The sequence below is a fragment of the Streptomyces sp. NPDC051987 genome (assembly GCF_040680735.1).
In the GTDB taxonomy this organism is placed as follows: domain Bacteria; phylum Actinomycetota; class Actinomycetes; order Streptomycetales; family Streptomycetaceae; genus Streptomyces.
The window spans coordinates 1-55077 of the sequence record NZ_JBFAXI010000012.1 but is presented as its reverse complement, the minus strand read 5'-3'; the positions used below and the strand labels follow the sequence as shown (position 1 = coordinate 55077).

At 73.0% G+C, this 55077-nt stretch carries 54 protein-coding genes and 3 pseudogenes (1 of these 57 only partly in view); 32 read left to right on the top strand and 25 right to left on the bottom strand.

The window, feature by feature from the left end; genetic code table 11:
* Positions 1 to 1157 carry the 3' portion of an ROK family transcriptional regulator gene (locus AB0M11_RS09700; RefSeq protein ID WP_365703222.1) on the top strand. It extends 133 nt beyond the left edge of the window, so the window shows 1157 of its 1290 coding nt (coding positions 134-1290); the start codon falls outside the window, past its left edge; the stop codon is at positions 1155 to 1157.
* A gap of 82 nt (positions 1158 to 1239) precedes the next feature.
* Positions 1240 to 1416 (top strand): hypothetical protein, encoded by a 177-nt coding sequence (locus tag AB0M11_RS09695; RefSeq protein ID WP_365703220.1) that lies wholly within the window; start codon positions 1240 to 1242, stop codon positions 1414 to 1416.
* 438 nt (positions 1417 to 1854) lie between these two features.
* Here the strand turns inward: AB0M11_RS09695 and AB0M11_RS09690 are convergent, their stop codons facing one another.
* From AB0M11_RS09690 to AB0M11_RS09675, 4 genes and pseudogenes are all read right to left on the bottom strand, one after another.
* Positions 1855 to 2883 carry an SDR family oxidoreductase gene (locus tag AB0M11_RS09690; protein WP_365703218.1) on the bottom strand — a complete coding sequence of 343 codons (1029 nt, stop codon included), beginning with the start codon at positions 2881 to 2883 and terminating at the stop codon, positions 1855 to 1857.
* Between the two features lie 67 nt (positions 2884 to 2950).
* Positions 2951 to 3334 (bottom strand): annotated as a pseudogene (locus AB0M11_RS09685) (oxidoreductase); the annotation flags it as partial.
* Positions 3335 to 3604: 270 nt separating this feature from the next.
* A complete protein-coding gene (locus AB0M11_RS09680) occupies positions 3605 to 4267 on the bottom strand; it encodes an HAD family hydrolase (protein ID WP_365703216.1) in 663 nt (220 codons plus the stop codon).
* Positions 4268 to 4317: 50 nt separating this feature from the next.
* Entirely contained in the window at positions 4318 to 5355 is a 1038-nt protein-coding gene (locus tag AB0M11_RS09675; RefSeq protein ID WP_365703214.1) for a PHP domain-containing protein, read from the bottom strand.
* A gap of 67 nt (positions 5356 to 5422) precedes the next feature.
* Between AB0M11_RS09675 and AB0M11_RS09670 the strand changes: the two genes are divergently transcribed.
* Positions 5423 to 5680: a hypothetical protein gene (locus tag AB0M11_RS09670; RefSeq protein ID WP_365703213.1), complete on the top strand. Its 258-nt coding sequence runs from the start codon at positions 5423 to 5425 to the stop codon at positions 5678 to 5680.
* A gap of 16 nt (positions 5681 to 5696) precedes the next feature.
* On the opposite strand, the gene AB0M11_RS09665 is transcribed toward AB0M11_RS09670, so the two are convergent.
* Both AB0M11_RS09665 and AB0M11_RS09660 read right to left on the bottom strand, forming a co-directional pair.
* On the bottom strand, positions 5697 to 6947 hold the full coding sequence (locus AB0M11_RS09665; RefSeq protein WP_365703211.1) for a family 16 glycosylhydrolase: 1251 nt from the start codon (positions 6945 to 6947) through the stop codon (positions 5697 to 5699).
* A 127-nt stretch (positions 6948 to 7074) separates the two neighbouring features.
* Positions 7075 to 7636, bottom strand: a pseudogene (locus AB0M11_RS09660) (VanZ family protein); the annotation flags it as partial.
* Positions 7637 to 8391: 755 nt separating this feature from the next.
* Here AB0M11_RS09660 and AB0M11_RS09655 point away from each other — a divergent pair.
* The 6 genes from AB0M11_RS09655 to AB0M11_RS09630 are packed head-to-tail and all read left to right on the top strand — an operon-like array spanning position 8392 to position 12149.
* A complete protein-coding gene (locus AB0M11_RS09655; protein ID WP_365703210.1) occupies positions 8392 to 8574 on the top strand; it encodes a hypothetical protein in 183 nt (60 codons plus the stop codon).
* Entirely contained in the window at positions 8571 to 9023 is a 453-nt protein-coding gene (locus AB0M11_RS09650) for a monovalent cation/H+ antiporter complex subunit F (RefSeq protein ID WP_365703208.1), read from the top strand. Before AB0M11_RS09655 ends, AB0M11_RS09650 begins: the two co-directional genes overlap by 4 nt.
* The gene (locus AB0M11_RS09645; RefSeq protein WP_365703206.1) at positions 9016 to 9270 is read left to right on the top strand and encodes a hydrogenase subunit MbhD domain-containing protein; all 255 of its coding nucleotides are present in this window, start codon (positions 9016 to 9018) and stop codon (positions 9268 to 9270) included. The genes AB0M11_RS09650 and AB0M11_RS09645 overlap by 8 nt, the downstream gene beginning before the upstream one ends.
* A complete protein-coding gene (locus AB0M11_RS09640; protein ID WP_365703204.1) occupies positions 9267 to 10007 on the top strand; it encodes an MnhB domain-containing protein in 741 nt (246 codons plus the stop codon). Before AB0M11_RS09645 ends, AB0M11_RS09640 begins: the two co-directional genes overlap by 4 nt.
* Before the next feature lie 19 nt (positions 10008 to 10026).
* The gene (locus AB0M11_RS09635) at positions 10027 to 10377 is read left to right on the top strand and encodes a sodium:proton antiporter (RefSeq protein WP_365703350.1); all 351 of its coding nucleotides are present in this window, start codon (positions 10027 to 10029) and stop codon (positions 10375 to 10377) included.
* Positions 10377 to 12149: a complex I subunit 5 family protein gene (locus tag AB0M11_RS09630; RefSeq protein ID WP_365703202.1), complete on the top strand. Its 1773-nt coding sequence runs from the start codon at positions 10377 to 10379 to the stop codon at positions 12147 to 12149. The genes AB0M11_RS09635 and AB0M11_RS09630 overlap by 1 nt, the downstream gene beginning before the upstream one ends.
* A gap of 22 nt (positions 12150 to 12171) precedes the next feature.
* Here AB0M11_RS09630 and AB0M11_RS09625 read toward each other — a convergent pair whose 3' ends face one another.
* The 3 genes from AB0M11_RS09625 to AB0M11_RS09615 all read right to left on the bottom strand — a co-directional run bounded on the left by AB0M11_RS09625 (position 12172) and on the right by AB0M11_RS09615 (position 14019).
* Positions 12172 to 12804, bottom strand: a complete 633-nt coding sequence (locus AB0M11_RS09625; protein ID WP_365703348.1) for a DUF4230 domain-containing protein — start codon at positions 12802 to 12804, stop codon at positions 12172 to 12174.
* A gap of 222 nt (positions 12805 to 13026) precedes the next feature.
* On the bottom strand, positions 13027 to 13419 hold the full coding sequence (locus AB0M11_RS09620) for an anti-sigma factor antagonist (RefSeq protein ID WP_365703200.1): 393 nt from the start codon (positions 13417 to 13419) through the stop codon (positions 13027 to 13029).
* A gap of 171 nt (positions 13420 to 13590) precedes the next feature.
* Positions 13591 to 14019, bottom strand: coding sequence for a MarR family transcriptional regulator (locus AB0M11_RS09615; protein ID WP_365703198.1), 429 nt, complete (start codon positions 14017 to 14019; stop codon positions 13591 to 13593).
* A 105-nt stretch (positions 14020 to 14124) separates the two neighbouring features.
* On the opposite strand from AB0M11_RS09615, the gene AB0M11_RS09610 reads away from it, so the two are divergent.
* On the top strand, positions 14125 to 15582 hold the full coding sequence (locus tag AB0M11_RS09610) for an aldehyde dehydrogenase family protein (protein ID WP_365703196.1): 1458 nt from the start codon (positions 14125 to 14127) through the stop codon (positions 15580 to 15582).
* Positions 15583 to 15607: 25 nt separating this feature from the next.
* Positions 15608 to 16714 carry an NAD(P)-dependent alcohol dehydrogenase gene (locus AB0M11_RS09605; protein ID WP_365703194.1) on the top strand — a complete coding sequence of 369 codons (1107 nt, stop codon included), beginning with the start codon at positions 15608 to 15610 and terminating at the stop codon, positions 16712 to 16714.
* 10 nt (positions 16715 to 16724) lie between these two features.
* Here the strand turns inward: AB0M11_RS09605 and AB0M11_RS09600 are convergent, their stop codons facing one another.
* The 3 genes from AB0M11_RS09600 to AB0M11_RS09590 all read right to left on the bottom strand — a co-directional run bounded on the left by AB0M11_RS09600 (position 16725) and on the right by AB0M11_RS09590 (position 18791).
* The gene (locus AB0M11_RS09600; RefSeq protein WP_365703192.1) at positions 16725 to 17675 is read right to left on the bottom strand and encodes an NADP-dependent oxidoreductase; all 951 of its coding nucleotides are present in this window, start codon (positions 17673 to 17675) and stop codon (positions 16725 to 16727) included.
* Positions 17676 to 17865: 190 nt separating this feature from the next.
* Positions 17866 to 18432: a TetR family transcriptional regulator gene (locus tag AB0M11_RS09595; RefSeq protein ID WP_365703190.1), complete on the bottom strand. Its 567-nt coding sequence runs from the start codon at positions 18430 to 18432 to the stop codon at positions 17866 to 17868.
* Entirely contained in the window at positions 18429 to 18791 is a 363-nt protein-coding gene (locus AB0M11_RS09590; RefSeq protein WP_365703188.1) for a DUF1304 family protein, read from the bottom strand. Before AB0M11_RS09590 ends, AB0M11_RS09595 begins: the two co-directional genes overlap by 4 nt.
* Before the next feature lie 349 nt (positions 18792 to 19140).
* Here AB0M11_RS09590 and AB0M11_RS09585 point away from each other — a divergent pair, with 349 nt between their 5' ends.
* Genes AB0M11_RS09585 through AB0M11_RS09565 form a run of 5 tightly spaced genes read left to right on the top strand, consistent with a single transcriptional unit; the run spans position 19141 to position 23575 of the window.
* Positions 19141 to 20961: an ATP-binding protein gene (locus AB0M11_RS09585; protein WP_365703186.1), complete on the top strand. Its 1821-nt coding sequence runs from the start codon at positions 19141 to 19143 to the stop codon at positions 20959 to 20961.
* Positions 20962 to 20966: 5 nt separating this feature from the next.
* Positions 20967 to 21377 carry a roadblock/LC7 domain-containing protein gene (locus AB0M11_RS09580; RefSeq protein ID WP_365703184.1) on the top strand — a complete coding sequence of 137 codons (411 nt, stop codon included), beginning with the start codon at positions 20967 to 20969 and terminating at the stop codon, positions 21375 to 21377.
* The gene (locus AB0M11_RS09575) at positions 21374 to 21745 is read left to right on the top strand and encodes a DUF742 domain-containing protein (protein ID WP_234537899.1); all 372 of its coding nucleotides are present in this window, start codon (positions 21374 to 21376) and stop codon (positions 21743 to 21745) included. The genes AB0M11_RS09580 and AB0M11_RS09575 overlap by 4 nt, the downstream gene beginning before the upstream one ends.
* A gap of 46 nt (positions 21746 to 21791) precedes the next feature.
* The gene (locus AB0M11_RS09570; protein ID WP_365703346.1) at positions 21792 to 22331 is read left to right on the top strand and encodes an ATP/GTP-binding protein; all 540 of its coding nucleotides are present in this window, start codon (positions 21792 to 21794) and stop codon (positions 22329 to 22331) included.
* Positions 22328 to 23575, top strand: coding sequence for a cytochrome P450 (locus AB0M11_RS09565; protein ID WP_365703182.1), 1248 nt, complete (start codon positions 22328 to 22330; stop codon positions 23573 to 23575). The genes AB0M11_RS09570 and AB0M11_RS09565 overlap by 4 nt, the downstream gene beginning before the upstream one ends.
* A 72-nt stretch (positions 23576 to 23647) precedes the next feature.
* Here the strand turns inward: AB0M11_RS09565 and AB0M11_RS09560 are convergent, their stop codons facing one another.
* Together AB0M11_RS09560 and AB0M11_RS09555 are read right to left on the bottom strand one after the other, a co-directional pair.
* Positions 23648 to 25378, bottom strand: a complete 1731-nt coding sequence (locus tag AB0M11_RS09560; RefSeq protein ID WP_365703180.1) for a hypothetical protein — start codon at positions 25376 to 25378, stop codon at positions 23648 to 23650.
* Positions 25379 to 25981: 603 nt separating this feature from the next.
* Positions 25982 to 26721, bottom strand: a pseudogene (locus AB0M11_RS09555) (amidohydrolase family protein); the annotation flags it as partial.
* On the opposite strand from AB0M11_RS09555, the gene AB0M11_RS09550 reads away from it, so the two are divergent.
* Together AB0M11_RS09550 and AB0M11_RS09545 are read left to right on the top strand one after the other, a co-directional pair.
* Entirely contained in the window at positions 26627 to 26884 is a 258-nt protein-coding gene (locus AB0M11_RS09550; RefSeq protein WP_365703352.1) for a hypothetical protein, read from the top strand. The pseudogene AB0M11_RS09555 and the gene AB0M11_RS09550 sit on opposite strands and share 95 nt — an antisense overlap.
* A 51-nt stretch (positions 26885 to 26935) precedes the next feature.
* On the top strand, positions 26936 to 27328 hold the full coding sequence (locus AB0M11_RS09545) for a VOC family protein (protein WP_365703178.1): 393 nt from the start codon (positions 26936 to 26938) through the stop codon (positions 27326 to 27328).
* A 6-nt stretch (positions 27329 to 27334) separates the two neighbouring features.
* Here AB0M11_RS09545 and AB0M11_RS09540 read toward each other — a convergent pair whose 3' ends face one another.
* Complete coding sequence (locus AB0M11_RS09540; RefSeq protein ID WP_365703176.1) at positions 27335 to 27640, bottom strand: DUF4235 domain-containing protein; 306 nt, start codon at positions 27638 to 27640, stop codon at positions 27335 to 27337.
* A 16-nt stretch (positions 27641 to 27656) separates the two neighbouring features.
* A complete protein-coding gene (locus tag AB0M11_RS09535) occupies positions 27657 to 28676 on the bottom strand; it encodes a glutathione S-transferase C-terminal domain-containing protein (protein WP_365703174.1) in 1020 nt (339 codons plus the stop codon).
* Positions 28677 to 28902: 226 nt separating this feature from the next.
* Here AB0M11_RS09535 and AB0M11_RS09530 point away from each other — a divergent pair, with 226 nt between their 5' ends.
* Complete coding sequence (locus tag AB0M11_RS09530; protein ID WP_365703344.1) at positions 28903 to 29874, top strand: cation diffusion facilitator family transporter; 972 nt, start codon at positions 28903 to 28905, stop codon at positions 29872 to 29874.
* A 95-nt stretch (positions 29875 to 29969) separates the two neighbouring features.
* Here AB0M11_RS09530 and AB0M11_RS09525 read toward each other — a convergent pair whose 3' ends face one another.
* Together AB0M11_RS09525 and AB0M11_RS09520 are read right to left on the bottom strand one after the other, a co-directional pair.
* On the bottom strand, positions 29970 to 30419 hold the full coding sequence (locus AB0M11_RS09525; RefSeq protein WP_365703172.1) for a nitroreductase family deazaflavin-dependent oxidoreductase: 450 nt from the start codon (positions 30417 to 30419) through the stop codon (positions 29970 to 29972).
* Positions 30420 to 30509: 90 nt separating this feature from the next.
* Entirely contained in the window at positions 30510 to 31133 is a 624-nt protein-coding gene (locus AB0M11_RS09520; protein WP_365703168.1) for a LysE family transporter, read from the bottom strand.
* A gap of 293 nt (positions 31134 to 31426) precedes the next feature.
* On the opposite strand from AB0M11_RS09520, the gene AB0M11_RS09515 reads away from it, so the two are divergent.
* The 6 genes from AB0M11_RS09515 to AB0M11_RS09490 all read left to right on the top strand — a co-directional run bounded on the left by AB0M11_RS09515 (position 31427) and on the right by AB0M11_RS09490 (position 37833).
* Complete coding sequence (locus AB0M11_RS09515) at positions 31427 to 32662, top strand: cytochrome P450 (RefSeq protein WP_365703166.1); 1236 nt, start codon at positions 31427 to 31429, stop codon at positions 32660 to 32662.
* A gap of 12 nt (positions 32663 to 32674) precedes the next feature.
* Positions 32675 to 32875, top strand: a complete 201-nt coding sequence (locus tag AB0M11_RS09510) for a ferredoxin (RefSeq protein ID WP_365703164.1) — start codon at positions 32675 to 32677, stop codon at positions 32873 to 32875.
* Between the two features lie 326 nt (positions 32876 to 33201).
* Positions 33202 to 33660 carry a nuclear transport factor 2 family protein gene (locus tag AB0M11_RS09505; protein ID WP_365703162.1) on the top strand — a complete coding sequence of 153 codons (459 nt, stop codon included), beginning with the start codon at positions 33202 to 33204 and terminating at the stop codon, positions 33658 to 33660.
* A gap of 20 nt (positions 33661 to 33680) precedes the next feature.
* A complete protein-coding gene (locus tag AB0M11_RS09500; protein WP_365703160.1) occupies positions 33681 to 34232 on the top strand; it encodes a flavoprotein in 552 nt (183 codons plus the stop codon).
* Positions 34233 to 34314: 82 nt separating this feature from the next.
* Entirely contained in the window at positions 34315 to 35283 is a 969-nt protein-coding gene (locus AB0M11_RS09495) for an aldo/keto reductase (protein ID WP_365703158.1), read from the top strand.
* A gap of 678 nt (positions 35284 to 35961) precedes the next feature.
* On the top strand, positions 35962 to 37833 hold the full coding sequence (locus AB0M11_RS09490; protein ID WP_365703156.1) for an RICIN domain-containing protein: 1872 nt from the start codon (positions 35962 to 35964) through the stop codon (positions 37831 to 37833).
* Positions 37834 to 37845: 12 nt separating this feature from the next.
* Here the strand turns inward: AB0M11_RS09490 and AB0M11_RS09485 are convergent, their stop codons facing one another.
* From AB0M11_RS09485 to AB0M11_RS09465, 5 genes are all read right to left on the bottom strand, one after another.
* Positions 37846 to 38334, bottom strand: coding sequence for an acyl carrier protein (locus tag AB0M11_RS09485; protein ID WP_365703154.1), 489 nt, complete (start codon positions 38332 to 38334; stop codon positions 37846 to 37848).
* 34 nt (positions 38335 to 38368) lie between these two features.
* A complete protein-coding gene (locus tag AB0M11_RS09480) occupies positions 38369 to 39628 on the bottom strand; it encodes an arsenic transporter (RefSeq protein WP_365703342.1) in 1260 nt (419 codons plus the stop codon).
* Positions 39629 to 39696: 68 nt separating this feature from the next.
* Positions 39697 to 40953 carry a hypothetical protein gene (locus tag AB0M11_RS09475; protein ID WP_365703152.1) on the bottom strand — a complete coding sequence of 419 codons (1257 nt, stop codon included), beginning with the start codon at positions 40951 to 40953 and terminating at the stop codon, positions 39697 to 39699.
* 218 nt (positions 40954 to 41171) lie between these two features.
* On the bottom strand, positions 41172 to 41876 hold the full coding sequence (locus tag AB0M11_RS09470; RefSeq protein WP_365703150.1) for a DUF4232 domain-containing protein: 705 nt from the start codon (positions 41874 to 41876) through the stop codon (positions 41172 to 41174).
* Positions 41877 to 42002: 126 nt separating this feature from the next.
* Positions 42003 to 43400: a serine/threonine-protein kinase gene (locus AB0M11_RS09465; protein WP_365703148.1), complete on the bottom strand. Its 1398-nt coding sequence runs from the start codon at positions 43398 to 43400 to the stop codon at positions 42003 to 42005.
* 47 nt (positions 43401 to 43447) lie between these two features.
* Between AB0M11_RS09465 and AB0M11_RS09460 the strand changes: the two genes are divergently transcribed.
* The 3 genes from AB0M11_RS09460 (at position 43448) to helR (ending at position 47956) form a co-directional block, all read left to right on the top strand.
* The gene (locus AB0M11_RS09460; RefSeq protein WP_365703146.1) at positions 43448 to 43996 is read left to right on the top strand and encodes an RNA polymerase sigma factor; all 549 of its coding nucleotides are present in this window, start codon (positions 43448 to 43450) and stop codon (positions 43994 to 43996) included.
* 191 nt (positions 43997 to 44187) lie between these two features.
* Positions 44188 to 45387: a glycosyltransferase gene (locus AB0M11_RS09455; protein WP_365703144.1), complete on the top strand. Its 1200-nt coding sequence runs from the start codon at positions 44188 to 44190 to the stop codon at positions 45385 to 45387.
* A gap of 397 nt (positions 45388 to 45784) precedes the next feature.
* Entirely contained in the window at positions 45785 to 47956 is a 2172-nt protein-coding gene (gene helR / locus AB0M11_RS09450; protein ID WP_365703142.1) for an RNA polymerase recycling motor ATPase HelR, read from the top strand.
* Positions 47957 to 47963: 7 nt separating this feature from the next.
* On the opposite strand, the gene AB0M11_RS09445 is transcribed toward helR, so the two are convergent.
* Positions 47964 to 50351 (bottom strand): SpoIIE family protein phosphatase, encoded by a 2388-nt coding sequence (locus AB0M11_RS09445; protein WP_365703140.1) that lies wholly within the window; start codon positions 50349 to 50351, stop codon positions 47964 to 47966.
* Positions 50352 to 50851: 500 nt separating this feature from the next.
* Here AB0M11_RS09445 and AB0M11_RS09440 point away from each other — a divergent pair, with 500 nt between their 5' ends.
* The 3 genes from AB0M11_RS09440 to AB0M11_RS09430 all read left to right on the top strand — a co-directional run bounded on the left by AB0M11_RS09440 (position 50852) and on the right by AB0M11_RS09430 (position 53583).
* Positions 50852 to 51091 (top strand): hypothetical protein, encoded by a 240-nt coding sequence (locus AB0M11_RS09440; RefSeq protein ID WP_365703138.1) that lies wholly within the window; start codon positions 50852 to 50854, stop codon positions 51089 to 51091.
* A gap of 3 nt (positions 51092 to 51094) precedes the next feature.
* Positions 51095 to 51472, top strand: coding sequence for a toxin Doc (locus AB0M11_RS09435; RefSeq protein ID WP_365703136.1), 378 nt, complete (start codon positions 51095 to 51097; stop codon positions 51470 to 51472).
* A gap of 467 nt (positions 51473 to 51939) precedes the next feature.
* A complete protein-coding gene (locus tag AB0M11_RS09430) occupies positions 51940 to 53583 on the top strand; it encodes an RICIN domain-containing protein (RefSeq protein ID WP_365703134.1) in 1644 nt (547 codons plus the stop codon).
* A 41-nt stretch (positions 53584 to 53624) separates the two neighbouring features.
* On the opposite strand, the gene AB0M11_RS09425 is transcribed toward AB0M11_RS09430, so the two are convergent.
* Positions 53625 to 54155 (bottom strand): hypothetical protein, encoded by a 531-nt coding sequence (locus AB0M11_RS09425; RefSeq protein ID WP_365703132.1) that lies wholly within the window; start codon positions 54153 to 54155, stop codon positions 53625 to 53627.
* A 326-nt stretch (positions 54156 to 54481) separates the two neighbouring features.
* Here AB0M11_RS09425 and AB0M11_RS09420 point away from each other — a divergent pair, with 326 nt between their 5' ends.
* Entirely contained in the window at positions 54482 to 54904 is a 423-nt protein-coding gene (locus tag AB0M11_RS09420) for a subtilase-type protease inhibitor (protein ID WP_365703130.1), read from the top strand.
* Positions 54905 to 55077 lie beyond the last annotated feature (173 nt).

The following is a 55077-nucleotide window of genomic DNA, read 5'->3' as shown; positions in this document are numbered from 1 at the left end:
CGGTGAGCAACGTGGTCGCCGACCTGGTCGCCGACGGCCTCGTCGAGGAGGCCGGCAGCGTCGACTCCGACGGGGGCCGCCCCCGCACCCTGCTCCGCGTCGCCCCGCACAGCGGGCACATGATCGGCGTGGACGTCGGCGAGACCCGGGTCCGGGTCGAGCTGTTCGACCTCAACCTCACCGAACTGGCCCGCGTCGAGCGCCCCTTGGAGCAGCAGGGGTACGACGTGGAGGTGATCGTCGGCCACATGCGGGACGGCATCGACGAGGTCCTCGCCACCGAGGGCGCCTCGCCCGAGCTGCTCCTGGGCGTCGGCGTCGGCGTCCCCGGCATCGTCGAGCACACGGAGGACCGGGGCGCCGTCGTGCACGGCCAGACCATCGGCTGGCACGCCGTCCCGCTGGAGGAGCTGCTCCGCACCGGCTGCCGGCTCCCGGAATCGGTGCGGTATTTCATCGACAACGGCGCCAAGACCCTGGGCCAGGCCGAGATGTGGTTCGGCGCCGGGCGCGGCGCGGACAACGCGGTCGTGGTGCTCTTCGGCTCCGGTGTCGGCGCCTGCCTGGTCACCCCGGACGTGGAGAACGGCCGGGCGGTCGAATGGGGCCATCTGACCGTACGGGTCCGGGGCCGCCGCTGCCGCTGCGGTGCGCTCGGCTGCCTGGAGGCCTACGCCGGCGCCGAGTCGCTGCTCGCCCGCTGGCGCGAGGAGGGCGGCCGGCCGGCCGAGGGCCTCGACGAGGAGTCCGCGCTCACCGCGATGCTCGCCGCCGCCTATCCGCCGGAGGGCACCGAGCCCGACCCCGTCGCGCTCGCCGTCCTGGAGGAGACCGCTGAGTACCTGGGCGCCGGCCTCTCCGACCTGATCAACCTCTTCCAGCCCGAGCGGATACTGATCGGCGGCTGGGCCGGACTCCAGTTGGGCGCCCGCTTCCTGCCCGCCGTACGCCGGTACGCGACGACGTACGCGCTGCGCCACCCCGCCGAGCGGGTCACCATCGACCTCGGCCGGCTCGGTCCGGACGCGGTCACCGTCGGGGCGGCGATCCTGCCCCTCGCCGACTTTTTCGGCCGCGGCGGCCGCCGTGCGCAACCGGTCACCGAGGACCGGCTCCCCGCCTGGCGCACGGCCTTGGAGGAGCGCAGCCCACGCTGAGCCGACGTTTCGCCCGGTTCCGTCGCGGTACTCGCCTGTCGCCCGGAACGAGGGCCTCGGAACGACGCGAGGGGAGTACGCCGTGGGCGGCAAGCAGGACGGCAAGCCGGTACCCCGGGATCTGCCGGACCAGCAGGCGGGACCCGGCCAGGACCCGTGGGAGGCCGCGGAGAGCCGACAGCCGCAGGAGGACACCGACGGGGGCGCCCCCCAGACGGAGCCGGTCGAGAACCCCACCCCCGACGAACCCTCGGCCTGACCCACCCCACCCGACACCACCACGTGCGTGCCCCGCCAGGGGCGCGGCGAACCACGCGCCCAGCCCCGACGGCGCGTGCGTGCCCCGCCAGGGGCGCGGGGAACTGCGCGCCCGGCCACGACGGCGAGGCGCCCGGCGACGCTACCTGTGTGCCCCGTCAGGGGCGCGGGGAACTGCGCGCCCAGCCACGACGGCGCGGCGGCCGACGACATCGCATGCGTGCCCCGTCATGCGCGCCCAGCCACGACGGCGCGGCGGCCGATGACATCGCGTGCGTGCCCCGTCAGGGGCGCGGGGAACTGCGCGCCCGGCCACAACGGCGCGGCGCCCGGCAACGCCACGTGTGGGCCCCCTCAGGGGCGCGGGGAACTGCGCGCCCAGCCACCACCGCGCCGCAGCCGACGTACGGCCTGCACACCGCACGTCGGCCCCCAGGCCTTAGCCGACCTTGCGGCCCCGCATCGGCTCCGTCGGTGCCCCCGCGCCGTCCCGCATGCCCGCCAGGAACTCCTGCAGCACCTCGGTGGAGGTGCGGCTCGGCCGCCAGCCCAGTTCCTCGTGGGCCCGGCCACAGTCCATCAGCGGCAGCCGCAGGACCGCGTCGAAGAGGTGCGGCGAGGCCGGCAGCAGGTGCAGCCCCCACGCCGCGGCGATCGCCGACCGGGCCGCCGTACGCGGCAGCCGGACCGGACGCGCGCCGAACAGCTCGCCCAGCACACCCGCGTCCAGCGGCGGGTCGGCGGCCAGGTTGAAGGCGCCCCGGACGTCGGTGGCCAGGGCCAGCCGGAACGCCTCCGCCGCGTCGTCGGTGTGCAGCGCCTGCACCCGCAGGCCGGGCACGTCCGGCAGGAAGTGCAGCAGCTCGGGCCGGGCGAGCGGGCCGGGCAGCAGCCGGCCGCCGAAGATCCGGCGCTGCTCGCTCGCCGACTCCCGCTTGAACAGGAACGCCGGGCGCATCCGCACCACCCGCACCTCGGGATGGTCGCGCTCGAAGACGTCCAGCGTCCGCTCCAGGTACGCCTTCTCCCGGCAGTAGGCGGCGTCCGGCCAGCCGTGCGTCGGCCAGGACTCGTCCACCGCCCGGTCCTTGGGACCCGGCGCGTACGCGCCGACGGAGGAGGCGTGCACCAGCACCGGCACCCCGGCAGCCGCCACCGCCTCGAACACCCGGATGCCGCCGAGGACGTTGGTGCTCCAGGTCCGCGCCGGATCGCGGGTCGGCTGGAACGCCCAGGCGAGATGGACCACCGCGCCGGCGCCCGCGAACAGGTCGGCCAGCGGTGCCTGCTCGGAGCCGATGTCGACCCGTGAGAACCGCGTCATCGGCGGCGCCTCGCCGGGGGTCCGCCGGGCCAGTCCCAGGACCGAGCCGACGCCCGGGTCGTCGGCCAGCGCGCGCAGCACACTCGTGCCGATGTTTCCGGTGGCTCCCGTGACCACGATCTTGCGGGACGCTGAGGTGTTCACCTTCGGCTCCTCTCGCGGGCGGATCCGCCCCGGGTACCCGGGTGCCGGGGCCGGCACACCGGGCGCCTCAGGCGAACGCGTTCACGCCGGTCAGCTGCGCCGACAGGTCCCACAGCCGGGCCGTCTGCTCCGGGTCGACCGCCCAGGACCGCACACCGGCCGTCTCGCCCTCCGCGGCGGGTTCGGCGATGCCGCAGTCCTCCAGGTACACCCCGCCCATACCGGCCAGCTGCGGCGAGGTGGCCGCCCAGGTCTGGGTGGCGGCGCCCTGCTCGGGCGTCTTCAGGCCCGCGACCTCCAGCGGGTTGCCCTGTTCGTCCACCCGGCCACGCCAGATCTTCTCCGCGAGCGGGATGTGCCGCTGGAGCGGGGTCATGATGCCGCCGGGATGCAGGGCGAAGGCCCGTACGCCCGCGTCGCGGCCGAGCCGGTCGAGGTGCACGGCGAACAGCTCGCCGTCTCAAGCGGACGCTTCCGGGGCCCGGGGAACCGCCCCCGGACAGGGGAGAGCCCCGGCCGCGACGGGGGATTCGCGGCCGGGGCGGCCTAGGGGATGGGCGCGGACGGCGGTCGCCTCGCGGCGAAGGGCTCCACAGGGCTTCAGCCGGACGATCGTCCCTGTGGGCAGATGGTGAGGCCCGGGGACACTGTCCCGTCCGTGCCCACGGCTGGTTCAACGGACGACCGCCGCCGGCTGTTCCGGCCCGGCAGGTGATGCCGGTCACCCGGCGGCGAAGGGGCTGTCCGCCAGCGATTCGAGCAGGTCGGCGGGGTCGGCGTAGATCTCCTCGGCGCCGGCCGCCACCAGGTCCGAGCGGGGGATCCCGCCGCACAGGACCCCGACACAGCGCACCCCGGCCTTGGTGCCGGCCCGCATGTCCCACACCGTGTCCCCGACGAACACCGCCCGGTCCGCCGGCACGCCGGCCAGCTCCAGGGCGTGTTCCACCGGCTCCGGCGCCGGTTTGCCCTGGGTCACGTCATCGGCGCTCGCGGTGGCGGCGATGGCGTCGTCGGCGTCGATGGCGCGGCGCAGCGCGGCCAGTTCGGGGCCGCTCGCCGAGGTGGCCAGCACCACCCGCCAGCCGTCCTGGTGCAGCCGCCGCAGCAGTTCGCCGGCGCCCGGCAGCGGCGCCAGCCGGTCGAAGAACTGCCCGTACAGCGCGGTGTGCGCGGCACTGAGCTCGTCGTCCTGGCCGGTGTCGCGGTCCTCACCGAGGAGATGGGCGATCAGGTCGTCGGAGCCGAGCCCGACGGAGTGGTGCACGGCGTGCATGGGGATCCGGTGACCGGCCTGCCGGAAGGCCTCCCACCAGGTCGTGACGTGCAGGTGGTTGGTGTCGACGAGTGTCCCGTCGACGTCGAACACGGCGGCCCGGTCCATCGCGCGGTGCCCCTTCCTGTCGTTCGGTCCGTTCGGTCCCGGGTACCGCGTCAGGCGCCGCTCACGCGCGCCGGGAGCCGTCCTTCCCGGGTCCAGGCCAGCAACTCCTCGGCTGACCAGGCGGTCACCACCCGGCCGGCGGGCACCGCGCACTCCTCGGCGCGGGCACAGCCGAGGATCTGCCAGTCCAGCTGGCCGGGGGCGTGGGCGTCGGTGTCGATCGAGAACAGCACCCCGGCGTCCACGGCCCGGCGCAGCAGCCGGCGGGGCGGGTCGAGCCGCTCGGGGCGGCTGTTGATCTCCACGGCGGTACCGGACTCGGCGCAGGCGGCGAACACCTCGTCGGCGTCGAACTCCGACTCCGGCCGGCCCCGCCCGGTGACCAGGCGGCCCGTGCAGTGGCCGAGGACATCGGCGTGCGGATCGCGGACGGCGGTCACCATGCGCCGGGTCATCGCGCGGGCGTCCATCCGCAGTTTGGAGTGGACGGAGACGACGACCACGTCGAGCCGCTCCAGCAGCTCCGGCTCCTGGTCCAGCGAGCCGTCCTCCAGGATGTCGCACTCGATGCCGGTGAGCAGCCGGAACGGCACCCAGGAGGCGTTGAGCCGCGCCACCACGTCCAGCTGTTCCCGCAGCCGTTCCGGGGACAGCCCGCGCGCCACGGTGAGTCTCGGGGAGTGGTCGGTGAGCACCGCCCACTCGTGCCCGAGGGCCGCCGCGGTACGGCCCATCTCCTCGATCGGGCTGCCGCCGTCGGACCAGTCCGAGTGGAGGTGGCAGTCCCCGCGCAGCAGCTCCCGCAGCCCGGACCCGGGACCGGTGGCGGGTTCGGCCGCCTCTTCCTCAAGTACGCGCAAATATCCGGGCAAATCTCCGGCCAGCGACTCGTGGACCACCTGGGCCGTCTTCGGGCCCACGCCCCGCAGCGACTCCAGCGTCCCGGCGCGTGCCCGCGCGGCCACCTCGTCGGAGGGCAGGGCGGCCAGCACCCGGGCGGCGGTGCGGAAGGCGCGGACCCGGTAGGTGGGCGCCAGCGACCGTTCCAGCAGGAAGGCGATGCGTTCCAGCGCCTCGACGGGGTCCATGGCCACCTCCACCGTCAGGGTGACTCAGGCCGGTCACTTCCGCCCGGGGAGATCTACCCTCGATTGCATGACCGAGATAGCGAGCCCGTTCATCTCCCAGCCGCGGATCCTGGTGCTCGGGGTCATGACCGGCAAGCCCGGCGCCCCGCCCTTCCGCATCGTGGAGATCGACGGTGAGGTGGTCTGCAAGGCGCGCACGATCACGGACGTGCTGGAGGTCGCCGCCTCCTACGGCATCAAGGTCCACGACCTGGACGATCCGGCCGTGGTCCGCTGGGTGGGCGGGGACAAGTTCACCTGGACGCCCCGCCCGTCGCGCCGCTAGGGGCGAGCCCTTGGGCTCAGCCGACCGTCCACTTCTGGTTGGCGCCGCCGGTGCAGGTCCAGATCTGCAGCCGGGTGCCGTTGGCCGGGTTGTTGCCGGTGACGTCCAGGCACTTGTTCGCCTGCGGGTTCACGATGTCGTGCGCCGAGGAGACGGCCCACCTCTGGGCGGCCGTGCCGTTGCAGTCGTAGAGCTGGACGGCCGTGCCGTCCGCCGTGCCGCCGCCGGTGACGTCCAGGCACTTGCCGAGCGCGCGGACGGTGCCGTCGCCGCCGACCGTCCACTGCTGGGCGGCGGTGCCGTTGCAGTCGTAGAGCTGCACGGGCGTGCCGTTGGCGGGGTTCGCACCGGCCACGTCCACGCACTTGCCGGCCAGGCCCTTGATCGCGACCCCGGCCGCGCTGTCACTGGTCGTCACGGACACCGAGTCCACGACCAGCTGCGCCGGGAAGGCGGTGGAGCCGTCCGGGTCGCCGGGCCAGTAGCCGCCCACGGCCAGGTTCAGGATCAGGAAGAACGGCTTGTCGAACGCCCAGGTGTTGCCGCCCACGTCGGCGCGGGTGCGGGTCTCGTAGACGGTGCCGTCGACCGACCACGTGATCGACCCGGGTGCCCAGTCGACCGCGAAGGTGTGGAAGCCGTCCGCGAAGGCCTGGCCGTTCGGCAGTGAGTAGGCCGCGCCTATGCCGTTGGAGCCGGAGTAGCCGGGGCCGTGGATGGTGCCGTGCACGGTCGACGGCTCGTAGCCGACGTTCTCCATCACGTCGATCTCGCCGGAGTTCGGCCAGCCCGCCGACCCGATGTCGGTGCCGAGCATCCAGAACGCCGGCCACATGCCCTGCCCGCGCGGGATCTTCATGCGGGCCTCGACGTGCCCGTACTGGGCGCTGAACTTCCCGGCGGTGTTCAGCCGGGCCGAGGTGTACTGGCAGGTGCCGTACCAGCACTGGTAGTCGGCGGGGTTCTCCTTCCTGGCGGTGATGACCAGGTGCCCCTGGCCGTCGAGGGCCGCGTTGTGGGTGCCGGAGGTGTAGTACTCGCGCTCGTGGTTGTTGACGTTGTCGCCGGTCTCCAGCGTCCACTTCGAGGAGTCGACCGGCGAACCGGCGGGTCCGTCGAAGGTGTCGGAGAAGGTCACGGCGGCCGCGCTCGCGTCGGCGGACGGGGGCGCGGCCGCCGCACGTGCGGGGCCGACGGCCGCCGTGGCGACCAGCGCAGCGGAGAGTGCGGCGAACAGACATCTGCGGAGCGATCGTGGGGAGGCCACGGCTGTTCCTTCCGGCCAGGGTGGGGGGTGAAGGCGTCGCCTCTTGATTTAAGGAGTGAGATAAGGGGGCGTCAAGAGGTTGGTACGGACCACTGTGCGAAAACGGGTGTCGGCCGGTGGGGACGGATCACGCAGTTCCCCGCGCCCCCATCAGGGGCGCGGGGAACTGCGGGAGCAACCGCCCACAAGCCGCGGGTGCCCGCCGGACCGGACCCGGCCGTCCCGCCGGCTCAGCCCTTGGGCTTGCGGGCGTGCACCGCCCGGCCGAGCCGCCGGCCCAGCAGCAGCCAGCCGACCAGCGCCCCCGTCGTGTTGAGGATGACGTCGTCCACGTCGAACGCCCGGCCGGTGACCAGCGCGCCCTGCGCCAGTTCCACCAGCAGCATCACGATCGCGGTCAGCAGCAGCACCCGCAGCACGCCCCGGGCGCCGGGCGCGAGGACCGGCACGAGGATCCCGAACGGGACGCCGAGCAGGATGTTCCCGCCGATCTGCTTCACGGCGTCACGGAACCCGGGCTGGTCCAGATAGATCTTGAGGGTGGCGCCGGGATGCAGGTTGGTGTGGGCGATCGACACGGACGCCGGGGACGGATCCAGGGTCAGATCGGCCAGGACGACGGCGAAGGCGACCATCGCGGCGAAGGCGCAGGCCATGGCCAGCAACCGCAGGGGGAGGGGGAGCGGGCGACGCTCGGTGCCGGTCCTGGCGGCGGAGGCGTCCGCCTCACCCGCCGCGCGCTTCCTGCCGAGGAGGGTCTTCCGGGCGGCCGGTTCCGCCGTGCCGCCCGCCCCGCGCGCGGTGGCCGTCCCGCCGGCCGCGCCGGAGCCACGCCGCCTGCCGAGGAAACCGGTCCTCCCGGCCTCCCCGGGCGCCGTGCCGCCCGGAGCGGCGGCGCCGCCCGCCGTGCCGGAGCGGCGCAGCCTGCCCAGGAGACCCGTCTTCCCGGTGACCGCCGGCTCGGCCGTGCCGCCCGGTCCGGCGGTGTCGCCCCCGGTGCCGGAACGGCGCACCCGCCCGAGGGTGCCCTTCTTCCCGCTACCGTCTCCCTTCGCGGCGGCGCCCGGCTGGTCGCCGCGGACGCCGACGACGCGTGCGGCCCTGCCGAACAGCCCCGCCCTCGTGCCCGTGTCCCCGTCCCTCTTCGTCTCCTCGGTGGTCTCGCCCTTGGTGCTGCGCAGGCGCGAGGCGGCGCTGGCCATTCAGTCCTCCACTCTCCCCAACCTTGCGGCGTGGTAGCCCAGTTACCCCCGAAACGCCGAGCGATGCCGGGTCCCGGGCGGCGGCTGGAGCAGACCGCTGGTTTCCGGGCGCGCTCCCTGGGCACTCCGGCTGCGTTCCCGCGTGCCGCCGCCCCCGGCGACGGTCGCGGTGCTTGGATGCACGAGCGGCGAAGAAGCGACGAATCGGACATGGCGCCGCACGGCGACCGAGGAGGCGGCGTATGACCAGGCGCACGGCGCTCGGCGCCGCGGCCGAACTGCTGGCGTGGTGGGCCGTTCTCGCCCTGCTCTGGCTGGTGTTCGTCAGCACCGTCGACACCCTGGAGCGGATCGTCGGCGCGAGCGCGGCGGCGATCGGCGCGCTGGTGGCACGGGCCGGCCGGCGGGCGGTGGACTGGCGGTGAACGGCTGGATCCTGGCGGCGACCGTGCTGCTCGCGGCGGGCGCGGGCACCGCCTTGTGGGGCGTGGCCACCGGCCCGCTGAGCCGCCGCGTGGTCGCCCAGAACCTCTCCACCTCGGTGGTCTGCGCGAGTCTGCTGCTGCTCGCCCAGGGCTACGACCGTACGTCCTACGTCGACCTCGGCCTGCTGCTGGCCGTGCTGGGCCCGGTCGGCACCCTGGTCTTCGCCCGGCTGCTCGCCGACGACCTGGCGGACGACCGGGCCGCCGCCTGGGGCCTGACCTGGACCACGGTCGGGGTGGACGCGGCCGTCGTGGTGGCCCTGTGCGTGGCGACCGGGCCGGGCCGGGCGATGGTGAAACTCCTGGTGATCGGGGCCCTGCTGACCGGCGGGAACGTGGTCGCCTCCCGGGCGCTGTCCGGCGGCTTCCGGGGGGTGCGCGGTGGCTGACGCGGTGATCGCCGTGGCCCTGCTGCTCACCGCGGGCGCGGCCACCGCGGCCGTGGCGACCCGCGACCCGGCCCGCCAGGCCCTGGTGCTGTCCCTGCTCGGGCTGTTCCTCGGCGTCGTGTTCACCGTGCTCCAGGCCCCCGACGTCGGCCTCTCCCAGCTCGCCGTCGGCTCGGCGCTGACCCCGCTGCTGATCATGCTGTCGGTGCGCAGGGTGCGGCGGCGCGGGAAGGAGGACGAGAAGTGAGCCGCTCCTTCCGGCTCCGGGTGCTGGCCGTCGGCGGCGCGGGCCTGGCGGCGCTGCTGGTCGCCGCCTGCTTCGACCTGCCCGGCTTCGGCGGCACCCGCCACCCCTACGGCGACCGCGCCGTGCGTGCCTCCCTCGCCCGGCACACCGCCAACGTCATCTCCTCCGTCAACTTCGACCAGCGCGCCTACGACACCCTCGGCGAGATGAGCATCCTCTTCGCCGCCGTCCTCGGCTGCGTGGTCCTGCTCCGCCAGAACCAGGACGAACACCGCGCTCGCCCGGAGCCCACCGAAGTGTCCGTGCCGGTCCGGCGCTACGCCCTGCTCGTGCTGCCCGTCGCCCTGGTCACCGGCCTGTACGTCATCGCGCACGGTCAGCTCAGCCCCGGCGGCGGCTTCCAGGGCGGGGTGGTCGCCGCGACCGCGCTGCACCTGCTGTACCTCGGCGCCGACTACGGCGCCCTCGAACGCGTCCGCCCCATCGGTGTCTTCGAGGTCGCCGACTCCCTCGCGGCCTGTTCCTACCTGGTCCTGGGCCTGGCCGGCGTCCTGGCGGGCACCGCCTTCCTGGCCAACACCCTGCTGCCGTACGGCACCTTCAACACGCTGTCGTCCGGCGGCACGGTCCCCTTGCTGAACGCGGCCATCGGCATGGAGGTGGCGAGCGCGGTCGTGGTGCTGCTCGCCCGCTTCCTCGACCAGGCCGTCGAGATCGAGGAGGAGAACGCGAATTGAGCCCGCGGTGACACACTCCGTGCTGCACGTCTTCCCCTACCTGGTCGCCGTCTGGATCTTCCTGACCGGCTGCTACGGCCTGGCCACCAGCCGGAACCTGATCCACGCCGTCGGCTGTCTGGCCGTCGTCCAGTCCTCGACCTACGTCCTGCTGCTCGCCGTCGGCTACCGCGACGGCGGCACCGCGCCCGTCTTCTCCGACCTGAAGCCGGGCAGCCGGCCGCTGGTCGACCCGGTCGTGCAGGCCCTCGCCCTCACCGACGTGGTGGTGGGCGCGACCGTGACCGCGCTGCTGCTCGCGCTCGTCCTCCAGATCGCCAAGCGGCACGGCACGGTCGACCCCGACGAACTGACGGAGCTGCGCGGCTGATGCACCACCTGCTCCCGCTGCTCGCGGCCGGCCCCCTGCTCGGCGCCACCCTGCTGGTGGCCGCGGGGCGCCGGCTGCCCAGGGTCGTCGCCGAGAGCTTCGCCTGCGCGGTCTGCGCGGGCACCTGCGCCCTCGCCCTGGTCCTGCTGCTGCACTCCTCGCCCCCGCTGACCGAGTGGGTGGGCGGCTGGCTCCCGGTCCACGGGGAGAGCGTCGGAATCCTGGTGGTCGGGGACGGACCTGCCCTCGGCATGGCCGCGCTCGTCTCCCTGCTGACGCTCGCCGCCCTGGTGTACTCCTGGCACTACTTCGAGGAGCCGCCACGCGGCCACGCCGGCTCCTACCCGGCGCTGATGCTGGCCTTCCAGGCCGGCATGTGCGGGTTCGCCATCGCCGGCGACCTGTTCAACATGTTCGTGTTCTTCGAGCTGATGAGCGTGGTCGCCTACGCGCTGACCGGCTACCGCATCGACGAGGCGAAGGCGGTGCAGGGCGCGCTGACCTTCGGCGTGGTCAACTCCCTCGGCGCGTACGCGATGCTGACGGGCATCGGACTGCTGTACGCCCGCACCGGCGAACTGGCCCTGTCGAGGATCGGCCGCGGCCTGGACGCCCACGGCCGCCCCGACGCCCTGGTCCTCGCCGCGTTCGTGCTGGTGCTCACCGCGCTGCTGACCAAGGCCGCCGCCGCCCCCTTCCACCTCTGGCTCCCCGACGCCCACGCCGTCGCCCCCACCCCGGTGTGCATGCTGCTCTCCGGGGTCATGGTGGAACTCGGCGCGTACGGAGTGTGGCGGGTGTACGGCACGGTCTTCGCCGGACCCGGCGGCATCCCGGCGGCCGACCTGGAGCGTGCCCTGGTCGTCCTCGGCGTGCTCACGGCCGTGGTCGGCGCGGTGATGTGCTGGCACCAGCGGCACATCAAACGGCTGCTGGCCAACTCCACGGTCGCGCACACCGGGCTCTTCCTCGTCGCCCTGGGCGTCCTCACCCCCGAGGGCGACGACGGGGCCGCGCTCTACATCCTCGGGCACGCGGGCGTGAAGGCCGCCCTGTTCGCGTGCACGGGCATCCTGCTGGACCGCTACGGCAACGTCGACGAACGCGCGCTGCACGGGAAGGGCCGCGATCTGCGCACGGTGGGCGTCCTGTTCGGCGTCGGCGGGCTGGCCCTGGCCGGGCTGCCGCCGTTCGGCACCGGCATCGGCAAGGCGGTCGCCGAGGAGGCGGTGGGCGGACCGCTCACGGTGCTGTTCGTCCTCGCGTCGGCGGTGACGGCGGGCGCGGTGCTGCGGGTCGGCGCCCGGGTCTTCCTCGGCCTCGGCGCCCCGCCGCCTCAGGGCGCCGCCTACGAGACCACCGGGACCGGTGAGGAGCCCGAGACGGAGGGCAGGCTGGGCCGGATCCCGGTCACCATGACCCTCGTCCCCGCGGTCCTGCTGGCCGGCGCCCTCGCCGTCGGTGTCGCCGTCGGTGTCGCCCCCGGCTTCCCCGAGGTGCTGTCCCGAGCCGTCACCGCGGCCGGAACGGGCGGGACCCCGGCCGCCGTCCACTGGACGACGGCCGGGGTCCTGCTGGGCTGTCTCTCCACCCTCCTCGCCGTGGGCCTCGCCGCCCTTGCGGTCATCCGCCCCGGCCTGCTGGTCGCCCCGGACCGGGCGTTGCCGCTGCGCCGGCTGCAGTCCGGGCACATCGGGGACTACGTGGCCTGGCTGCTGGTCGGCGCGGCCGCGCTGGGCGCGCTCGCCCTGCCCGCGGTGCTGGGCGGCTGAGCCGGCGGCACCGCGGGGGCGGTCACACCGTCCCGTAGGACACGTGCACCTCCGTGAAGCCGAGGGAGTGCAGCAGCCCCTCCAGCATGTCGGTGGTGTTGGTCTCGGCCCGGGTGGTCAGCCCGCTGTCCTTGGCCGCGGTGTCGATGTGCTTCACGGCCAGCTTCTGCACCGCCTGCTCGCTGTTGGGGTTGTCGGAGAACAGGTCGCCGAGCCGGTCGAGCAGGCCGCGCTGCTTGGACACGGCGTAGGAGTGGTCGGGGTCCAGCGTCGCCTTGCCCAGCTGCGCGTGCGGCAGCCGGATGGTGGCCTCGGTACGGTCGCCGTTGACCGTCACGTCCTTCTGGGCGATGCGGCCGAGGTCGACATAGGCGTCGACCGTGCCCGCCCCGACGTACAGGGTGCGGGTGCCGCGGATCGCGCTGGGCAGGTACTTGGCGTCCTTCTCCAGGTCCACGACGACCTGGAAGTTGCCGGAGGCCGCGTCGTAACGGCTCATGTCCTGGATGGACTTGAGCAGCGCCGGGCCGGTGTTGTCGCGCGTCTCCGTGCCGAACAGGTCCTTGATCCCGGGCAGCACCGCCAGTTTGATCCCGGCGAACAGCACCACGAGCACCAGCACCAGCGCGGTGACCAGTTTCGCCCAGCCGGGCATGCGCCGGGGCCGGGCCGTGACGGGAGCCTCCTGGGTGGAGCTCGCCTTGCTCTCCTTGGTGGAACTCGCCATGTGACGGTCCTCCTTTCCAACGACACGCATGCCCGCCAACGGCCTTGCCAGACCGCGTTGTCGGCCGATTGGGACAGCTGAGGCAGGACTGATACACAGGGGGAGCTCCAGGAGCGGGAGTTCCGCCGGACGAGCAGGTTGGCAACGGTGTCACGAGGTGCCGGACGTGGCCTCCGGCCGGCCCAGCGCCGCCTCCAGCGTCGCCCTGGGCGGCAGCAGCCGCGACAGTCCCGTCACCTTCAGCACGCGCAGGGTCAGCGGGTGCGTGCAGACCAGCTGGAGCTCCCCGCCGCGCTCCAGCACCCGGCTGCGCGCCCGGTAGAGCAGCCGCAGCCCCGAGCAGTCGAAGAAGTCGACACCCAGCAGGTCGATCACCACCCGGCTGTCCTCCTGGGCGGTCGCCCGGTCCAGGTGGGGCATGATCTCCGCGGCCGCGGCGATGTCGATCTCGCCCCGCAGCTCCAGCACCGTGTAGCCGCGGTCCTGGTGGACGCGCAGGTGCCGGGAGAGCGGCGCGGAATCCTGCCGGGGTTCCTGGCGCACCGCGACATCACCTCCCACCCCTGCCGGTTCTATTCCGTTCCCCGCAGTGCAAGTTACCCTCGATGGAGGGAATTTGAGCATGTTCGATTGACATATGTCTGCTGCTTCGGCTCGCCATTTTCTGTGGCGTGCACGACAGTCGGGGAACGGGCACGTGAGAGCGCTGCTCACCTAGGAGAGCGCGTGCCACGCCTTGCTCAGCGCCTGGCGGAACTGCTCCTCCTGGTGTGCGGTGAGCTCGCGGACCATCCGCTCCTCCAGCTCCCGCACCGGCCCGGCGACCCCGGCGAGCAGGTCGCGTCCCGCGTCGGTGAGCAGGATCAGCAGCTCCCGCCGGTTGCGCGGGTTGCGCTCGCGCCGGATCAGCCCGCGGGTCTCCAGGGACCGCACGAGGTCGGCCATCGACTGGGCGGTGACGAACGAGTCGCGTGCCAACTGGGCCGCCGACAGGCCGTCGTGGCGCTCCAGCACGGTCAGGGCCGTGTACTGCAGTGCGGTGACCCCGGCGGGTTTCACCAGCTCGTCGAGGTGTGAGCGCACCACCAGCTCCACCTGCTTGACCATGTACAGCAGCGAGGGGCGTGTCTTTGTACCGACCATGCGTTCACCCTAGACCATTGACAGGAATCCTGTCCGTAATGAGACTGCCGACCAACAGGAATCCTGTTTGTTGAAGGCTAAGCGATCAACGCTGGGGAGTGGGCAATGACGACCACCTTCGAGACCGGGCCGGGGCAGCTGTTCATCGGCGGACAGTGGCGGGAGGCCGCCGACGGGGCCCGGACGGAGGTGACCGATCCGGCCACCGGCCAGGTGATCACCACCGTCGCCGAGGCCGGGGCCGCCGACGTCGACGCCGCCGTGCGCGCCGCCCGCGAGACCTTCGACGCGGGGGAGTGGTCGGGGCTCAGCGGCCGGGAGCGCGGCCGTGTGCTGCACCGCGTCGCCGAGCTGATCCGGGAGAACGCCGAGGAACTGGCCGCCCTGGAGAGCCTGGACGTCGGCAAGCCCGTCACGCTCGCCGGGGCCGTCGACGTCACCAACGCGGCCAACGACTACGAGCACTTCGCCGCCCTCGCCCACTCCCTGGACGGCGCCGTTCGAGACGTCCCGCTCAACGCCCTCGCCTACACCCGGCGCGAGGCGATCGGCGTGGTCGCCGCCATCACCCCCTTCAACTTCCCGCTCATCCTGGCCGGTTCGAAGATCGGCCCGGCCCTCGCCGCCGGGAACACGGTCGTGCACAAGCCCGCCGACGAGACCCCGCTCAGCGCCCTCTACATGGCCCGGCTGTTGCAGGAGGCCGGTGTCCCCGACGGAGTGGTGAACGTGGTCACCGGTGCCGGGCCGGTCGCGGGCGAGGCCCTGCTGCGCCACCCCGGCGTCGACAAGGTCGCCTTCACCGGCTCCACCGCCGTCGGCCGGCATGTCGCGAGCACGGCCGGGGAGGCGCTCAAGCCGGTCACCATGGAACTCGGCGGCAACGCGGCCCACCTGGTCTTCGAGGACGCCGACCTGGAGAACGCCGTCGGCGCGGTCATCAAGGCCTTCGTCTTCAACACCGGCCAGTTCTGCATGGGCGGCCCCCGCCTCCTGGTCGCCCGCCCGGTCTACGCCACCCTGCTCGGCATCCTCGCCGAGGCCGTCCCCGGCGTCCCCGTGGGCGACCCGCGCGACCCTGCCACCGTGGTCGGCCCGATGGCGGGGGAGAAGCACCTGCGCAAGGTCGAGGAGTACGTCGACCTGGCCCGCAAGGAGGGCGGCCGCATCGTCTGCGGCGGTGAACGCCTCGACCTGAACGGCGGCTTCTACTACAAGCCCACCGTCGTCGCCGACCTGCCGAACGACTCCCGGGTGGTGCAGGACGAGATCTTCGGCCCGGTCCTCACCGTGCAGCCCTTCGACTCCGAGGACGAGGCCGTCGCCCTCGCCAACTCCACGCCGTACGGCCTGGCCGCCGGCATCCAGACCGGCAACCTGGCCCGCGCCCACCGCGTCGCCGCCCGCCTCCAGGCCGGCATCGTCTGGGTCAACGACTGGGCGATGCTCGACCCCGCCGTCCCGTTCGGCGGCGTCAAGGCCTCGGGCTTCGGCCGCGAGTACGGCCCCGAGGCGCTCGCCGCCTACACCAAAGTCAAGTCCGTCGTCGTCTCGCTCGACTGAGCCCCGCAGACCAGGAGTTCGAACGATGTCCTTCCCCACCCGAGCCGCCGTCGTCGAGTCCGGCGGCGCGCCCTTCACCCTCAGTGACGTCGAACTCGACGCGCCGGGGCCGTACGAGGCGCTCGTCCGCATGGTGGCCACCGGTCTGTGCCACACCGACCTCAGCGTGGCGAGCGGCGGACTGCCCTTTCCGCTGCCCGGGGTCCTCGGCCACGAGGGCGCCGGCGTCGTCGAGGCCGTCGGCTCCGCCGTCACCGGGGTGGCCCCCGGCGACCACGTAGTGCTGTCCTTCACCTCCTGCGGCAGTTGCCGCAACTGCCACGGCGGCCACCCGGCCTACTGCACCACCTGGCTGCCGCTGAACCTCATCGGCGGCCGGCGCGCCGACGGCACCGCCACCCTCAGCCGGGACGGCCGGCCGCTCGGCGGGCACTTCTTCGGCCAGTCCTCCTTCGCCGAGCGGGCCCTGGTGGACGAACGCAGCCTGGTCAGGGTCGACCCGGACGTGCCGCTGGAGTCGATAGCCCCGCTGGGCTGCGGGGTGCAGACCGGGGTCGGTGCCGTGTGGAACGTCCTGGAACCGGCCGCCGGCAGCACGATCGTCGTCCTCGGCGCCGGAGCGGTCGGCCTGTCGGCCGTCATGGCCGCCGCGCTCACCCCCGCCACCACGGTCATCGCCGTCGACCGGGTGGCCGAACGCCTGGAACTGGCACGGGAGGTGGGCGCCACCCACACCGTCGACGCGACCGGCGACGACGTGCCCGAGGCCATCGGACGCATCACGCGAGGAGCGGGCGCCGACGGCATCGTGGAGACCACCGGCAACGTCGGCGTCCTGCGCCAGGGCGTCGACGCGCTGGCCGCCCGCGGCACCCTGGTCGTGGTCGGCGCCCCGCCCTTCGGCACCGAAGTCCCCCTGGACGTCAACGGGTTGCTGGCCGGCAAGCGGATCGTCGGCCTCACCCTGGGGGACAGCGAGACCCAGGCCTTCATCCCGACCCTGGTCCAACTGGTCCGCGAGGGACGGCTGCCGCTGCACCGGCTGATCAGCACCTACCCGTTCGCCGACATCGACCGGGCGGTGCGGGACATGAGCACGGGCAAGGCCATCAAGCCCGTGCTCACCTTCTGACCCGCGCGGGTCAGTCCGTCACCAGGACCAGCTTCCCCGTGGTCCGGCCGGTGCCGCCCTCCTCGTGCGCCTTGGCGGCATCGGCCAGCGGGAAGGTCCCCGCGACCGTGGCGCGCAGCTTCCCCTCCTCGACCAGGCCGGCGATCGCCCGCATCCCGGCCCGGTCGGCGTCCACCAGCATCCGCACCGCCCGCACGCCCAGCCGCCCGGCCTCCTGGAACAGCTCCGGCGAGCCCACCGGCAGGATCGACACCAGGGTCCCGCCCGGCCGCAGCACCCGCAGCGAGGCGACCGACGTGTCACCGCCGACCGTGTCGAGCACGACGTCGACGTCCCGGACCGTCTCCGTCACGTCCACGGACCGGTAGTCCACCGGCTCGTCCACGCCGATCCCGCGCAGGAAGCCGTGCTTGCCGGCGCTCGCGGTGCCGATCACGTAGGCACCGCGCGCCTTGGCGATCTGCACCGCCACATGGCCGACGCCGCCGGCCGCCGCGTGGACCAGCACCCGCTGCCCCGGCCGGACGTCGGCGTACTCCACCAGGGCCTGCCAGGCGGTCAGCGACACCAGCGGCAGCGCTCCCGCCTGGACGTGGTCGATCCCGGCCGGTTTCGGCACCAGGGCGCGGGCGGGGACGATCACGTACTCGGCGTGCGTACCGTGGCCGAACGGGTAGGGCACCATGCCGAAGACCTCGTCACCGGCCTGGAAGGCGGCGACGCCGATCCCGGTCTCCTCGACCGTGCCGGAGACGTCCCAGCCGAGGACGAAGGGCGGCTCGCCCAGGAAGCCGCCGGACTCCCGGTGCTTCCAGTCGGTCGGGTTCAGCCCGGCGGCCCGCACCCGGACCAGCACCTCGTTGGGGCGCGGCTTCGGCCGGGCCACCTCGATCAGCTTCAGCACCTCAGGGCCGCCGAGGACGTCCTGGCTGACCGCACGCATCGTGTTCACATCGTTCATGGTCACCCAGCCTGCCGGGACGCGCCCGATGGGAAAATGGCAAGATGGTCAAGCTTCGATAGGATCGTGCCAACCGCGTCGGCCTCGCGACACAGCGTGAACGTTTCGCCCACTCCGCCGTCCAAGGACGGCAACGGTGGCGTGGAGGCCTGGCCGAGGGAACGGCGCGGCTTCGCCTGCGACTGACCGGTCAACGGCTCATGTGCAGGGCGACCAGCAACTGCCAGACCTGGTCCGCGACGTCGTCCGGGCCGGCGTCGAGCAGGCCGTGCAGCCAGTCGGCCAGCACCCCGGCGAAGGTGGCGGCCACCGCCGAGGCCACCAGGGGGGCGTCCGCCGCGCCCGCCAGTTCCCGCTCGGCGAGGCTGCGGGCCCGCAGGTCCCGGTGCAGCACCCGGCCCAGCGGACCCCCGCCGCCCGGTGCGAGCAGCTCGCGGTACAGGGCCGCCCGGGGAGCCAGCCCGGCGAAGAACTCCCGCAGCGCCGGCGGCGCGTGCACCGGGTCCGGCCGGCCGCGCCAGGCGTGCAGCGCGTCCACCGCCTCCCGGACGACGTCGGCGCAGGCGTCGACCGCCAGTGCCTGCAGGCCGTCGTAGTGGACGTAGAAGGTGGCCCGGCCGACCCCGGCCCGGCGCGCCACCGCGGCCACCCCGGCCTCGGCGAGCGGGCGTTCGGCGCACTCCGCGAGCAGCGCCGCCCGCAGCCGTGCCCGGGTGCGGGCGGCCCGCGGGTCCTCGGCGGCCGGGCGGCCGGTCATCGGGCGGCGAGGACGGCGGCCAGGGCGAGCGCTCCGGGCAGCGCCTGCGCGAACAGGATCCGCCGGTTGGCCGTGACCGCGCCGTACACCCCGGCCACCACCACGCACGACAGGAAGAAGACCCGTGCCGCGAAGCCCGTCGGGTCGGCCGCGACCAGTCCCCACACCAGTCCGGCCGCCAGGAAACCGTTGTAGAGGCCCTGGTTCGCGGCGAGCGGCGCGGTCCGCCGGGCCAGCTCCGCGTCGAAGCCGTGGAAGCGCATCCCCGGGCTCTTCTGCCACAGGAACATCTCCATCACCAGGATGTACGCATGCAGCGCGGCGACCAGCCCCACCAGCACGTTCGCCAGGATTTCCATGATCGGCGGACCCTCCCCATCTCTTGAACAGGTGTCCACTATAGCTGGACGGGTGTCCAGGAAGTTCGAGGGGGCTTTCGGTGCGGAGCGTGGGGTGCATGTCCGGAAGTCGCGGGAGGCGCGGCCTATGTGCCGTTCTGGTGTCAACTGGCTGAGCGTGACGGAACCCTCACTTCCCTTGCTTGTCGCGGTTGATCCTTTCGGGTTCAAACCCGATAAGCTCCCTTCCGTCACAGCGAGTTGACGCGCCCCACGGTGGGTCCGTCCCGCCGTGTGTACCCCCGAGTGCGGCCTTCGCGCACTGCCCCTGTTCGCTGCTGTTCGATCGTGTTGTTTCTTAAGGATGCAGATGGAACTCGCCACTCCGCCGCCGGCGGCGCGGGCCCCTGTCGCCTGGTACAGCTGGTGGTTGATGCCGCTGGCCTTAGGGGGAGGGACGGTAGCCGCCACGTTCATGAGCTCCGAGCGGATAACCGCGGCCGTCGCAGGCGCGGCGGCCACCGTCGCGAGCTCCGTGTGCGTACGGCTCCTGGTCCGCTCACAGCGTCAACTGCGCCGTGCCGAGGGGGCGTTCCGCTCCTCGCAGACCGAGCACTCCCAGCAGTGGCAGCAGCATGTCTCGGGCCTGGAGCGCAAGTTCTCCGCCGAGCGCGCCGCGCTGGAGGCCCGGCTCGCCGAGCAGTCGGCCGCGTTCGACGCCCAGCTCGGTGAGCAGGCGTCCGCCTTCGAGGCCCGGCTCGCCGACCGGACCGCCCACTACGACACCCAGCTCGCCGAGCAGGCACGGGCGTACGAGGACCGGCTCGCCGACCAGGCGACGTCCTCCGAGGCCCGGCTCGCCGAGCAGGACGAGGTGTGGCGGGACCGGGTCACGCACCAGCAGGCTGCCATCTCCCGGCTCGCCGACGAGCAACTGCCCGAGGCGCTCAAGCGGTTGCGCGACGGCGATGCCATCGACGACCTGCTGCCCGCCACCGACCAGTGCGCCAAGGTCGACAAGGACGTCCAGGCCGACTTGCGCCGGATCCTGCGCACCGCACTGATCGCCGTGGAGGAGGAGTTCAACCGCTCCACCTCCGCCGAGCAGGCCGTGATCAGCATCGGCAACCGCATCCACGTCCTGACCAGCAAGCTGCGCGGCCGGCTGCACGAGATGCAGGGCGAGCACGGCCGGCTGCCCGCCGTGGCCCGCGGTCTCATGGAGCTCGACCAGGAGCTCGGTCCCGCCGACTCGCTCGCCGCGAGCATCGGCGTGCTCGGCGGGTCGGACCGGCCGGGCCGCCAGTGGCAGGAACCCCAGCGTCTGCTCAGCGTGGTGCGCGGCGGCATCGGCCGGATCAAGGACTTCCACCGCGTGGAGGTCCGGCATCTGCCCGAACTCGGCGTCGACGGCTCCCTGGTGGACCACCTCACGCTGATCTTCTCGCACCTGCTCGACAACGCGGCCCGCTACTCGCCGCCCACCGAGCCGGTCGTCGTCTCCGGCAAGGAGGTGCCCAACGGCGTCGGCATCGAGATCCAGGACTCCGGCAAGGGCCTGAGCGAGGAGAAGAAGCGCGAGGCCGAGCACTCCCTGGCGGGCACCGCGGCCGGACCCGGTATCGGGGGCATCTCCGAGGACGCCAACATCGGCCTGCGGGTCGTCGGCACCCTCGCCCGCCGCTACGGGATCCGGGTCACCTTCGCGGACTCGCCCTGGCTCGGCACCTCGGTGGTCGTCGTGATCCCGCACAAGTTCTTCAGCCCGCTGCCCGCGGCCCCCGCCGCTCCGGTCCCTGTGACGGCCGCCCCCGCCGCCACGTCCCCGGTGCAGGCGCACGGCCCGGTCGCCGCCGAACCCGTCAGCCGGCCGGAACCGTCCGGCGAGGCCCTGGACACCACCCCGGGCGGACTGCCCCGGCGGCGCAGCCGGCGCCGCGAGGAGGAGCAGCCCGAGGAGCGCACCGCCCGCACGGAGGGCACGGCGTTCCCCGCCGTCCCGCCCGAGGAGTCCTTCGCGGGCCTGGCCGCCTTCGCCACCGCGGGCCGCCTGCCCGTGGCGGACGAAGCCGCGGACAGCGAGGCCGAGTTGACCGGAGACGTAGACGACGCGGTACCCGCGACCCCGGCCGGCGCCGATGACGCCGCCGGCCGCGAGTCCGCCGAGCACCGCACTGAAGAGAGCGACTAGTCCACATGACGCAACAGGGAACCGACGTGAGCTGGGCGCTCCGTGATCTGGTGGAGAGCATCCCGGAGATCCGTTTCGCCCTGGTGGCCTCCAGCGACGGCAAGGCCATCACCTCCTTTGGTGCCGAGGACCCCGACGACGTGGACCGCTTCGCGGCCGTGGTGGCAGGGCTGCAGGCCCTCGCCCAGCCGGTCGCGGAGCAGTTCCCCACATACGCGGGGCAGCTGCGGCTGGCGATGATCGAGGTCGACGGCGGTCACCTCTTCGTCGTACGGGCCGGTGTGGAGACGTATCTCGGGGTCCTCGCCCGCGAGGGACTCGACCAGGGCCTGCTCGGGCACCAGATGAGGGACCTGTCACGGCGGATGGGCGAGCTGCTCGGCACCTCTCCGCGCCTGGAGGAGCACTCTGGATGAGTGCTCCCCGCCGGCCCACGGATCCGTCCGGTCTCGAACGCTATTACGTCCTCACCGGGGGACGCAGCGGACCGGGCGGGTCGGCGTCGAGCCTCGACGTGGCCACCCTCGTCGTCTCCCGCACCGCCCCCGTCCCGGGGATGCAGCACGAGTACGAGGAGATAGTCCGGCGCTGCCGTGATCCGCTGTCGGTGGCGGAACTCACCGCCCATCTCGGATTGCCCTTCAACATTCTCGCGGTGCTGTTGGCGGATCTGCTGGACGCAGGCCGTATTGAAGCCCGTGATCCCATTCCGGCGCACCACGCCGGACGCGGGCCCGACCTCGCGCTCCTCCAGGAGGTACTCAGTGGACTTGAAAGGCTTTGACCATTCCGGCGACCCCGGTGCCGGGGGGACCCGCTCGGTCAAGGTGATGATCGCCGGGGGGTTCGGCACCGGAAAGACCACCATGGTCCGCTCCGTCAGCGACATCAAGCCGCTCACCACCGAGGAGACCCTCACCCAGGCGACCGTCGGCGTCGACAACCTCATCGGTGTCGCGGACAAGACGGAGACCACCGTCAGCCTCGACTTCGGCAAGATCAGCCTCAACGAGAACCTGATGCTGTACCTGTTCGGCACCCCCGGACAGGAACGGTTCTGGTTCCTGTGGAACGGCCTGTTCAAGGGGGCGCTCGGGGCCGTGGTCCTGGTGGACACCCGGCGGCTGGCCTCCAGCTTCCGGGCCATCGAGGAGATGGAGCGGCAGGACGTGCCCTTCGTCATCGCCCTGAACGTCTTCCCGGACTGCAAGGAGCACCCCATCGAGGAGATCCGGGACGCCCTCGACATCTCCCCGCACACCCCGATCGTGGCCTGCGACGCCCGTGACCGGGCCTCCAGCCGTGATGTCCTGATCGCCCTGATCCGGCATCTGAAGGAACGCTCCGCCGTCGCCCTGGAGCCCCGATGAACGACCAGAGCCCCGACAGTCCCGACGCTCCCCGCGGCTGCCCGGTGGCGCACGGTTCGCCCGAGCCGGCCCGGCTGTACGGGCCCGAGGCGGCGACCGACCCGTTCGGCATCTACGAGCGGCTGCGCAAGGAGCACGGTTCCGTGGCACCGGTGCTCCTGGAGGGCGACGTCCACGCCTGGCTGGTGCTGGGCTACCGGGACAGCCGGCGGGTGCTCGACAATCCCAGCCAGTTCCCCCGGGACGCACGGACCTGGCGGGACTACCGGGAGGGGCGGATCGCGGAGAACTCCTCCCTGATCCCGATGCTCGCCTGGCGTCCTGACTGCGTGTCCCAGGACGGCGAGCCGCACCGCAGGCTGCGCGGCGCCGTCAACGACGTGCTGCAGGCTGCCGTCGGCCGTGGTATCCGCCGCCACGCCACGCACTTCGCCAACAAGCAGATCGACCAGTTCGCGGCCGTCGGCCGCGCCGATCTGGTCGCGGACTACGCCGACTTCGTGCCGATGCTCGTGATGAGCCGCGTACTCGGGCTCGCCGAGGTGGAGGGGCGTCGGCTGGTCGAGTCCTGCGCCGAGCTGCTCAAGGGCGGCGAGGACGCCGTGATGCACGACGGCAGGATCAGGGAGATCTTCGGCGAACTCGTCGAGCGCAGGCGGGCCGAGCCCGGCTCCGACCTCGCCACCGACCTGCTGCACCATCACGCGGCCCTCGACCATGACGAGGTCGTCGATCACCTGCGCATGGTGATGATCGCCGCGGCGGTCACGACCAACCTGCTGGCCCGGGTGCTGCGGCTGGTCCTGACCGACGCCTCCCGGCTCTCCGGGCTGATCGGCGGGCAGCTGAACATCTCGGCGGTGATGGAGGAGGCCATGTGGAACTCCCCGCCGATGACCGTCCTGCCGGGCCGCTTCGCCGCCAGCGACGTCGAACTGGGCGGGCATCTCATCGGGGCGGGCGACCTGCTCGTGCTCGGTCTCGCCCCGGGCAACCTCGACCCCGAGGTCCGGCCCGACCCGGGTGTCTCGGTGGAGGGCAACCAGGCGCACCTGGCGTTCGGCGCGGGCCCGCACGAGTGCCCCGGGCAGGGTATGGGGCAGTCCATGATCGAGATCGCGGTGGACGTCCTGCTGCACCGGCTGCCGGGCCTGCGGCTGGCCGTGCCGGCGGACGAGCTCACCTCGACGGCCTCCACCTGGGAGTCCCGGCTGGACAGCCTGCCGGTCGAGTTCCCGGTCTGAGCACGCTGCTGCCCGGCCGGAGGACCGGCCGGGCAGCGGTGTCTTCGCTGGTTGCGGTACAGGACCGGGGCGTCAGCCGTCGAGCCAGTCGCCGGTGACGGTCGTGGGCCGGTGTCCCGTGGCGTTCCAGATGAAGTGCGGGTGGGCGCAGCCGAACATGTAGGACAGCAGCGCGGTGTCCTCCCTCCCGGTCTGCGGGTCGTACAGGGTGTAGAAGGTCTCGGCTCCGACCGCGCCGGCGTCCTGTTGGATCTGCCGGGCGCGGTCCCGGGACGGTGCGTCCATGGATGCCTCCACGGCGGCGACGTAGGTGCGTCGCAGGATCTCCCAGGTGCTGTCGGTGTTGCCCTGCCAGGGGCCGTGCAGTGCTTCGAAGGCATGGAGCTCGGCGTCGAAGAGGGCCCATGTCCCAGGGAACTGGGCTCGGCAGAGTGCGGACAGCTCGGCGGTGCGCGAGCTCAGTGCCGGTGCGGTGGGGCGCGGGCCGATGGTGAGGGTGGTGCCGTGGGTGAGGATGCCGGCGCACGGGTCGGGCCGCAGGTCGCACAGCGGGCAGTCCTCGGCCGGGGGCAGCCCCTCGGTGATGCCGTCGAACCACAGGGCGTGGCGGCCTGTGAGCCCCATCCAGACGATGGTGCTGTTCATCAGCCAGGTGTTCCACATCGGTTCATGCGCCTCGGGCATGCAGCCGTACTTGATGAGGGCGATCGTGCAGGCGGCGTAGAAGGCCTTGGTGTGGGTGGGCAGGTCGGCGAGCCAGAAGTTGCTGATCTCACCGGTGAGGGAGTCGACTCGTACGTCGGCCATGTCGTCGATGACGCGGCACAGCAGCAGGGAGGCGAGGTGTTCCTCCTGCCAGAGTTCCGTGTCGGGTGAGACGTGCCAGAACAGGCAGTCCAGCATCTGCAGGGTCGCATAGGCGCTCTGGCCGAGCGGGTTGGTCTGGGGGAGCGTGACGCTGCCCGCGTGGTGCTGTTGCAGCCAGTGCTCGTCGACGGACCGCTTGTGGGCCGCGTAGAGCCCGCCGACCAGGGCCCGTGCGCTGTTGGTGCTGAAACTCTCGGCCAGACGCCCCTCGACGAGTTGGGTGACCTGCGTGGTGTCGATGGTCTCGATCACGCGCTTGTACTCGTGGAAGACGAGGATGTCGTCCTCGAAGCGGTGGCGGAGGCCGAGGTCTCGTTCAAGGTCGTTCAACTGCCGGACCCAGATCCATCCAGCGGTCAGGACGCTGTCGAGTTCCCGGCGGTAGGGCCAGGCCTTGACGGTGAGCGGACGACCGGCGCTCTGCCGCCAGCGGTAGTCGTCGAGCGTGCGTGCGGGCGGTGTGGGCAGCCGACGACACAGCGGGCAGGAGCAGGCGGTCGTCGGATCCGGCGCGCGCGGCGGGGCGAGCGCCCGGGTCCGCCAGGCCCCCTCCAGCATCGCGCAGGTCAGCCGGCAGAGCTCGATGTCGGTGCCGACCTGGGGGAAGGCCGCCTCGATCATGCGCAGGCCGGTGTCGAGCCGTTTCAGCCTGGCGTGGCCCTCCTCGTCGGGCGGGAGGAAAGCGCGCGGTGCCGGTTGGAGGGCTCCCGGCACGTGCAGCGTGGTGCGGGAGCCGGGGGCTGCGAGTGCGTCCAGCCGTTCCTGCGCGGCGTTCTGGCGCTCTCGGTATTCCTGAGTGCTTCCCTTGATGCGTTCCGCCAGGAAGCCGGCCAGGGCGTTCCCGCCCTCCACGGGCTGGAACTGGGCGCCTGGCTGCGCCCTGAACAGGCCTTCGGCAGCTGCCTGCGGAACAGCACGTGCGCCTCGGGAATTCACACCGGTCTCCTTCAAGCTGTGGTCATGACAAAACGGGCCGACCGTGGTCGTGAACAGTCGTGTCCGGCGGTCGTCGGCCCCTTCCGCTACGGCCTCGCCGGACAGCCGGACGCACGCGACCGGCAGCGGCTCCTGCCGCGGACGACCGCGAGGGACCCGACTGGCGCGTTGGCGGCCGGGGAAGTGGAACAGGGCGCGCGTGCCCGGCGGACGTGTCCGTGACGCCGCCGGCCTTACGTGAACGGCCCGACCTCGCCGAAGCGCTTCTGCTGCAGGGCGAGGACCTGGCGGGCGGCCTCAGCCGCGCCGATGAGGCTGCGCGCCAGGTCCATGTCCCGGGTCCGGGGCGGATGACGGGCGCGCGGCCCCCGAAAGCTCTGTGACGGGGGTCTCGAAGGGCAGGCCGAACGTGACGTCCTGAGGCATGTGTTTCCTTTCGGGCGACAGTACGCAGAGCCCCCCGTCCCTGCGAACGGGTGGCCTGTCAGCCACCCGTGCACTCGAACTGGCCTACGTGGCTCGAAAGTTGAGCCGTGAAGCGCTACGAGGCTGCCCAGAGCGTAAATGATCTACGCGTGACATGGCCGTGATGTGTGTTACTGCTCATGCCTCCTGGGCCGAGTACACTCGCGCGCCCCCGACGTATGTGTGCGCGGCGCATGTGTCCGCGATGCGCTCCGGTGGACCGGCGAACGGGTCGCGGTCCGAGCTCCAGCCGCTCCCCGGGCAGGAACTCCGGCGTGTCGCCGCCCGGTTCGACCCGGTTCACCGCGACATGGATGCCCTGGAGCGGGTCGGGCTGCTCACCGGCCAGTCGCTGCCGCCCGCGAGCCGCGCCCCGGCCGCGCCGCAGCGACCTGAACGGGTACTGCCGTGCGGCCTGTTCCGAGCCCAGGAACGGGAGGGTCGGGTAAACCGCGGTATGCCGCCGGGGTGCAGGATCTGGAGATGCGCCAGGTGGGGTCGCGTGTCGATGCGCCCGTCGGCGGCTCGCGCCGCCGCCACGGCGTCCAGCGCGTCCCGCACCGCCCGGTCGCCCAGCCCGTGGAAGCGGCACTGGAAGCCGGACGGGTCGTCCCCGCCGAGGAACTCTCCGGCCGGCGCGTCCTGCCAGGCCGTGATGCCGAGCGCGTGCGGATGCCGCCGGGCGTGCGGCAGCGCCGCGAGTAGGTCCGCCCCGCCGGGCCGGCCGGCGGGGCGGACCGGCCGACCAGCCGCATCGGGCCCTCCTGGAGCGTGCCGCCCGGCGTGCCGGAAACGTCCCGCTCGATCCGCCCGTCGGCCGGGTCGGGCGTGTCGCGGGCGATCCCGGACGGCTCCAGCGCCCGGCTGTCGACCCACGCCCGGCTGCCCGCCACCAGCCACCCGAACATCGCGGTCACCGCCCGCCGTCTCGTGGCCTCCACGCGGGGCAGTTCCCATCCTGCCGCCCTCGACCTGCTGCTGACGGCGGCCCAGGTCAGGCTGAACCAACCGGGCGCCGGGAAGCGGACGGTGGGCGACTGAATCCGCCGATCGCGGACAGACGGACGGGCAAGAACCCGCCGAGGAGGAAGCATGGCACTGGTGACCGCGGCCGTCGTGATGCTCGACTGCGCAGAACCCGAGAAACTCGCCCAGTTCTACCGGGAGTTCCTGGACGCCGAGGACGGTGAGGCCTCGGCCAACCTGATCGAGATCCGGACGGCCGACGGCTTCCGGATCGCCTTCCGGCGCGACGTCAACGCGACCCCGCCGAGCTGGCCGCGGCCCGAGAACTCGCTCCAGGCCCACCTCGACTTCCTGGTGGCGGACCTCGACGAGGCGGAGCGCCGGGTGGTCGGCCTCGGCGGGCGGCCGATCGAGACGAAGGACCCGGCCGGGCCGTACGAGGAACGCGGGTACGCCGATCCGGCCGGGCACTCCTTCACCCTGCGCCTGCAGCCCACCTCGGCACCCAAGCAGGGCTGAACCGGCTCAGTCCCGGCCGCCCTTGCGGGACGTGGGCCAGACCCCGGTGGAGCGCTCTATGGCCGTCGCGCCGGTGCGGTCCACGGCGCTGCGCACCACCGCGAAGACCGCGCCCTGGACCGCCGCGGCCAGCAGCACCTCGCCCCAGCCGCGGTCCCGGTCCAGGGCGTCCGGCGCGTCCTGTTCGCCGCGCAGCGCCATCCACGTCCGCCGGAAGACCAGCGCGCCCAGCGCCCCGCCGGCCCAGCTCAGCACGAACCCGAAGGGCGCGTAGACGAGGGGGAGTTTCAGCTTCTTCGTGCTCTTGGCCATGTCTGCCTCCGCGTGGTCAGGGCCGCCCCGCGACCGCGACCTCCTCGGCCGCCGGCACCGGACCGGGCGGCGTCCCGTCCCCGAAGGGCCGGCCGCCGAGCTCCTCCCGGTGATGGGGCGTCAGCCACCCGGCGAGATCCGGGCCGAGGGGGACGATACGGGTCGGGTTGATCCCGGTGTGGACCTGGTAGTAGTGCCGCTTGATGTGGTCGAAGTCGACGGTGTCACCGAAGCCCGGCGTCTGGTAGAGGTCCCTGGCGTACGCCCACAGCACCGGGTTCTCCGCGAGCTTGAAGCGGTTGCACTTGAAGTGGCCGTGGTAGACGGCGTCGAACCGCACCAGCGTGGTGAACAGGCGGATGTCGGCCTCCGTGATCGTGTCCCCGACCAGGTAGCGCTGCCCCGCCAGCCGCCCGGCGAGCAGTTCCAGCCGCCGGAACACCCCGGCGCACGCCTCCTCGTACTTCTTCTGCTCGGGTGCGAAACCGGCCCGGTAGACCCCGTTGTTGACGTCCTCGTACACCTCCGCCATCACCGCGTCGATCTCGTCGCGGTGCCGCGCCGGGTACAGGTCGGGCGCGCCGTCCCGGTGCAGGGCCGTCCACTCGGTGGCGAGGTCCAGGGTGAGCTGCTGGTAGTCGTTGGTGACCAGCTTCCCGCTCGGCACGTCCACGACGGCGGGCACGCTCACGCCGCCCGGGTAGCCGGTCTCCCGGCGGTCGTACGCCTCACTGAGGTAGCGGATGCCGAGCACCGGGTCGCGGTCGCCGGGGTCGAGGGTGAAGCGCCAGCTGCGGTCGTCCTGGACCGGGTCGGTGACGGCGAGCGACAGGGCGTCCTCCAGTCCGAGCAGCCGCCGGGAGATCACAGCCCGGCTCGCCCACGGGCAGGCGCGGCTGGCCACCAGCCGGTACCGTCCGGCCGCCACCGGCCAGCCGTCGCGTCCGTCCGCGGTGATCCGGTCGGTGAAATGACTGGGGGACCGGTTGAACGCCTTGCGCCCCAGCGCGCTGTTGCCGTCACCGCCACCGCTCATGCGTCCTCCTCGCCCGGGGGCCGCCCGTGGTCGTCCGGCGGCCCTGAGCCAATGCGTTCCCCCATTTCCGTCTTTCGCACGGAGTGATCAGCCCCTGCCGGGGCAGTCGGCGGTCGTGAGCAGGTCGTCGACGCAGCAGCAGGTGGACCGGAAACAGGCGCGGCAGGAGGACACGGAGGGGGAAGGCACGCAGGTGGGAAGCGCGCAGACGGAGAACACAGGGGCGGTGGGCCCGGAAGGGCCGCGTTCGGACCAGCCGAACGCGGACCGCAGGACACGCGTGACCGTGGTCGTGGCGCTCGCCGCCAATCTGGTGATCGCGGCCGCCAAAGCGGTCGGCGGTGTGGTGGCCGGCTCGCCCGCGCTGCTGTCCGAGGCGGCCCACTCCGTCGCCGACAGCCTGAACGAGGTGTTCCTGCTGGCCGCCCTGCGCCGCAGCCGCCGGGCGCCCGACGCCCGGCACCCCTTCGGCTACGGCAAGGAGCGCTTCTTCTGGGCGCTGCTCGCGGCCGTCGGGATCTTCGTGATGGGCGGCTGCTTCTCCGTCTTCCAGGGGGTCGAGGCCCTGCGTGACGGCGCGCAGGAGCAGCTCAGCGGTTACGTGGCCGGTCTGGTCGTGCTGGGCGTCGCCCTGCTCGCCGAGGGCGCGTCCCTGTTCCGGGCGCTGCACCAGGCCCGCCGGGAGAACCGGGGGCTGCGGGATCCGGCCCTGCGGACGGTGGTCGCCGAGGACGGCACCGCCGTGCTCGGCGTCTGCCTCGCGATCGTCGGCATGGTCCTGCACATGGTCACCGGCCAGGTCGTCTGGGAGGCGTCGGCCTCGCTGGCGATCGGCCTCCTGCTGGTGTACGTCGCCTACCGGCTGGGCGCGGAGGCCCGCGACCAGCTGATCGGGGAGGCGGCGGATCCGGAGCTCAGCGGGAGGATCCGGGAGCAGCTCGCCGCGGAGCCCGAGATCGACAGCGTGGAGGCGCTCTTCACGATGCGACTGGGCCTCGACACGACCCTGGTGGCGGCCCGGGTCGACCTGGTGCCCGGCCTCGACAGCGAGGACGTGGAGGAGGTCCTGGTACGCATCAAGGGGGCGCTCGCCGAGACCTTCCCCGAGGCGGGGCAGGTCTTCCTGGACGTGACCGACCGGTCGGCGCAGGAGGCAGAGGAGAGCCCCGCCGCGACGGGGGAACGCGGCGGGGCCTGACAGTCGGCTGCCCGGCCCGGAGCCGGTTCATGCCTGACGGAAACAGATTTTTCTAAATTCCGACGGTTCCAGGCCGGAATGGATGCCCGGAACCGTCACTCCCCCTGGACCGGCTCCAGGACGAACACCGGGATCTCCCGGCTGGTCTTCTCCTGGTATTCGGCGTACGGCGGATACGCCGCGACGGCCCGCTCCCACCATGCGGCCTTCTCCGCGCCGGTGACCTCACGCGCGGTCATGTCCTGCTTGGCCGGTCCGTCCTGGAGCTCGACGAGCGGGTGCGACGTGACGTTGAAGTACCAGACGGGATGCTTGGGCGCACCGCCCTGGGAGGCGACCACGGCGTACTTCCCGTCGTGCTCCACCCGCATCAGCGGTGTCTTGCGGATCTTCCCGCTCTTCACCCCCAGGGTGGTCAGCACGATCACCGGCATCCCCGTGTCCATCAGCGTCGTGCCCTCCTTCCCGCCCGAGCTCTCGTACAACTCGACCTGCTCGCGCACCCACGCGGCCGGGCTGGGCTCGTACTCGCCCTCAAGAGGCATGAGGTCCGTCCCCTCGTCGCTTCTTCGACTGACTAACGTGACGATTCAACACCGGGAGTGCCCTGGATCATCCACGCGACACCGGCCCGGTCACAGCACCGTCCGGGCCGCGAGCCCCAGCATCACGCAGCTCGACAGCAGCGCGGTGACCAGGCGGCCCCGGTGCCCGGTCAGGGCCCTGCCGAGGAGCGCCCCGCCGCTCGCCAGCAGCAGCTGCCAGCTCGCGGACGCGGCGAAGGCCGCGAGGACGAACACGCCCTGCTCCACCGGCCGTACCGCCTCGGCGGATCGGGTGCCGACCACCAGGGCCGCGAAGTAGATCACCGTCGTCGGGTTGAGCAGGGTGATCCCGAGAAGGCCGAGATACGCCTGCCCGGGGCCGGGTACCGGCCGCTCGGCCCGGGTGGTCAGCCGCCGCTGCCGGTACTGGCGCAGCGCGCCCGCCGCACCGCGCGCGGCGAGCGCCACCAGCACCAGCGCCGAGACCAGGCGCAGCGGCTTGAGCACCGGCAGCAGCGCCGCCGCCAGCGCGGCCCCGCCGACAGCCGCGAGCAGGGCGTACAGGCCGTCGGCGGTCGCGACACCGAGCGCGGCACAGGCGCCGGTCCGCAGGGACGTGCGGGCCGTGAGGGACACTAGGTATGTGCCGACCGCGCCGACCGGGACGGCGATCCCGTACCCGGCGAGCAGACCGGCGACGAGGGCGGCCGTCACGGGCGTGCGGGCTCGGGCCTCCAGGGGCGCCCCGGCTGCTGCTGGACCCGCACCCGGCACAGGGTCGCGGTGGTCAGGGGCATGAGGGTGTCAGGAGAGTTCATGCGCAGATCCTGGGGCCGGCGGCGCCGTACCGGCAAGCGAATTCGGGCGCGGAATCGTCCCCCGACCTGGTGCGGTTCGGCCAGATCACCGGACGACTCGATCTGGCCGAACTTGCGGTCGCCTCATAGGTGCCCCGGGCATCTAATGAAGATCGGCACGACGTACGACATTCGTCTGCGAGGTCTTCGATGAACGAACTGACGGACGTGACGGAACCCACCGCCCAGCCGGCCGGTCCGGTGGCCTGGCCGCAGGACCGCACCTGCCCCTACCACCCGCCCGCCGGCTACGACCCGCTGCGCGCCGCCGCGCAGCTGTCCCGCGTGACCCTCTACGACGGCCGTACCGCCTGGGCGGTCACCGGCCACTCCACGGCACGGGCCCTGCTCTCCGACCCCCGGCTCTCCAGCGACCGCCGGCGCGACGACTTCCCGGTGCCGAACGCCCGGTTCGCGGCGGTCCGGGAGCTCCGCCGGGTCGCTCTGCTGGGTCTCGACGACCCCGAGCACCAGACCCAGCGCCGCATGCTGATCCCCGACTTCACCCTCAAACGCGCGACCGCGCTGCGGCCGGCGATCCAGCGGATCGTCGACGGGCTGCTCGACCGGATGATCGCCGCGGGACCCCCCGCCGACCTGGTGAGTTCCTTCGCGCTGCCCGTGCCGTCCATGGTCATCTGCGACCTGCTCGGCGTTCCGTACGCCGACCACGAGTTCTTCGAGGCGCAGTCCCGGCGGCTGCTGCGCGGTCCGGCGCCCGCCGACTCGCTGGACGCCCGCGCCCGGCTGGAGGCCTATCTGGGCGACCTGGCCGACCGCAAGAGCCGCGACGAGACGCCCGGCGAGGGCGTCCTGGACGGCCTCGTCCACGAGCGGCTGCACGAGGGTGCCCTGGACCGCCAGGAGGTCGTCGCGCTCGCCCTCGTCCTGCTGGTCGCCGGGCACGAGACCACCGCCAACATGATCTCGCTCGGCACCTTCACCCTGCTGCAGCAGCCCGAGCGGCTCGCCGAACTGCGCGCCGACCCCGGACTGGTGCCCGCCGCCGTCGAGGAACTGATGCGGATGCTGTCCATCGCCGACGGGCTGCTGCGCGTCGCCCTGGAGGACATCGAGGTGGCCGGCACCACCATCCGCAAGGGCGACGGCGTGCTCTTCGCGACCTCGGTCATCAACCGCGACGAGTCCGTGTACGACGACCCCGACACCCTCGACTGGCACCGCCCGGCCCGCCACCACGTGGCCTTCGGCTTCGGTATCCACCAGTGCCTGGGCCAGAATCTGGCCCGCGCCGAACTGGAGATCGCTCTGCGCACCCTGTGGGAGCGGCTTCCGGACCTGCGGCTCGCCGCGCCGCCGGAGAAGATTCCCTTCAAACCCGGCGACACGATCCAGGGGATGCTGGAACTCCCCGTGACCTGGTAAGAGGCTCCTGCCATGCACATCGAGATCGACCAGGACGTCTGCATCGGCGCGGGGCAGTGCGCCCTGACCGCCCCGAACGTCTTCACTCAGGACGACGACGGCTTCAGCACCCTGCTGCCCGGCAAGGAGGACGGCGGCGGCGACCCCCTGGTCCGGGAGGCGGCCCGAGCCTGCCCGGTGCACGCCATCACGGTCGAGGGACCGGCGGGGTAGGGGCTTGTCCGGCGGATCAGGCCGGAGGAAAGCGACGGCGCCTCGTGAGCGCACGTGAGCGGCGCCGTCGTGGCCGGCCGCGCGGTTCCCCGCGCCCCTCCGGCGCGCTGCCGGCCGCCGGCCCGAGCGGTGGTACCGCGGTCTCCGTGATCGCTCGGGCGGCTGGCGGCTTCGCGGCACGGGCCGGCCGCCCCGGCGCGCAGCTGCACCCCGGCCGCCGCGCGGGCCTCTGCCGTGGGCTCCGTGCCGTCTTGCGGCCCCGCACACCAGGTCCACCACCCGTGGTGAGGTGGCGCCGCGTTCGTTGTCCACCGAAGGAGGAGACCATGGCCGACCGTCCGCCTCTGCCGCCCTTCACCCGGGAGACCGCCGTCCAGAAGGTCCAGGCCGCCGAGGACGCCTGGAACACCCGCGACCCCGAGCGGGTGGCGCTCGCCTGCTCCGAGGACTCGGTCTGGCGCAACCGCGGCACCTTCGTCACCGGCCGCGCGGAGATCGTCGCGTTCCTCACCGCCAAGTGGGCCCGCGAACTCGACTACGCGCTCCGCAAGGACCTGTGGTCCTTCGACGGCGACCGCATCGCGGTCCGTTTCCAGTACGAGTGCCACGACGCGGACGGCCGGTGGTGGCGGTCGTACGGCAACGAGCTGTGGGAGTTCGACGCACACGGACTGATGACCCGGCGCGAGGCCAGCATCAACGACATCGCCATCGAGGAGCACGAGCGCCGTATCCACGGTCCGCGCCCGGAGTCCGAGCGGGGCCTGTCCTTCCCGCTCCGGTAGCGCCCGCATAGGGTTCCCGGATGACCGATGAGCCCCGCAAGCCCTTCCTCTACCTCGTCGTCTGCGCCGCCGGCATCGCCGCGGGCGTCGGCAGGCTCGTCACCGCGGCCCAGGCGCGCGGCTGGGAGGTCGGGATCATCGCCACACCCGTCGCCATGAACGGTTTCTTCGACACCGCCGAGGCCGAGGCGCGCACCGGCCGTCCGATCCGGTCGGCCTGGCGCCGTCCCTCCGATCCGCGCCCCTTCCCCGCGCCCGACGCGGTCGTCGTCGCACCCGCCACCTTCAACACCGTCAACAAGTGGGCCGCCGGGCTCGCCGACACCCTCGCCGTCGGCACCCTGTGCGAGGCGCTGGGACTGGGCGTGCCGATCGCCGTCCTGCCCTGTGTCGCCGACGCGCTCGCCGCACACCCGGCGTATCAGGAGAGCCTGACCCGGCTGCGCGCGCTCGGCGTCCGCTTCGGCGACCCCTACGGCGGCGAGGCGGCGACGACGGCCGGCGGTCGCCCCGAGTTCGCCTGGGAACAGGCGCTCGACCTGCTGGAGAGCGGCACTGACATCGTCCGATAACCACCGTCACGGCACGAGCGGGTCCGGTCCGCCGACGTACGCTCGCCTCTGTACGACGTGATCTCGACGGTGGGAGACAACGATGGAGTACGTGAAGCTCGGCCGCACCGGCCTGGACGTGTCCCGGATCTGCCTCGGCTGCATGACCTACGGCCTGCCCGACCGCGGCACCCACGAGTGGACCCTCGACGAGGAGGCGTCCCGTCCGCTGATCCGGCAGGCGCTCGAGGCGGGCGTCAACTTCTTCGACACCGCCAACGTCTACTCCGACGGCACCAGCGAGGAGATCGTCGGCAAGGCGCTCCGCGACTTCGCCCGGCGCGACGAGATCGTCCTCGCCACCAAGGTTCACGGCCGGATGCGCCCCGGCCCCAACGGCGGCGGCCTCTCCCGCAAGGCGATCCTCACCGAGATCGACCACAGCCTCGCCCGCCTCGGCACCGACTACGTCGACCTCTACCAGATCCACCGCTACGATCACGCCACGCCGATCGAGGAGACGATGGAGGCGCTGCACGACGTCGTCAAGGCCGGCAAGGCCCGCTACATCGGGGCGAGTTCGATGTACGCCTGGGAGTTCTCCAAGGCCCAGTACACCGCCGAGCTGGGCGGCTGGACCACCTTCGTCTCCATGCAGGACCACTACAATCTCCTCTACCGCGAGGAGGAGCGCGAGATGCTCCCGCTCTGCGCCGACCAGGGCGTGGGCGTGCTGCCGTGGAGCCCGCTCGCCCGGGGCCGCCTCACCCGCGACTGGGGGACCGTGACCGAGCGCAGCTCCTCGGACGACTTCGGCAACCGCCTCTACCAGGAGGGCGACCGCGCGATCGTGGAAGCGGTCACCCGCATCGCCGACGACCGAGGAGTCCCGCGCGCCCAGGTGGCCCTGTCCTGGCTCCTCCACCAGGACACGGTGACGGCCCCGATCATCGGCGCAGCAAAGCCGAACCACATCGAGGACGCGGTGGCGGCGGTGGAACTCAAGCTCAGCGACAAGGAGTTGACCGAACTGGAGCAGCCCTACGGCCCCCACCCGATCGCCGGCCACTGAGCCGTCCCCGCGCAGGGCCGGGTGCGGGTGCGGCTGCCCCGGTCCGCTCGCTCGTCGGGCGTGTCGCGCCGGCCGTGTTCCGGTTCGCGCGTCCTTTCGCCGGGCGGACCGGTGTGTCCCGGCGGGCGGCTGCGGCACGCCGCCCGGATGCCGATGACCATCGGCCTGACCGCCGCGTCCGGATTTCCTGGGCCGCTCCACTTCCACCGGTTCGCCGTCAATAGGTGCGGCTATTGGTTTCGTGAGCTGCGGCGCCCCATCGGATTGCGCAGGTCGGGCCGCGGTTCAATGGTTTCCGTCGATAGCGGGGCGGCCGTGTGTGAAACCCCGGGTCAATTGCGATGTCGATACGACGACAAAGCACGGACTCCGTCGTTGACCGTTCGTCAAATTACCGCGTCCACCGGGCAATGCGTAAAACCCCGGGATCTCTTGTTTCGGTTCGCTGGCCTGTGCAAAAGTGTGGCGTGTCGGCATGCGGACCGTTATTTTTCACGCCGCATGCGCGAGGCCGCTCCCGTACGCCCCCCACGCTTCAAAAGAGCTGCCGACGGCGGGCGTTCGAGGCCGAACCCCCAACACGCCCATCCGATCCCTCGATGTCGGCCGGGTCCCGTACCGGTCGCATACCAGACGGTATGGGTTGAATCCCGCGTTGCGTCTGGAAGGAATGCAGCCGTGAATGACGCAGGCCTGGGGAATTCCCCTGCCCCCGCCCGGCCGTTCGACGTCACCGACGAGCAGCTCAGCGCCGAGCTCAAGCAGTGGACGGGCAACGCGCCCGCCCTGTACCCCGTGGGTGAACTCCTCGACCGGCACTGGGAAGCGGCCTTCGCCTACGCCCGTCTGTGCGCCGACGGGACCCGCGGCGCCGGAATGCTCACCACCGCCGCATTCACCCGGCTCTTCGGTGAATCCCTCCGCCAGGCCGGTCCCACCGCCGCCTGGCGCCCCCAGCTCCTGGTCACCGTCCGGCGCATCGCCGCCGAATGGGACAACGACGGCCGCGGTGAACTGCTCCACCCCCAATTGCGGGCCGGCAAGGGCGAACGCGCGGCATCCCGGCTGCTCCCGCCCGCGAACCGGCGGCTGCTCTCCCGCGCGTTCCAGCGGCTCACCCCGTCCTCGCGCACCGTGCTGTGGCACACCGAGGTCGAGTCGGAGCCCCTGGCCACCCCCGCCGCGCTGCTGGGCCTCGACGAGCAGGACGCGCAGGTCGAACTGCGCCGGGCCCGCGAGCGGATGCGCGAGGAGTGCATCCAGGTGCACCGCGAACTCGCCCACGAGGACGAGTGCCAGCGCTACGTCCGGATGCTCGACGTGACCTTCAGGCGCGGCGGGGTCGACGTCGACCGGGACCTCCAGCAGCACCTGAACGGCTGCAGGCAGTGCCGGTACACCGCCGACCAGCTCCAGCAGTTCAACGGCAACCTCGGCATCGCGCTCGCCGAGGCCGTGCTCGGCTGGGGCGCCCGTGACTACCTGGAGTCCCGGGCCGGTCTGACCGAACAGCCCGCCGGGCCCGTCACCCCACCCGCCGGCGGGTTCACGGGCGGTGAGGCGTTCGTGCCGCCGGACGCCCCGGGCAAGGACGTCGTCGTCCACCCCGTCGCCTCCCGGCGCGCCGCGCTGCGTGAGGCCCGCAGGGTGCGGCGTCGCAACCTCACCGTGGCCGTGGGCACGGTGAGCGGCCTGGTCGTGCTGCCGCTGGTGCTGTGGTCGGTGCTCGGCTCGGGCTCCGACGGCTCCTCGGCCGGCGCCAAGCCGTCCGCCACCCCGGCCGGGACCTCCACCTCGGGCCCGTCCTGGGTCGGCACCAGCCAGACCACCCAGGGCACCCTGCGCGGCCGCCTGCACAACATCGCTTCCGGCCTGTGCATCGGGGTGGTCGGCAAGAAGGCCGTCAAGGGCGCCGAGACCGAGCTCGCCGAGTGCTCCTCGGCCGCCGGCCAGCAGTGGACGTACGAGGCCGACGGGCTGCTGCGCAACGCCGCCGCCCCCGACCTGTGCCTCGACTCGCACCTCGGCTACTCCGTCCGGCTCGCCCCCTGCTCGGCTGCGGCCGGTACCAAGGCCAGGAGCGTGCGCTACGACTTCACCCTGCAGGGTGCTCTGGTGCCCCGCTGGGACCAGGACCTGGCACTCGCTCCGGCCGCCACGGACGGCGGCGGCGCCCTGGTGGTCAAGAACCGGGCGGACGTCAGCGCGCAGCGCTGGGTGATGGACACCTCCCGGCCCGACCTGCAGATGCAGTTCGTCAACTGGGACGCCGACGCCACCCCGACGCCGGCCCCGACCGTCACCCCGACCGTCAAGGCGGCTCGGCCCGCCACGCCGACGCGCACCCCGTCGGCGTCCAGGACCGCCACCCGTCCGACACCGTCGAACACCTCCGGCTACAACCCGTGCGCCCAGTACCCCGGCTACTGCTACGGCTCCGGGGGCGGTCAGTACGGCGGCGGTGGCTGGGGCAGCGGCGGCGGCTACGGAGGCGGTGGCTTCGGCGGTCACGGCGGTGGTTTCGGCGATGGAGGGCACCAGGGCCGCTGAGCCCGCGCGGCCTCAAGGACGCGGCGGCGGGGGCGGCATCGTCGTCAGGCCGGGCGCGCCCTCCGGCCACACCAGCAGCACCGGGCAGGGCGCGTGGTCGACGACGAACCGCGCCGCCTTGCCGAGGCTGTGCGGCCCCAGCCGTGACCGGTCGCCGTCCCGGGCCAGCACCAGCAGGTCCGCGTCGGCCGCGGCGGCCACCACCTCCCGCTCGACCCGGCCGACCCGCTCCAGCCGGGTGCACGGCCGCCCCAGCCGGTCCGCGGCCGCGTCCAGCAGCCGGACCGCGGACGTCCCGCCGAGTTCCACCAGCCGCCGTTCCGGGTCCGGTTCCGAGCCGGCCCGGCCCAGCAGCCCCGCGAAGGCGCCGTGCGCGAGCCCGGCGACCCCCGGCTCCTCCACGTGCAGCAGCACCACGTCGGACGCGTCGTGCGCGTGACCGCGCGCCGCGTCCACACAGGCGGGCCAGGTTCCCTCGACCAGCCAGACGATCACCCGCATGTCCATGGCCTCCCGTCCAGATCCCGGTCCCGGCTCAGCTGCCGACCACCTGAAGAGCACCCCACAGTGCCACCACCGCACCGCAGAGCGCGGCCGGCACGGCGAGCAGCCCCAGCCGGGTGAACTCCCCGAGGTCCACGCCGTGGTCGTGCTGGTGCACGATCCTGCGCCACAGCAGCGTCGCGAGCGACCCGGCGTAGGTGAGGTTCGGTCCGATGTTCACGCCGAGCAGCACGGCCAGCACCGCACCCGGCCCGGCCGGTGCGGCCAGCGGCAGCAGCACCAGCACCGCCGGCAGGTTGTTCACGATGTTCGCGAGGACGGCGGCCAGCGCGGCGATGCCGAGCAGGGCCGGCAGTCCGGACCCGCCCGGCAGCACGTGGCCGAGCGCGTCCGCGAGCCCGTTGTCCACGACCGCCCGCACCACGATCCCGAGCGCCAGCACGAACGCCAGGAACGCCGGCGCGGCCGCCTTCACCACCGTCAGCGGGGTCGCCCGGCGCCGCAGCAGTGCCCGCCCGGCCAGGACCAGCGCGCCCGCACACGCCGCCCACGCCGGGTCGACGCCGACGGCGGAGGTGAGCACGAACCCGGCCAGGGTGCACCCGACCGTCACCAGCGCGAACAGCGGCAGCCGGGGCGGCTCGCCGGCCTCCTCGGCACCGGGGGCCGCGGAGGACAGGTCACGGGCGAAGAACCGCCGGAACACCAGGTACTCGGCGCCGATCGCCACCAGCCAGGGCAGCACCATCAGCGCCGCGAACCGGGTGAAGCTCAGCCCGCTCGCCGCGAACGCCAGCAGGTTCGTCAGATTGGACACCGGCAGCAGCAGCGAGGCGGTGTTGGACAGGTGTGTGCAGGCGTAGACGTGCGGCTTGGCCCGCACCCCGGACCGGGCCGCCGTCGCGAAGACCACCGGCGTCAGCAGCACCACCGTCGCGTCCAGACTCAGTACGGCCGTGATCACGGACGCCAGCGCGAACACCGCGGCCAGCAGCCGCACCGGCCGACCGCCCGACCACCGGGCCATCCAGGCGCCGCAGGCCTGGAACAGGCCCTCCACGTCGCAGAAGTGGGCGAGCACCAGGACCGCGGCGAGGAAACCGACGACCGGGCCCAGCTGCTCGGCCTCGGCCTGTGCGTGGTCGAGGGAGATCGCCCCGGTGGCGATCACGATCCCGGCCGCGGGTACGGCGAGCACCGCCTCCGGCCAGCCGCGCGGCCGGATCACGGCCCAGGCGAGGACGGCGGCGAGCAGGAGGACGGACAGGGTCTCGGCGAGCGGGGTGTTCAGGGCGTGTTCCTCAGCAGCGTGATCGGTTCGGCCCGCCCATGAAAGCAGACGAAGGCAGACGGACCGGGTTACGAGGACCTTGTACCCGCCGCGCCCAGGAACTCGCCCCAGCCGCCCACCGGCTCCTGCCCCGGGTTCAGCGTGCGCAGTTTGCGCAGCACCGCGGGGTCCTGCGCCTCCAGCCACGCCACCAGCTGCTTGAAGGACACGAAGCGCACGTCGTCGTAGGCAGCCATCTTGCCGATCGCCTCCTCGACGGCGTCCATGTAGATGCCGCCGTTCCAGCGCTCGAAGTGGTTGCCGATGAAGAACGGCGCCCGGTTGGTGGTGTAGGCCCGCTCGAAGCCGGCGACGTAGCTGTCCCGCGCCTGGGTGCGCCAGGCGTCGTACCGGCTCTTGTCCCCCAGCGGGTTGCCGGCGGACTGGTTGTACATCATGTTGTAGTCCATCGACAGGACCTGGAACGAGTGGCCGGGGAACGGTATGGACTGCAGGGGGAAGTCCCAGATGCGGTTGCCCTGCACCTTGCCCGGCCAGATCTGCAGGCCGCCGGGGGAGGAGGCGTCGTACTTCCAGCCGAGCGCGGCGGCCGTGGGCAGCAGGTTGGCCTGGCCTTCCAGGCACGGGGTACGGCCGCCGACGAGTTCCCTGCGGTAGTCGAAGGGCAGCGGCTCCAGGTCGGTGAAGCCGGTGTTCGTCTTCCACTGGGTGACGAAGGCCATGGCCTGGTCGATCTCGCTGCGCCACTCGGCGGGGGACCAGTTGCGCACCCCGTCGGAGCCGCAGAAGTGCCCGTTGAAGTGGGTGCCGATCTCGTGGCCCTCCAGCCAGGCGGCGCGCACCTGCTGGAGCGTGGCGTGGATGTGCCGGTCGGAGAGGTAGCCGATCGCGGAGGCGCCCACCGCATGCTGCGGGGGACGGTAGAGATCCTTCTTGGACTCGGGCAGGGTGTAGATGCCGGACAGGAAGAACGTCATCTTCGCGCCGTGGTCCGCGGCCACCTTCCGGAAGCGCGAGAACAGCTGGTTGCTGAGCTCGCCCGCGCCGTCCCAGGAGAACACCACGAACTGCGGCGGCTTGCTGCCGGCCGCCATCCGCGTCGCTTTCGGCTGGTGCGGCTGCGCGCCGGTGTCGGCGGTGGAACCGTCACCGATGAGCTTGAGCGGTTTGACCGGCGTGCTCCCGTTCGAGCCGCCGTCCTTGACGCCGTCGGCCGAACCGCCGCCGCCCAGGGTCCAGTTGCCGTTCGAGCACGCGGAGAGGGCGCCCAGGGCCCCCGCCGTCGCGCCCGCCGCCAGCACCCGCCTGCGGGAGATGCCGCTCATGTCCGCCCCGATTCCGTCGTCCCGGCCCCTCGCGGAGCCGTGCTGCTGTGTGGTCGACGGGTTCGATGGGCGGTCCGGCGGAAAAGATCGGAGCCGGCCGCGCGTGTTGCACGCCTGTGACAGTCGTGGCCCGGACATGACGAACTGACAGTCGTGGCCCGGACATGACCGGACCCCGCTGCCCGGGAAGAGGGCAGCGGGGTCCGGTCAGGAGGCGGTCAGGCGCCGGTGCCGGCGCTGAACACGTTCAGGCGCACCGAGGAGGCGTTCCCGGAGACGGGGACCGCGCCGTTCGTCCAGGTGACCCGCAGCGGGTCCTTCTCGTCCGGCGGGGTGACCAGCAGCGCGGCCGGTGTCGCGGTCTTGGCGCCGCTCACCTCGGGGTTGGAGAAGCTCAGCCCCGCCCAGGCGCTCTGGCCCGGCTTGAGGGTGACCGTCGCCGCGGTGCCGCCCGACGCCCGCTGCGGGTCGGGGCCGAGCTGGGCGCCGCCGGCGTTCACGAAGGCGGCGCCGGGATAGCCGCGCACGGTGCAGGTGCGGCCCGACGTGTTGGTGAGCACGATCGGGAAGTTCTCCTGACCGGCCCCCGGATCGTTCAGGCCCACCGAGGCGGACAGTTCCGAGGTGTGGCAGCGGGCGCCGGCCGCGGTGGCGGTGCCGGTGGCGCCGGCCGAAGACCCGCCGCCGGTCGACGGGCCGCCGGTCTGCGCGGCCGGCGAGGACCCGGTGCCGGACGGGGTCGCGGAGCCGCCCGCGGAGTCCGTGCTCGACGCGTTGCCGGTCGCGGGCGCCGCCGTGCCCGACACCGACTCCGGAGACCTGCCCTGACCGCCGTTGCCACAGGCGGTCAGCAGGCCCAGGGCGGCGACCGTGCTCGCGAGCAGGGCCGCCCCGCGCCGCAGGGACGGGGAGGTGTGCGCCATGTGGATCAACACTCCTGGATGTCGTGGCACTCCCGCGAGGCGTGCCCGGTGCGCTCGGTGCGCCGTCACCTCCATCCGATGCGAAAAGCAGCGGAAAAGTTCGCGGGCACGCCGGGATTCATCGGATCAGGTGACCCGCAGGGACCGGAGTATGCCGTCCGTGGTGGCCCGGTCGGCCGTTCCCTTCTGCCGTATCTGCACGTACACCTGCGGCCGGCCGCCGCCGTCGGCCGGGACGAGGGCCGCCTCCTGGATCGAGCCGCCGGAGTCCGGGCAGGCGCTCCAGGTGCGGATGCCGCCCTTCCAGTCGCTGCCGGCGAACGCGCGGCTGCCGTCGTAGTGGCACCCGGAGTGGGACAGCCGGTCCACCTTCGCCGTGACGTCGCCCTGCTCGCTCACGCCGATGAACACGCCGTTCACCGCGGCCGTCAGGTCCTGCCACTCGGACACGCGGTCGGCGACCTCCAGGCCCGGTTCGTGGCCCGAGGCCAGCCCGAGGGACTTGGGGTTCCAGCCGGAGTCCAGCAGTTCGCCCGCCCAGGCGGACGGCACCTCGGCCACCACCCGCCCGGTCGAGTCGGCGACCCGCGTCTCGTCCCCGGCCGACCCGTTCCGGACGACCATCGTGACCGCGAGGGCCGTGCCCCCGGCCGCGAGGACCGCGGCGACGGTCAGGGTGACCGCGTTGAGCCGCCTGCGGACACCGTCCAGGGGTTTCGGCCGGCGGGCCGCCGCGGCCGCCGCCAGCCGGTCCAGCTCGTCCGCGAAGGCCTGCGCGGACGGCCAACGGCGCTGCCGGTCCGGTTCCAGGGCCCGCATCAGCGCCCGCTGCGCGTCGTCCCCGAGGTCCGGCCGCAGCCGGTCCGGCCGGATCACCTGCCCGGGTGCCGCCGGCACGGTCCCGGTGACCAGCTCGTAGCCGACCGCGCCCAGCGCGTACACGTCGGCGCGGGCGTCGATGCCCGCGCCGGGCTGCGCCTGCTCCGGCGGCTGGTACCCCGCCGACCCGGCGGCCAGCGTCAGCCCCGAGGCCTGCGCCAGGCTCTTCGCCAGCCCGAGGTCGGCGAGCAGCACCCGGCGGGTGCCGTCCTGGGCGGTGCGCAGCAGCACGTTGGTCGGCTTGATGTCCCGGTGCACGATCCCCGCCCCGTGCAGGTCCGCCGCGCCGCGCGCCGCCAGCGCCGTCAGCCGCAGCGCGTCGGGCACCGGCAGCGGGCCCGTCGTGAGCAGATCGGCGAGCGTGCCCGCGTCGGCGTACTCCATCACGAAGTACGGGCGGCCGTCGGGGAGTTCGCCGATGTCGTAGACCTGCACCACCCGCTTCGAGTCGGCCCGGCGCAGCAGGCGTGCCTCGGACAGGAAGCGGTCGTGGACGTCGAGGCGGTGGGACCAGTTGTCGGCGAGCACCTTGACCGCCACCGGGGCGTCCAGCTGGTCGTCGTGAGCGAGCCAGACCGTCCCGAAGGCACCGGTGCCCAGGCGCCGTTCGAGGCGATAGCGGCCGATCCGCTCCAGGGGTTGCATACGACTATCATGCCTGTCCTGAGATCGACTTCCAGGGGGGACCTCCCGTGCCGGACGCCGTGCTGACCGAAGACCTCGCCCGGCGGGCCGCCGCCGGCGACCAGGCGGCTCTGAACCAGCTGCTGTCCGAGGTCTGGCCCGACGTCGTCCGGCGCTGCGGGCGGTTCCTGCCGTGCCGGGAGGACGCCGAGGAGGCGGCCCAGGACGTCCTGCTCCAGATCTCCCGGAAGATCTCGACCTTCGAGGGCCGCAGCCGGTTCAGCACCTGGCTGTACACGGTCGTCGCCAACTGCGCCCGGCAGAAGTACCGCGACCTGAAGCGGCGGGCGGCGGAGCAGCCGGCGGCCATCGAGCCCACGGAGCACGTCGACCCGCGGACCACGAGTGTGATCGCCGGGTCCCGGATCGATCTGCTGGAGGCGCTGGACCGGCTGGAACGGGAGCACCCGCAACTGGTCGCGCCGCTCGTCTACCGGGACATCTGCCAGCTGGACTACGCCGAGGTCGCCGAGCGGGTGGGGATCCCGCTGGGCACCCTGAAGTCACGGCTGCACGAGGCGCGCAAGCAGGTCCGGCCGTGGCTGAGCGCGTCCTGACAGCAGCCCTGACAGCGAAAAGGGCCGCGCATCGGCGGCCCGCAGAAGACACAGGGAGAGGATGAGTTCCTCTCGCGTCTCCTCTCCCTTTTTAACGTATAGCGCACTGGGGGGCTTGCGGCAAGGCCCCCCTCGTCCCGCAGAATCGCAGGCCGAAGCCGGGAACAGCGGTATTTGGGGGGATCTGCGACATGCGTGTGCTGTTGATGGGATATGGGTCGCGCGGCGACGTCCAGCCGCTGGCGGGACTCGCGGTGGCGCTGCGCGGGCTCGGCGCCGAGGCGCGGGTGTGCGCCCCGCCGGACGAGGAGTTCGCGGAGCTGCTGGGCCGTGCGGGCGTACCGCACGTGCCGTTCGGACCGTCGGTGCGTGCGCTGGTGACCCGGCCGAATCCGTCCCCGCAGGACGCGTTCAAGCTCGCGCCCGAACTGGTCGCCGCGCACTTCGACACGGTCGCCCCCGCGGCCGAGGGGTGCGACGCGCTGGTGGCGAGCGGGCTGATGCCGGCCGGTGCACGGTCGGTGGCCGAGAAGCTGGGCATCCGCTACGTCCTGGCCTGCTTCCACACGGCCGGACTGCCGTCGTCGCGGTTCCCGCCGGCTGCCCGGCCGGGCCGTCCGGCCCCGGCCGACGCCGACCTGGCGACCCTGTGGAAGGTGGACGCCGAGCGGGTGAACGCCCTGTACGGGGAGGCGCTCAACACGCACCGGGCCGCCCTCGGCCTGCCTCCGGTGGACAACGTCCGGGACCACGTCCTCACCGACCGGCCGTGGCTGGCCGCCGACCCGGTGCTGGCCCCCTGGCAGGACATGACCGACCTCGATCTGGTGCAGACCGGCGCGTGGCTGCTGCCCGACGACCGCCCGCTCCCCGCCGACCTCGTGGACTTCCTGGAGGCCGGCGCTCCGCCGGTGTACGTCGGCTTCGGCAGCATGGCCATGCGCGGGGCGCCGGACGCCGCCCGGGTGGCCGTCGAGGCGGTGCGCGCCCAGGGCCACCGGGTGCTGGTCGCGGGCGGCTGGGCGGACCTGGCCGCGGACGCAGACGACGACTGCCTCGCCGTCGGCGAGGTCAACCACCAGGCGCTGTTCCGCCGGGTCGCGGCCGTCGTCCACCACGGGGGCGCGGGGACCACGACGACGGCCGCCGTGGCCGGGGTGCCGCAGGTGGTCGTCCCGCAGATCGTGGACCAGCCGCACTGGGCCGCCCGGGTGGCCGCACTGGGCATCGGCGCGGCCCACGACGGCCCGGTCCCGACCGTCGACTCGCTCGCGGCCGCGCTCGCCGTCGCCCTCGCCCCGGACACCCGGGCCCGTGCCACCGCCGTCGCGGGCACGCTGCGCACCGACGGAGCGACCGTGGCCGCCCGGCTCCTCCTCGACGGCGCCTGACCGGCACAGGCCGGCGCACCGCTCCCTGCCGCGACCGGCCTCCATCCCGTGGCCGACGGCCGCTGTCCCCACGACGGCGTACCCGTCCGCACGACGGCGGCCTTCCCCTCCGTGTGGACGGCAGTCCCGTCCGCGCGACGTCCCGTCCGCATGACCGCGATTCCCGTCCGGTGGACCTCCGTCACGTGATGGCGGTCCCCGTCCCGGCGACGGCGTTCCCCTCCCCTCCCTGCCCTCCCGGCGATGGGTCGCCGGCCCCGCGACGGCGCCTCCGTCCCCGCGACGGTGGTCGCCGTCCCCGCCCCCGTGTTCGTCCCGCCCCCACGTTCGTCCCGTTCTCGCGGACGTACCGCCGTGCGTGTTCACCGTCGTACGGCCTCCCCATGGAGCTGATGCATTGAACCCCCTGACCACCGGCGCCTTCGACCTGCCCGCGAACCTCTCCGCCAAGGCCGACCCGGCCCTGATCGCCGTGGACGAACGGCACCTGGCCGCCGTGGCGGAGTGCCTCGCGCGGTCGGTCGCCGAGCTGTCCGACCGCCTCGACACCGAGCTCAGGGCGCCGGGCGGCACCGGCCGGGCGGCGATGGACCGGGACCTGGAGGTGCACCGGCTGACCGCACGGCTGCGCATCCTGCGCCGCTTCGGCCTCGACCTCTGCCTGGGCCGCATGGTCGGCGCCGACGATGCCGAGCCCGTGTACGTCGGCCGGCTCGGCCTCACCGACAGCACGGGCCGCCGGCTGCTGATCGACTGGCGGTCGCCCGCGGCCGAGCCGTTCTTCGCGGCGACCCACGCGGACCCGATGGGGCTGATCAGCCGCCGCAGGTACCGGTGGCAGGACGGCCGGATCAGCGACTACTGGGACGAGGTGTTCACCGCCGACGGGCTCGACGGCCACGCCGCTCTCGACGACCAGTCCGCGTTCATCGCCGGACTGGGCGCCGACCGGTCGGAGCGGATGCGTGACGTACTCGCCACCATCCAGGCCGATCAGGACGCCATCATCCGCGCGGGCTCCCGCGGCGCCCTGGTCGTGGACGGCGGCCCCGGCACCGGCAAGACGGTGGTGGCCCTGCACCGCACGGCCCACCTCCTCTATGCCGACCCGCGTCTCGGCCACCGGCGCGGCGGGGTGCTCTTCGTCGGCCCGCACCGGCCCTACCTGAACTACGTCTCCGACGTCCTGCCGAGCCTCGGTGAGGAGGGCGTGCAGACCTGCGTCCTGCGGGACCTCGTCGACGAGGGCGCGGACGCGGAGCCCGAGGCCGACCCGGAGGTGGCCCGCCTGAAGTCGTCCGCCAACCTGGTCCGGGCGATCGAGACGGCCGTCCGCTTCTACGAGGAGCCGCCCGCCCGGGGCATGACGGTCACCACCGCCTGGGCCGACCTCCCGCTGAGCGCCGACGACTGGGCCGACGCGTTCCGGGCACCGGCCCCCGGCACCCCGCACAACGAGGCCCGCGAGCAGATCTGGGAGGAACTGGGCGCCATCCTGCTGGACAAGTACGACGGCGACGAGGTCCCGCCCGAGGAGTTCCGCAGGTCGCTGCGGCAGGACGCGGAGCTGGCCGACACCCTGAACGGCGCCTGGCCGCTGCTGGAGGCGGCCGACCTGGTCTCCGACCTGTGGTCCGTGCCCGCCTACCTGCGGCTGTGCGCCCCGTGGCTGGACCGCGACGAGGTCCGGCTGCTGCAGCGCGCGGACCCGCGGGCCTGGACCGTCTCGGACCTGCCGCTCCTGGACGCGGCCCGGCAGCGGCTCGGTGACCCTGAGACGGCGCGGCGCAGGCAGCGGCACGAGGCCGTCCTCGCCGCCCAGCGCGAGCGCATGGCGCAGGTCGTGGACAACCTGATCGGGGCCGCCGCCGACTCCGGCGCCGACGGGGACGACGGCGAGGGCCTGGTGCGGATGCTCCGCGGCGAGGACGCCAAGGTGAGCCTGGTCGACGAGTCGGAACTGCCCACCGCCACCCCGGACCAGCTGGCCGGCCCGTTCGCGCACATCGTCGTCGACGAGGCCCAGGAACTCACCGACGCGGAATGGCAGATGCTGCTGCTGCGCTGCCCGTCCCGCAGCTTCACCATCGTCGGCGACCGCGCCCAGGCCCGGCACGGGTTCCCCGAGAGCTGGCGGGAACGGCTGGCACGGGTCGGCTTCGACCGCGTCGAGCTGGCCTCGCTCAGCATCAACTACCGCACCCCGGAGGAGATCATGGCCGAGGCGGAGCCGGTCATCCGGGCCGTGCTGCCGGACGCCAACGTGCCGGCCTCCATCCGCGCCGGCGGGCTGCCCGTGGTCCACGGATCCGCGGCGGAGCTGGACCGCATCCTCGGCACCTGGCTCGCCGAGCACGCGGAGGGTGTCGCCTGCGTGATCGGCGAGCCCCGCTTCACCCCGACGCCCCGGGTCGCCTCGCTCACCCCGGAGCTGTCGAAGGGGCTCGAATTCGACCTGGTCGTGCTCGTCGATCCCGAGAGGTTCGGCACGGGCGTCGCGGGTGCTGTCGACCGCTACGTCGCGATGACCCGCGCGACCCGGCAGCTGGTCGTCCTGACGAGCGGCTGACCGGCCATTACGGGAGGACGTCGTCCTCGTGGAGGGAGAGCTCGGCCCAGATGGTCTTGCCCTCCGCGGTGTGCCTGGTGCCCCAGCGCTGGGTCAGCTGGGCCACCAGCAGCAGACCGCGGCCGCCCTCGTCCCAGGTCTTGGCCCGGCGCAGGTGCGGGGCGGTGTGGCTGGCGTCGGAGACCTCGCAGATCAGGGTGGTCGCGTCGTGGATGAGCCGGAGCCGGATGGGGTGGGCGCCGTAGCGGATGGCGTTGGTGACCAGTTCGCTGACCACCAGCTCCGCGGTGAACGCGGCCATGCTCAGGTTCCACATGTCGAGCCGCTCCACGACCTGCTTGCGGATCGGCGCCACCAGGGCCGGGTCGGCGGGGATGTCCCAGGACGCCACCCGCTCCGCGGGCAGGCCCCGGGTGCGGGCCAGCAGCAGGGCCACGTCGTCGGCCGCGCCGCCCGACGGCAGCAGGGCGTGCAGGATCCGGTCGCACGTCTCGTCCAGGGAGTCGCTGTACGCCGCCAGTGCCTCGTGCAGCAGGCGGCGGCCGGTGTCCGGGTCCCGGTGCCGTGAGGTGATCAGACCGTCCGTGAACAGCGCCAGCACCGTGCCCTCGTCCAGCGTCACCTCGGCCGACTCGAAGGGCAGCCCGCCCAGACCCAGCGGGGGACCGGCGGGCAGGTCCAGCTGGTGGGGCCGGTGGCCGGGGCGCAGCAGGACGGGCGGCGGGTGCCCGGCGCGGGCCAGCGTGCAACGCCGTGTCACCGGGTCGTAGACGGCGTACAGGCAGGTCGCGCCGACCTCGCCGGGGCTGCCTTCGCCGCCCTGCTCGGCCGAGAGCCGGAGCACCAGGTCGTCGAGGTGGGTGAGCAGTTCGTCGGGGGCCAGGTCGATGTCGGCCAGGGTGCGCACCGCGGTCCGCAGCCGGCCCATGGTCGCGGAGGCCTGCACGCCGTGACCGACGACGTCTCCGACGACCATGGCGACCCGCAGCCCCGACAGCGGGATCACGTCGAACCAGTCGCCGCCCACCCCGGCCCGCGCCGCCGGCAGGTACCGGGAGGCGGCCTGCAGGGCCGCGGTGCTCGGCAGCGTCCGCGGCAGCAGACTGCGCTGCAGGGCCAGCGCGGTCTCCCGCTCGCGCGAGTAGCGGCGGGCGTTGTCGATGCAGACGGCGGCCCGCGCCGTGATCTCCTCGGCGAGCAGCATGTCGTCCGGGCCGAAGGGGTCGAGCCGCCGGTGCCGCCGGAAGACCGCGACCCCCAGGGTGGTGCCGCGGGCCTGGATGGGCACGGACATCGAGGCGTGCACGCCGAACTCGCGCACCCGCTCCCCGCGGAGCCTGTTCGAGGTCAGGAACTGGTCCAGCTCGCCGGAGGCCACCGAGACCGCGACGGTGCGCCCCGCGGTCAGCGAGTCTGCCTGCGGCGAGCGGGCCGGGTAGACCTCGGTCTGGCCGGGCTTGAGCACCGCCTCCGGGACGCCGGGCAGCACGGACTGGTGGGCGGTGCGGCGCAGGGTCACCGGCGCGGTGAGCCGGACCGGGTGGTCGCCGCCGTTCTCCGGCGGGTCGAGCAGGTCGACGGTGACCAGATCGGCGAGGGCGGGGACGCAGACGTCCGCCAGCTCCTGAGCCGTACGGGTGACGTCGAGGGTGCTGCCGATCCGCACGCTCGCCGCGTTGACCAGCTGGAGCCGCTGCCTGGCCAGGTAGTTCTCGGTGAAGTCGTGGGCGGCGAGGCTCACGCCGCGCACCCGCCCGGTGGCGTCGGTGATCGGTGCCATCCGGGCCAGCCAGGCGTGCGCCCGGTCCTCGCCGCCGGTGCGCATGTACGTCTGGACGTCCAGCGGCCGGCCCGAGGCCAGCACCCGGAGCATGCTCCGCTCCAGGTCCGCGCTCTCCGGCTTGCCGCCGATCTCGGTGATCCGCAGCCCTCTGATGCGCCCTTCGGGCAGCCCGATGACCTCGGCCATCGCGTCGTTCACCCGGCGCAGCCGGAGCTGCTCGTCGTAGACCGCGATGGCGCACGGCGACTGGGTCAGCGCCGCCGTCGCCAGCGGATCCTCCGGGGTGTGCGGTCCGCCCTCGCGCAGCGGGGAGACCACCAGCCAGTGCGCGGGCTTCTCGTCGCGCGCCGCGTTGTGGTGCGCGAGCAGCCAGACCGGGATCGTACGGCCGTCCCGGTGGCGGAGTTCCAGGGTGCCGTCCCAGCGTGCGCCGACGGGGGCGCGCCGGGCCACGTCCCCGGCGAGCAGGAATGCCGCGGGGCGGCCCACGACCTCGTCGGCCGGGTGGCCGAGGAGCCTGCGCGCGCCCTCGTTCCACTCGGTCAGCGTGCCGTCCTCGCCGATGACAGCTCGGGCCGTCGCCGCATCGTCGAACGGATAGACCCGGCTCATCTCGCCACTCCCCAGCGCACACTCACCGTCAACAGGTGCACCACTCGCGTTCAGGGTAGTGCTTCCGACCCTCCCGTGACCGGCAAGCGGCGGTGGCCGGTCGGTCGGGGCCGGAACCGTCCGGAGCGCCGAACGGAGACCGGCCGGCGGGACGAAAGGAGCCGGGGGAGGCTCTCCGTTCTCCCCGGGCCGACGTCCTCGTGGCCGACGTCTCCCCAGCTCTCACGTCCCCTTGGCCCACGGACATGTCACTGCGTCAGATTCCGCTCCGAAGCGCTCAGTTGTGAGAAACTCCGGGCGCCGATGAGGGACAGCCGCGCGGCGACGGTCACTCGTGGTCGCCGGGCACCGCATCTCCTTCGCCGCGCGCGGCGTTTGGCCCGCCGGAGCCGACGACGGGCGGCCGTCGGAGCTGCCCGCAGGGTCCGTCGGTACCGTGGCGTGTCCGCCTTGGCCTGTGGGGATGTACGGTGGAGTACCCGCGCGGTACGGTGACGGGCATGCCAGCTCTCAACGTGGAGTTCAGCGACCGCGAACTTGAGGACCTCCGGCAGATGGCCAAGGAGCGCGGTACGTCCATGAAGGCGCTCGTCCGGGAGGCGGCCGCCGCCGGCATCGCCCGGCACCGTGCCCTGAAGGAGGGGGCGGAGGAGTTCCGCCGGTTCTTCGCGGCCCACGCCGCCGAGTTCGCCGCCGCGTTCCCCGACGACGAGCCGCCCGCGAAGGGCGAGGCCGCCTGAGCCATGCCGCCGGTCATCCATATCGACGTGCCTTGGCTGCTCCAGCGCCACGAGGAGGTGCTGCCGGAGCAGGCCGCCGTCGACGACCTCTCCGCGCTGGTGGCCGCCGTCGCCCGGCACCGGGTCGACCCGCCCCGGCTCGGCGTGGACTCCGACGCGGCCTGGCGGGCCGCCGCCCTGCTGCACACCCTCGCCCTGCTCAAGCCGCTGCCCTCGGCCAACGCCCGGTTCGCCTGCGCGACCGCCGTGGCCTATCTGCGCGTCAGCGGCGTGGGTGTCGACCCGCCCCACGGCGCTCTCGTCGACCTCGCCCATGACCTGACGAGCGGCAAGGCCGACGTCTACGCGGCGGCGGACCGGCTCCGTTCCTGGCAGCTCTGACACCTGCCCGGACACGCAGGGAGAGCCGCCCCCGCGGCCCTCGGGGCCGCCGGCCGAGGGCGGGAGGAACGGGGCCGGCGGCCTGTTTCGCACGGAAGAGCCGCCGTTCCGCGCGGGGCCTCCGAGGAGGGCCGGACCTCAGTGGACCACCCGTGCGCGCGGTCCGGGAGTGTGCGCACGGGGCTGGCACGGGTGAGCGGTTCACACGGGGAGCGCGGAAAGGTGAATACGGCCGGGAAGGGGCAACAGCCCCCGCTGCCTTTCTGACTTTCTGTCAATGCTGTCGATGTTGTACGGGTGCCTTGTTGCTTGTGTGAGACTTGTGCGAGGGTGAATGCCCGCGCGGGGTTAATGGCCTGGTCCATTTCGGCAGTTGGGGAACGCGACCGACACCGCGTCGGTGAATTCCCGCTCCCCGCAGGCGCACCGAAGAAGGCTCGCACCACCGCACCAAAGGAACCCGCTCCGTGTCCACCCCCCAGCCGCCTCGTCCCCCCTTTCCGCCGCCGGGCGGTGGTGTGGGGGAGTCCGACGAGTCCCTGGCCGCCCCGCTGCGCGCCGGATCCGACATCGAGGCCTCCCGGTCCGCCGCGCTGCTCATGGCCCGGCACTGGCGACCCGTCCAGGAGTACGCGGCCATCTGCCTCGCCGTCTCCGGGCCCATCGCGCACATGGTCGCGGCGGCCGCCTTTCACCAGGTCCTGGACCGGGTGGCCCTCGGCGAGACGGCGGACGCGATCCGGCCGCGCCTGCTGGTCTCCGTGCGCGACACGGTGGCCAACTGGTCCGCGGAGGACCGAATAGCGGAGGTTCTGCCGGACCTCGGGAAACCGGCCGGCGGCCGCGGTATGCGTGCCGCGAAGACCCTGACACCGGAAAACCGCACCCTCGCGGAGCGTTCATTCCTGGGTCTTCCGGCGCTCGCCCAGAGCCTGCTCTGGCATGCCGAGGTGGAGGCGGAACCGATAACCGTACCGGCCGGTCTGTTGGGCATGGACACGGCAACCGCGTCGGCGGCCCTCGAGGACGCCCGGGAGAAATTCCGCGAAGGCTGTGTCCGCGCCCACCGGGATCTCGCGCCGTCGCAGGAGTGCCGCTACTACAACCGGTTGCTCGACGTGCCGATCCGGCGCGGCGGCGCCCTGCTGCCGGACGTCCAGGAGCACTTGGCGCAGTGCCCGTACTGCCGGGCCGCCGCCGAACAACTCGGCCACGTGGAGGGCGGTCTGGACGTGCTGCTCGTGGAGGCGGTGCTCGGCTGGGGAGCCCGCCGCTACCTCGACTCGCGTCCGGGCCGCAAGGGCAGCCAGGAAGTCGTCGTCACCCGCGCGGCCGCCCGGCGCGCCGGAGGCGGCGGGCGCCGCCGCGCGGTCGCGCGGAACCGGATCCTCGCCCGCATCCCCGTGGGGGTGCGCCGCCCGCCCGGCTCCTGGTCGTCGAAGACGCTGCTGACCAGTGTCGGCGTGGCCGGCGCGGGACTGCTCGCCTCCGTCCTCGCCGTCAGCACGCTGTCCGGAGGCGGCGACGGCAGCGATGCCGTGGCCACCTCGGGCCTGGTCCCCGGCGACTCCGAGCCCGAGGCGACACCCACCTCCGGACCCACCTCCGGAACCGCGGGTCTGCCCGCCACCGACCACACGACCCGGCTGCGCAACGCCGCCGCCCAGCTCTGCCTGGACATCAACGGCGACCCGGCGGCGGGGGCGAGCGTCGTGCTCGCCGTGTGCTCCTCGGCCTCGACCCAGCAGTGGACCTACGAGAGCGACGGCGAACTGCGCAGCGCGGCCGGCAAGGACCTGTGCCTGGACTCGCACGCGGACGCCGGTGTGGTCATCCTCGGCACCTGTGCCGCGGCCGGTGCCGAGCGCGGCAAGGACGTGCGCTACGACCTCACCGTCCAGGGTGAGTTGCTGCCCCGCTGGGACGAGACCCTCGCCCTGGCCACGGGCGGTGTGGACCCCGGGTCGGACATCGTGGTCAAGGTCCGCGACCACACCAGCGGCCAGCGCTGGCTGACCGACACCCCGGCCCCCTCCCGGAGCCGCGGTTCCCTCTCCATCGCCGGAACCGGCGGCCCCTCCGCGCAGCCGGCGGAACTGGCCGGACACTGAGCGCTCCGCCGTCCGCCGCGCTCCTTGGGGGCGCCGCCGGTTCAGTCCTCGTCGCCGTCCGGGCCCTGTGCCCGGACGCGCTCGACGTGCTCCAGTGACTCCCGCAGTTCGGTCAGCCAGTCGTCCGTGTGCCGCTGCACCAGCCGCACGCACCAGGCCAGCGCCTCGCTGCGGCTGCGCGCCACACCACCGGCGATCAGCGTGTCCAGCACCTGGCGCTCCGGCTGGCGCAGCCGGGTCATCACCGGCGCGGCCAGGTGGGTGAAGAGAGCCCGCTGCCCGGCGCACTCCACGCCCCAGGAGACCTTGCGCCGGAACTGGTGCTCCGCCTCCCCGGCCACGTCCATCCGGGCCTGACGGGTGCGCTCCCGGAACTCCTGGATCCGGCCCTGCACAGCCGACTCCCGCTCGGCGTCCGACGCGTCGTCCGCGAGCCCGGGAGCCGGCACGCGTCCGATGACGGTGATCTCCTCGCGGTCGACCGTGACCTCGACCAGTTCCTCGAAGAGGCCGTCGGGCAGGCGGCCGGTGAACCAGCCGCGCACCCTGTCTCGCTGCTCTTGAGTAATCATGTAATGACGATTACTCCGTCGGGGTGGGAAGGCAAGGGCTTGCCGGGGAAGTCCGCCCACAGCGGAAGCGGAATGTTTCAGGACGATTAACGAGGCGGTGCGATCCGGCCATCCAGCGGCTTCGGCCGATCAAGAACCGCTCCGTTGTGCGGTCGACACGGTCGAATTCTGTGACTTCGCGCCACTGATTCAATACGCAAGGTTACTGAAACCTGTGGGTCGGATGTGTGTTTCGGCGGCGGACTCGGCAGAGTGGCGCCCGCCGTCCCCGGCACCCACCGGGTCGCGGGGCGGCACCCGTCGAATCGAGCGGAAGGATGCACACAATGCGAACCACCGCGCGCTGGGCAGCGACCCTCGGCCTTGCGGCCGTCGCCGTCTGCGGACCCCTCACCGGGGCCGCCGGCGCCGCCCCGAGCTCGCTCTACGCCCCCTCGGCCCTGGTGCTCACCACCGGCCACGGCACAGACGCGGCCACCGCCACGCCCGAGCGCGCCGTCACCCTGAACTGCGCCCCGAGCGCCTCCGGGACCCACCCGGCCGCCGCCGAGGCCTGCGCCGAACTGCGCGGCGCGGGCGGTGACTTCGACGCACTGGCGCCCAGGTCCGAGGTGTGGTGCACCAAGCTCTACGACCCTGTCGTGGTCACGGTCCAGGGTGTCTGGCAGGGCAAGCGGGTCTCCTACGAGCACACCTTCGGCAACCAGTGCATGAGGGACGCCTACGGGGCGAGCGTCTTCGCCTTCTGAGCCCGGGATCGCACGGTCCTCGTGACTGCCGGACAGGTCCGCAACTGGGGAGTGCGGCCACTGGAGCGGGAACCTGTGATCTCGTGACGGGGGTCGGACGGACGGAGTGGGGCCGCCCGCCGATCCCTGGCATCAACGCCGCTCCCTGGCGTTCCCGTCCCGGGGAACGCCGG

Bases quoted from the DNA above. Each gene is read 5' to 3' on its own strand.
- AB0M11_RS09475 (WP_365703152.1), bottom strand. From the start codon at position 40,953: ATGAGCGGCATCTCCCGCAGGCGGGTGCTGGCGGCGGGCGCGACGGCG.
- AB0M11_RS09515 (WP_365703166.1), top strand. From the start codon at position 31,427: ATGAACGAACTGACGGACGTGACGGAACCCACCGCCCAGCCGGCCGGT.
- AB0M11_RS09440 (WP_365703138.1), top strand. From the start codon at position 50,852: ATGCCAGCTCTCAACGTGGAGTTCAGCGACCGCGAACTTGAGGACCTC.
- AB0M11_RS09675 (WP_365703214.1), bottom strand. From the start codon at position 5,355: ATGGACCCCGTCGAGGCGCTGGAACGCATCGCCTTCCTGCTGGAACGG.
- AB0M11_RS09605 (WP_365703194.1), top strand. From the start codon at position 15,608: ATGTCCTTCCCCACCCGAGCCGCCGTCGTCGAGTCCGGCGGCGCGCCC.
- AB0M11_RS09495 (WP_365703158.1), top strand. From the start codon at position 34,315: ATGGAGTACGTGAAGCTCGGCCGCACCGGCCTGGACGTGTCCCGGATC.
- AB0M11_RS09585 (WP_365703186.1), top strand. From the start codon at position 19,141: ATGGAACTCGCCACTCCGCCGCCGGCGGCGCGGGCCCCTGTCGCCTGG.
- AB0M11_RS09540 (WP_365703176.1), bottom strand. From the start codon at position 27,640: ATGGCCAAGAGCACGAAGAAGCTGAAACTCCCCCTCGTCTACGCGCCC.
- AB0M11_RS09570 (WP_365703346.1), top strand. From the start codon at position 21,792: ATGATCGCCGGGGGGTTCGGCACCGGAAAGACCACCATGGTCCGCTCC.
- AB0M11_RS09655 (WP_365703210.1), top strand. From the start codon at position 8,392: ATGACCAGGCGCACGGCGCTCGGCGCCGCGGCCGAACTGCTGGCGTGG.
- AB0M11_RS09445 (WP_365703140.1), bottom strand. From the start codon at position 50,351: ATGAGCCGGGTCTATCCGTTCGACGATGCGGCGACGGCCCGAGCTGTC.
- AB0M11_RS09505 (WP_365703162.1), top strand. From the start codon at position 33,202: ATGGCCGACCGTCCGCCTCTGCCGCCCTTCACCCGGGAGACCGCCGTC.
- AB0M11_RS09420 (WP_365703130.1), top strand. From the start codon at position 54,482: ATGCGAACCACCGCGCGCTGGGCAGCGACCCTCGGCCTTGCGGCCGTC.
- AB0M11_RS09545 (WP_365703178.1), top strand. From the start codon at position 26,936: ATGGCACTGGTGACCGCGGCCGTCGTGATGCTCGACTGCGCAGAACCC.
- AB0M11_RS09535 (WP_365703174.1), bottom strand. From the start codon at position 28,676: ATGAGCGGTGGCGGTGACGGCAACAGCGCGCTGGGGCGCAAGGCGTTC.
- AB0M11_RS09455 (WP_365703144.1), top strand. From the start codon at position 44,188: ATGCGTGTGCTGTTGATGGGATATGGGTCGCGCGGCGACGTCCAGCCG.
- AB0M11_RS09470 (WP_365703150.1), bottom strand. From the start codon at position 41,876: ATGGCGCACACCTCCCCGTCCCTGCGGCGCGGGGCGGCCCTGCTCGCG.
- AB0M11_RS09670 (WP_365703213.1), top strand. From the start codon at position 5,423: ATGACCGAGATAGCGAGCCCGTTCATCTCCCAGCCGCGGATCCTGGTG.
- AB0M11_RS09630 (WP_365703202.1), top strand. From the start codon at position 10,377: ATGCACCACCTGCTCCCGCTGCTCGCGGCCGGCCCCCTGCTCGGCGCC.
- AB0M11_RS09465 (WP_365703148.1), bottom strand. From the start codon at position 43,400: ATGCAACCCCTGGAGCGGATCGGCCGCTATCGCCTCGAACGGCGCCTG.
- AB0M11_RS09575 (WP_234537899.1), top strand. From the start codon at position 21,374: ATGAGTGCTCCCCGCCGGCCCACGGATCCGTCCGGTCTCGAACGCTAT.
- AB0M11_RS09590 (WP_365703188.1), bottom strand. From the start codon at position 18,791: ATGGAAATCCTGGCGAACGTGCTGGTGGGGCTGGTCGCCGCGCTGCAT.
- AB0M11_RS09595 (WP_365703190.1), bottom strand. From the start codon at position 18,432: ATGACCGGCCGCCCGGCCGCCGAGGACCCGCGGGCCGCCCGCACCCGG.
- AB0M11_RS09485 (WP_365703154.1), bottom strand. From the start codon at position 38,334: ATGCGGGTGATCGTCTGGCTGGTCGAGGGAACCTGGCCCGCCTGTGTG.
- AB0M11_RS09680 (WP_365703216.1), bottom strand. From the start codon at position 4,267: ATGGACCGGGCCGCCGTGTTCGACGTCGACGGGACACTCGTCGACACC.
- AB0M11_RS09510 (WP_365703164.1), top strand. From the start codon at position 32,675: ATGCACATCGAGATCGACCAGGACGTCTGCATCGGCGCGGGGCAGTGC.
- AB0M11_RS09615 (WP_365703198.1), bottom strand. From the start codon at position 14,019: ATGGTCGGTACAAAGACACGCCCCTCGCTGCTGTACATGGTCAAGCAG.
- AB0M11_RS09610 (WP_365703196.1), top strand. From the start codon at position 14,125: ATGACGACCACCTTCGAGACCGGGCCGGGGCAGCTGTTCATCGGCGGA.
- AB0M11_RS09425 (WP_365703132.1), bottom strand. From the start codon at position 54,155: ATGATTACTCAAGAGCAGCGAGACAGGGTGCGCGGCTGGTTCACCGGC.
- AB0M11_RS09525 (WP_365703172.1), bottom strand. From the start codon at position 30,419: ATGCCTCTTGAGGGCGAGTACGAGCCCAGCCCGGCCGCGTGGGTGCGC.
- AB0M11_RS09625 (WP_365703348.1), bottom strand. From the start codon at position 12,804: ATGCCCGGCTGGGCGAAACTGGTCACCGCGCTGGTGCTGGTGCTCGTG.
- AB0M11_RS09600 (WP_365703192.1), bottom strand. From the start codon at position 17,675: ATGAACGATGTGAACACGATGCGTGCGGTCAGCCAGGACGTCCTCGGC.
- AB0M11_RS09580 (WP_365703184.1), top strand. From the start codon at position 20,967: ATGACGCAACAGGGAACCGACGTGAGCTGGGCGCTCCGTGATCTGGTG.
- AB0M11_RS09500 (WP_365703160.1), top strand. From the start codon at position 33,681: ATGACCGATGAGCCCCGCAAGCCCTTCCTCTACCTCGTCGTCTGCGCC.
- AB0M11_RS09565 (WP_365703182.1), top strand. From the start codon at position 22,328: ATGAACGACCAGAGCCCCGACAGTCCCGACGCTCCCCGCGGCTGCCCG.
- AB0M11_RS09435 (WP_365703136.1), top strand. From the start codon at position 51,095: ATGCCGCCGGTCATCCATATCGACGTGCCTTGGCTGCTCCAGCGCCAC.